Raw genomic sequence first — 44,846 nt, 5'->3', positions numbered from 1 at the left:
GGCAAATACGCCGGTGCTGTTGAAGTCGGCGATGCCCTGGCTACCCGCGCCGCCGGACACACCAGCGGTGTTGCTGGCGCCGCCGTTGCCGCCGTTGCCGTACAACAGCCCGCCCGGCCCGCCGGGCTGCCCCGGCCCACCGTTGGTGCCGTCGCCGATCAACGGGCGTCCCAACAGCGTCTGGCTGGGCCCATTGACCACGCCGAGTAGCTGCTGCTCCACCGTTTCCAGCGCCGAGGCGTTGGCGGCTTCGGCGCTGGCATACCACCCGGCTCCGGACGCCAAAGCCTGCGCGAACCGAGCATGGAACTCCGCCGCCCGGGCGCTGATCACCTGATAGGCCTGGCCATGCGAACCGAAGAGCGCCGCGACCGCCGCCGACACCTCATCCTCGCCCGCCGCCAGCAACACCGTGATGGGAGCCGACGCGGCCGCGTTGGCCGCGTCGAGCGCAGCACCGATACCGGCCACATCCGAAGCCGCCCACATCAGGTTCTCTGGCACCGCGACCGCAAATGACATTCGACACTTCTCCCAGAGCAGAGCAGCAGCTCAATGTTATCGCGGTTCCGGCGTACCAGAGATCGCGTCAGGAAAATTCTTCCCGCCGATACATCAGGCTTCGCGAGCATCTTGACGTGACTGCGCCACGAGGCGCTCGGCTGTAGTTGCTGCCGAGCAGGCAGGGATTGGGTGTATCTCTGGGTCTGATGGCTGACTCGTAGCCGAAAGGTGTACGGGGACAACAGCATAATAGGAAACCGGTGTTCGTGCCCAGGCGTTGACCGTCTCTCGGGATGAGGTGCCGGGAGATTCGTGTGACAGGGCGACACCTCGATTGCGTGATGTCCAATCTCCAGACGGTGCAATAGATCGCCCCACCGGAAAGACGCCTGAAACCGGTGCCATCCCTGCCGCAGGGTCCTCAAGCACCTGCGGCAATCCTCCGAAAGGCCCAGCGACGTCCAGTGAGGACATTCAAGGAGATGAATGGGAACGCCTAAATGCGGGTGCCGCCGCACGAGGTGGTCAGTAGTGGCTCGACAGCTACTACATCCTGGAGCGGGATATGTTGGCCGCGAATGGAATCAGGCCGCATCTGGAGTCTCCCACCGCACCCGCATATCACCTGACGGGCTTCGACATCGGTTGCTTCACACCATGAATAGCAGGCCGGTGACGGGTGCCGACCGCGTCGAATGGTCTACGAACCGGGCGCGCAAGTACGGTGCGCGGCGGTCGAAATCGTGCACTGCGACCGGCGCCTCGGGCCCGAAAGCCACAACGACCGGGTCGTCGCCTGATCGCTCAACCCGGTGCGGTTACCGGCCCCGTGGGTGTAGTGTCCATAGTGAGGTTTTCTTTCGTAGCCAGCTCTGATCTCGGGTTCGCGGCCGCATCGTAACCAACGGTCTGTGACTGGCTTCGTTTGTCGATCCCCACACGTGTGTGCCGGGTCAGGCCGAAGTGAAGGGGTCGTCGATGGATCACCGCGAGTTGCGCGCAGGCCGACTGGTGGCGGTGACGATGTCGCCGGGGTCCGGCCGCATGACGCGGGCGGTTCCCGTCGGGACAATGTCAGCGCCATGAACGGAGCAGTGGGCGCTCGGCGTCTGGCCAGCCCGGTGCGGGTCGCCTTGGCGATGGAACTGGGTGCGCCGCTGGACGGGGCGTGGTGGCCGCATACGGCCTCGATAGCGCGCGAACTTCCCGAGTTGGTAGATGCCTTGCGCACGCGTTTGGGCAATATCACCGCTATCACGGTCAACTGGTCCTCGCTGGAGAGTTCGCCAGATCTTGATGCGTTGAACCGTCCCAGGGTAGGTGACAGGGGTGAGCGCGGCCGGGTTGTGGTACGCCAGCGACTGATGACGATCACGGGTAGCCGGGCCTCGGCGAATCTGCTGGTGGTGCCGTGCCGCACGTCCGCTGCTCTGGCCAAGATGGTGTTGCGCAGATGTGCGGGCCGGCCCGCCATGGGTGAGGAGCGGGACACCCAGGAATTCCAGATCTGCGGCGACATCCTGCGTGCCGCTCGTGCCGAAAGCGCACTATGCGGTCGACGTGTCCGGGACGATGCAGCCGCGCACGTCGCTCCGGCCGATGTGCAGTCGTGACGGCTTGATGGGTACCTCGCCAACCGCGCAACGCCGCTCAGCGGCAACATTTTTCGACGTGCGGTCCGCCCGCGACCAGCCGGCGACTTCGACCCGCGGACGCTTGAGCAACCCACCACCGCGCCCCACATCATGCTCGGTGCGGGACTGCGCTGTAGATGCGTCGCGCCGACGCTCGTAAGAAAGGATGTATCACATGGCCATACAGAACTGGTGGGACGCACCGGAAATTCATCCGTCGGAGATCCGGGTCGGTGACGTCATCGGCACCGTGCGCTCGACCCACGTTCCCTTCAAGGTCAAGCTGATTAGTGAGCCGAATAGAAGCCCGAAGCAGTGGACGTTTTTCGGCCGCGACGACGCCGGCCTGGACTACGTGAGCACCTTCGGTGACGGTGAATTGGTCCGCCGGTACACCAAGGCTTCCTGACCGGGGCCCCGCGACCGTCCGGCGCAGGGTCGCCGAGGTGATTGCGTGGCCGGCAACGGCCGTCGCGCATCGGCGGGATCAGCATCGACTGGGCCGGGTCGGACCGCTAAAATCCTGATTTCATGGCCGTTAGGCGCGCCGTGCTACTCATTGCCGACATCGGCGGATACACGCACTACATGAGTTGGAACCGCATGCACCTGGTGCACGCGCAGCAGACGGTGGCCGAGCTGCTCGAAGCGGTGATCGACGCCGGCAAAGGTCTCAAGCTGGCCAAGCTGGAGGGCGATGCCGCGTTCTTCTGGGCTCCCGGTGGCAACCCCAAAGTCGTTGTGTGCGAACGGATAACGACCATGCGACAAGCCTTCCTGGCGCGCCGGGAAAGGCTGAAGAAAGACATCGCCTGCGATTGCCAGAGCTGCTCGCAACTGGGCAACTTGTCGCTCAAGTTTGTCGCTCACGAGGGCGACGTCGCCGAGCAGAAGGTCAAGCGCCGGGTCGAACTCGCCGGCTTCGACGTCATTCTCGTGCACCGGATGCTGAAGAACCTGGTGCCGGTGTCGGAGTACGTGCTGATGACCGACGTGGTGGCAGCTTGCCTCGATGAGTCGATTCGGAAGCTCTCGATCGCGTTGACCCACGATTTCGAGGGCATTGGCCAAACGGCGACTTACTATATCGATCTCGCCACGCCCGAGGTGCGGCCCGTGGTGGCGGAACGCGGCTTCTTCGGCCGGCTCTCGGCGAAGCTGGGGTTCGGGGCGAAAGCATTGCCCTTCATGCTGGGGGCAAAAGAGCCCTGCGCGCAGTTCCACAACCTTGATCGCGGCGCGCAAGAGCTGCCCGCGTGAGTCGGGCGGACGCCAGTCGTAGCACTTCCGAACTCGGCTGCGATCGGCCGGTGTCGGTGGCGCTGCTTCGCGAGATGTTCGACCGGGTGGTCGTGGCCAAGAACGCTGATCTCTTCGAGCACTACTACGACCCTGACTTTGTGATGTACTCCGACGGGCTGAGTCAGAGTTTTGCCGAATTCCGCGACAGCCACCGCAACGTCTATGCCACCGACATCAGCTACGCGGTCGAGTACGACGAGCAGGCGTGGGTGGCGGCCGCCGACAAGGTGGCGGGACGGTTGTGGATTACCACGTCTCGCCCCGGCGAGCAGCCGACCCGAATAGAGGTTGTGCTCATCGCCGCCTACCGCAACGGTCGAATCCATCGGATCTGGGAGACGACGTGGCCGAGTTGGCGCAACGTGGCCGCGCTGCAAGACTACTGACCGGCCACGCCGGCAACGTCATTGCAGGCGGTGCATCAATTCGGCCGCGGCGTGTCGGCCGCTGAGCAAGGCGCCGTGCACGGTGGCGGGATTGTCCTCGCCGACGGCCTCGCCGGCGAGGTAGAGCCGATCACCGATCGGTTCCTGCAACCGGCGGCGATCGTCGAGACCGGAACCCGGCGCATGGAACGAGTACGAGCCAAGGGCATAGGGATCGACGGTCCAGCTCGACGATTTGACGTCGACGAGCGCGACGTCGTTGCCGAACAACTGCCGGGCGATGGGCAGCGCGCCGGCCATCAACTCACCGGGTGCGGTTGACTCCACGTACCGGCCGCGGCGACCGGCGTTGAAAGCCAACACGATCGGCCCGGCGGCGGCCGGCAACGTCAGCCATTGTGCCCACATGCCGCCGTCGGAGCCCAGGAATTGGTAAAACGCGTTTTCCAGGTCCCAGGTCCGCTGCGCGAAGCGGAAGTAGCTCTTGGACAGCACTCCAAATCCCAACGCCCGCAACGAGTGTGCGTGTCCGTCCGGAAGCGGCGGATCGAAGGTTATCGCCCCGGCCTGCAGCACGCCGAGCGGAACGGTGAGGATGGCGGCGGGCCCTTCGAAGGACCGGTCACCGGCTCGCACGATCACCGAATTGCCTTGTCGCACTACAGCTGTGACCGCGGTATTGAGGACGACAGGAAGGCCGTCGGCCAGCGAGCGCGGCACGGCATCGTATCCGCTGGTGATGACCACCTGTGGCCCGCCGGTATACGTGCCCTGGTCGAACGTCGTGGCGGAGAGCTGGTCTGCGTCCGCGGCGTACTCGTCTTCGATTTCGGTGTTGACGTAGTAGGTCAACTGGGCGCGCTCGTTGTCGGACAACTCGTCGCGCTCGGCCTGGGCATTGACGGCGGCGCCCAGACTCCCGCCGTTGACCTCGTCACGTGCCTGGGCCACGAGCGCGCGCCAGGTCGCCTCGTGGTAGTCGATCGGCTGTAGGCGAGGATCGAACACCAGTTTCGCCGCCTGGTTGTAGTCGGTCGGGGCGAGTTGCGCCTGTACTTTGCGCGCCAACTCCACCAGCGGATTGTTCGTCGTGCCGTGAATCCACGAGGCGCCCATTTCCAGCGGCAGACCCCAGTCGCGGGTGGTATTCACCCGGCCGCCAATCCGATTGCGGGCTTCGATCACCCGTACCGGCCAACCCGCGTCGGCAAGACTGCGCGCGGCCGCCAAACCCGCCATGCCGGCGCCGATGACCAGGACCGCCTTGTTGTCCGGAGGTGCTGTCTTGGCGCACCCGGCCGTCGCGCCGGTACCGACGGCGCAGGTCAAACCCGCCGTTGCCGCCAGGAACCCCCGGCGGGACATCTGGGACACGCAGTCAGGGTCTCACACCCGCCCAATCCCGAAATGTCGGCTGCGCAGCGTCGTTACCAGATCGTTTTCGCGCAAATGTGACCGGTCCCACATTACCGTCAGGTAAACTCGGCGCCATCCGGAGGGCGGCGACGAAGCCGCGTTCGAAGGGGGAGCGGCGATGAAGTCCACCCGCGGCGATGTGCCGAACGAGTTGCCCGACGCGTTGCCGCCCAGTCGCAGTTTGACCGTTCGCGCGGCCGACGGGACTCCGCTGCACACCCAGGTGTTCGGGCCGCCGGACGGCTACCCGATCGTTTTGACGCATGGCTTCGTCTGCTCCATCCGGGTGTGGGCATATCAGATCGCCGACCTGGCCAACGACTATCGGGTGATCGCTTTCGACCACCGCGGACACGGGCACAGTGGCATCCCTCGTCGCGGCAGCTACACCCTCAAACACCTTGCCTCCGACCTGGATTCGGTGTTGGACGCGACGCTGGCCCCGCACGAGCGGGCGCTGATCGCCGGACATTCGATGGGCGGGATCACCATCTCGGCCTGGTCGGAACGCTATCGCCACAAGGTACTCCGGCGCGCCGACGCGGTCGCCTTGATCAACACGACCACCGGCGACCTGCTGAGCAGAGTGAAGTTGCTGTCGGTGCCACGGGAATTGTCGGCGGCGCGAGTGCTGGCGGGCCGCGGCTTGATCAACGTGTTCGGGGGATTTCGGGTTCCCGGCGTGGTCCGGATACCGACCCAGCTTCTGGTCGCAATGATGGCGGTGGGGGCCGATGCCCACCCGAGCACCGCGCGGCTGGTCTACGAGCTTTTCGCGCAGACGTCACCGGCGGGGCGCGGCGGCTGTGCGCGGATGCTCGTAGACGAACTGGGGCCTCGGCATATCAACCTCGACGGCTTGACGGTGCCGACGCTGGTGATCGGCAGCAGGCACGATCGGCTGACACCGATCAGTCAGTCCCGCAAGATCGCCAGTGTCGCACCCAATGTCTTCGATCTCGTCGAGTTGCCGGGCGGCCACTGCTCGATGCTGGAACAGCACCACGAGGTGAACCGCCATTTGCGTATCCTGGCCGAATCGGTCACGCGGCATTCCGCGGTCCGGCGGATCAGCTCATAGCAGTGCGGAGATTTCGGTGGCCGCCCGTCGACCGGACCTGACGGCGCCCTCCAAGTAGCCGGTCCATTCATCCGCGGTTTCCGTGCCGGCCCAGTGAATCGGCCCGACCGGTTCACGCAGCAACCGCCCGTATTTGGTCCAGGAACCGGGCGGTACCGCGGCGGTGGGACCGCCCGGCGCGAATTGCTCGCTGCCCCAACGGTAATCGGCGTAGTCGAGGGGTTTGAGCGCTTGGTCGCCGAACAGTGAGGCGAAACACCGCAGCGTGTCGCGGCGGCGCTGTTCGGTGGGCAACGAGTCGAATGCGCGGGCATCGACGAAACCCATGAGGATGCCCGGCCCGTCGTCATGTGGGCTGACATCGAAGGTGATGAACACCGGGCCGTCGTCCGACAAGGCCTGGCCGGAGAATCCGTTGGCGCGCCAGAACGGCGTCGAATACGCGGCATAGGCCTTGCTCAACCGGCCCTGCGGCCAATGCCGGGCGAGTTCCAGGTATTCCGGCGGCAGCGGGGGATTGAACTCGATGGCCGCACGGTGTGCGGGCGGGATCGCCACGATGACGAACCCGGCCTCGGCCTGTCCCTGATCCGAGGTGACTGTCACACCGGCACCGTGGCGGTCGATGCGACGCACCGGCGCATCCAGCACCACCCGGCTTCCCAGCTCAGCCGCCGCCAGGTCGGCGATCTGCTGGGTGCCGCCCGCGAACCGATCCTGCTGGGCGCCGTTTTCGACGTCGAGCAGCCGGTCCAAACCGCCGGCCGCGCGCACATAGCGGGTGGCGTGCAGCATGGACACGTCTTCGGGTTCGCAACCCCAGGTCACCCGCGCCATGATGGCCATCAGGTCGTGTGATGACGCGGTGGCGCGCACCGCGCGCAACCACTGACGCAGTGACATGCCGTCAAGTTGGCGCGCTCGCGGCGCGTCCCATGGCGCCGATATCGGCACGGCGCGGGCCAGCCGCTCGAATTGCCAGCGCAACCGCGCGATGTCGAGCAGTGCGGCCAGCGACAGCCTTGGGATCGTGCCGCTGTACGGGCGCACCGCGCCCCGCCAATGGATCAGGTTCTTGCCGTCGTGGTAGGTCGGGATGGTCGGAACTCCCAGCTCGTCGGCCAGGGCCAGGACCTCGTCTTGAGTGGGGCCGACGAACGTGCCGCCCATATCCGCCGGTAATCCCGCGACGTTGCCGGTGAGGGAACGGCCGCCCACGCGGTCGCGGCCCTCGAGTACCAGCACGTCATGACCTTCTCCGGCTAGGTCGCGGGCTGCCGCCAGTCCGGCGAAGCCGGCACCCACTATGACCACGTCGACAATCCAGCGTGGGTTTGTCACGTCCTACAGTCAACCGCATTTCGGCGGATCCGTCGGAAAAATCTCTATTGCCGACCTGCCCGCGATCATCGAAGCCGGAATCCGGCATCGGGGGTTGAACTTTGGTGACCTACGACCGTCACCTGTTTTCGTGGATCACCTCGTGGACCTTGGCGGATCTCTGGGGACGACGGCTTTGAACTCAGGTCTGGTTGTCGCGCTCAGCGGAGTGGTGGCTGCGGCACTCAGTCTTTCGGGTGGGTCTGTGGCCGAGCCGGCGCACGATTTGCCCGCCTTTGCGCGACAAACCTACGCGCGCAATGGATTTGTGGCCACCCGACCGGGCACTACCAACATCCCCGATGCGGGCGACTACCCTTGAGGCCCCAACGGCATCGGCACTGTTCTTGGGGCAGTTGACCGTAGCTCGGGGCATTGACGTCGAGGTGCGGTGGCCGGCGCCCCGTTCACGGCGGGCTCAGGGCGCAACCGTGAGCCAGTCGGCGAATCCCGACGGGTCGTGGCGTCCCAGCGCGCCGTGCTCGTACAGGCCCCAGCCCTCCACCGGTTCCGCGTCGCCGTCGCGGCACAGCGCGTGGCCAACGTGGTCGATGACGCCGAAGCCGGACCGCGTGACGATCGCCGGATCGGTCATGTCGTAGGTCAGCCGCTCGACGAATTTCTCGCCCTTCCACATACCGTGCAGCCAATCCGAGTCACCGCCGTAGCCGCCGCCCACGTGGATGGGCACCGGCAGCTTGGACTCCACGTCGAAATGCACCAGGGTGCCATCGGGTGCCGTCGCATCGATGGTCGCCCCGGTGGGGATCCGGGTGCCGGAGCGGTAGTGGATTGTCACCCGCGGCCAGCCCAGCTGCTCGACGCGGCCGTCGCGCCACACCCGGGTGCAGTCGTTGAGGGAGCGGAATCCGTTCGGCTCCTCCTGAATGATCAGCACGACCGCGAAATCGTCGAACGCCATCGGCAGGTACAGCCACCACATGCCCTCGAACGGCGGATCGGCGGGCCGGCCGGCCGGTTCGGGCTCACCGATCGGCCGGATGCCCCAGGACCGGTCGCGGCTGCCGATCCAGGTGGCGGGATCCACCGCGATCTCTTCGCCGTCGATCGCTATCCGGCCGCTCCAGCTGCCCAGCTGGGCGAACCGTTGTGCATTCAGCGTCACCCGGTTGCCGGACCGCAGCACGTGCGGCTGTTCCCGGACGACGTCGAACAACCCCTCCCAGGTGAGATCGGCTGCGATGCCTTCGGTTTCGTCGAGGACAAGGCGCAGCCTTCGCAGCGGCTCGATGACCTCGATGCGATAGCCGTTGACGTGCTGGCGCAGCCGGTTCTGGTCGATAGCGTCGGAAAGATGTACCGCCGTTTGGGTGTTACCGCGCCTGATGAGCAGGAATGCGTCCTTTACTCCCAGGTTGGGGTAGTAGCCGATACCGCTGATCACAAAGATGTTTCCGGTGCGGTCGTGGGCGTTGAAGTAGGAGCGGTCGTAGAAGTTGCGGTCGGAGGAACCCGGCCAGGCGATCGGCTGGGGAAGTTGGTGTACCGGATATTCGTCGAGTGGCCCGATCATCAGTCGTCCTCTCCGATAAGGCGCTTCATCAAAACGGCGTGGTAGAACAGCGATTCGACGTCGTCAGGTCTGTCGATCTCGCCGAAGTGAATGCGGCGCGCGCCGGTACGCATGAACACGCATGCCCACATGACACCGGAATACACGTAAAACCAATGCAGGTCGCCAAGTTCGGCGCCGGTAAGCCGCTCATAAGTGGCCCGGACGTCGTCTTCGCGCATCACTTCGGGCAGCCCCGGCAGCGTCGCCAGGGCGGCCAGCCCTTGAAAGACCATGTGCGCATAGATCATCCACGCGACGTCGAGTTCGCGAGGGCCCAGCGTGACCATTTCCCAGTCCAGCACCGCCACCGGCCGAAAGTCGCGGTACATGACGTTGCCCACCCGGGCGTCCCCCCATAGCAGCACCGGTCGGCGCGCGGCCGCTTCGTGCGGCCAGTTGTCGTCGAGCCAGTCGAACGTCCGCTCCAGCAACGGAGATCGGCCGATGTCGGGTACCGCGAAGTCGTACCAGGCGCGAACCCAGTTGAAATGCCGGCGCAGCGCGGTATCACCGGCAAAGTCCTTGGCCAGAAATCCAAATGTGCTCTCGGCGTCGGGAATCGAATGCAGCGTGGCCAGCACCGCGACCGTGGCGTCCTGTAGTTCACGCTGACGTTCGGCCGAGGCATCGGCGAACCAGTTGTCGCCGAAGGTGTAGGGCATGACGTCGGGCGGCACCACGCCGTCGACGTAATCCATGAGGAAGAACGGGGTTCCGAGCACGTCCCCGGTGGGTTCGATCCAGCGCACGTTGGGGACCGGGACATCGGTCAGCTCGCCGACTCGCCGGATCACCTCGAATTGGTGGTCGAGTCGATAGGTGGGGAACACCGGCACATCCGTGGCGGCGGGCGCCACCCGGACTACCAGTTTCTGCTCGATGGGTTGGCCGTCCTGATGCCAGCGAGCGGTGACGATGATGGTTTCCGACGACATGCCCGTGGAGTCCACGCCGCTTTCCACGTTCACCTCGGGTGCGGCGCCGCCGGGCAACACCGTCGACAGCCATCGCGACATCACCGCCGGCAGGGTGGTGACGTCACGACTCGAGCGCTGCAGGCGGTCGATGTCCCCGATCGCCGGTTCGTTGGCCACAGGTCTTCCTTCCCGCGGTAATTACGATACGGTAGGTAGCGTTATGAAAGCAGACCCGTCCTCCCTTGACAAGGCCCCGGGCGCCGGGCGGCCCCGCGACCCGCGCATCGATTCGGCGATCTTGGCGGCCACCGCGGAACTGCTTGTGCAGATCGGTTATTCGAACCTGAGCCTGGCCGCTGTCGCCGAACGTGCCGGGACCACCAAATCGGCATTGTACCGGCGCTGGTCGAGTAAGGCCGAGCTGGTCCACGAGGCAGCATTCCCGGCGGCCCCCACGGCATTGGAAGCTCCGGCCGGCGATATCGCCGCCGACATCGCGATGATGCTCGCCGCCACTCGCGACGTGTTCACCACCCCGGTGGTACGGGCCGCGTTGCCCGGTCTGGTGGCCGATATGACCGCCGATGCAGAGCTCAACGCCCGGGTGATGTCGCGCTTCACCGACCTGTTCGTCGCCGTGCGGTCGCGGTTGCGGGAGGCTGTCGATCGCGGTGAGGCGCATCCCGACGTCGACCCGGACCGGTTGATCGAATTGATCGGGGGAGCCACGATGCTGCGGATGCTGCTGCGCCCGGACGAAAAGCTCGACGACACGTGGGTGGATCAGACCGCCGCGATCCTGGTGCACGGGGTGACCCGGTGACGCGGCGGCTGGCCGGGCGCAGCGCGGTCGTCACCGGCGCCAGCCGCGGATTGGGCCGTGCCATCGCGGTCAACGCGCTGGCGCCGTCGAAACCCATCCGCACCCCGGGGCTGGCCTACTATGCCCGCGAATTCACCGATACCGCCCCGGCGGATGAATTCGCCAGGGCGGCAGTGGAATTGGCGGTGGTCGATCCGGCGGTGGTCACCGGGCGCACGATCGGCCACCGCGAGGTTCTCGACGGCAGCTTCCGGCCGTTCCGGCCGGGGCAATAACTTCGGCCACGTGTGGCGACACGGGTCTTTGACGTGCCAGTATGAAGAAATCCCAGGCCGCAGCGGCGGCAGGCAGGTGTGCCAGATGTCCGGTATCGACAAGCCGACAGGACGCGTTGTCGCCCTGATCGTGCTGTTGATCCTGGTCGCCGCGGCCCTGCGTGGCTATCTGCCGGCTGCCGACGGCGGCTCGCACTCGGAGCCGGGTAGCGGCCGGGCGGCGCTGACATTCGTGATCGTCGTCCTGAGCGCGAGTGTCGCGCTGATGGCGTTCGCGATAATCGCGCGATTGCGCGATCCACGCGCGGACGCGCCCAGTGCGGGGAAGCTGTCCGAGATGCTCGGCGGCGGTAAGGGACGGCCGAGTTGGCGGGTGCTGCTCATCGGGCTGGGCGTGATCGTGGCCTGGCTGCTGGTCGCGACGCTGTTGGCTCGCCTGGTCGTGCCGCAGGAGGTGGCTTCCTCGCTGCCCTCGCCGGATCAGAGCGCGCCGCCGCCAGCGCCCCGCACCGCGCCGCCGCGGCAGGACGCGCCGGACAATCCCGGACACACCCTGGAAATTCTGCTCGCGTACACGGTTCCGCTGTTGGTCATGATCGTCGCAGCGGCGGCCATCATGGCGCGGCGGCGTCGGCGCGCCGCACCCCCGGCGAGCGTCGCCGCCGACGACGCCGAATTCGCGGAGCCGGCGCAGGGCTCGCAATTGCTGGCTCGGGCGGCCGAACTGGGATTGGCCGAGATGACCGATCTCGATCGCGGGCCGCGGGAGGCGATCATCGCCTGCTATGCGGCCATGGAGCGGGAGCTCGCCAACGTTCCCGGTGCCGTTCCCCAGGACTTCGACACCCCCACCGAGGTGCTGGCCCGCGCCGTCGCACGCGGTGTTCTGCGTGCTGACAACGCCGGGCAGCTGGTCAACCTGTTCGCCGAGGCGCGGTTCAGTCCGCACGTGATGAACGAGGGGCACCGGGAACTCGCGGTCCGCGTCCTTCGGCTGGTTCTCGACGAACTGGCGCCCCGCACCCAGCGAGCTGCCTTGTGAAAAAGCTTGTCGTCCTGGGTGTTTGCCTCATCGTCGGAATCGAGCTGCTGGGGTTGATCGTGCCGGACCGCCGGTTCGTTCTCGCAGCGTCGGGTGTGGCGGTGGGCCTGGTGCTGCTCAATGTCCGCCGCATCCTCGGCCGCGGAACATCGCCGGCCGCCGAGGCCGAGCACGACGATCTCGGCGACGGATTGCGCCGCTGGCTGTCGAGCACCGAGACCACGATCCGGTGGTCGGAATCCACCCGGGCGGATTGGGACCGGCACTTGCGTCCGATGCTGGCGCGCCGATATGAAATCGCGACCGGTCAACGGCTGGCCAAAGACCCGGCGGCGTTTCATGCCACGGGGCAGATGCTGTTCGGCGCCGAACTCTGGGAATGGGTCAACCCGAACAACGTCGCGCCCTCCGGTGCGCATCAGCCCGGCCCTGGCCGCGCGGCGCTCGAGGCGATACTGGAAAAATTCGAGTTGGTATGACGCTGGTATGAACCGATCATGAATATGCCGGTCGCGACGACGACGGCTCGCTGCGAGGCGGTGCTCGACGAAATCGAACGCGTCGTGGTGGGCAAACGCGCGGCGCTCACGCTGATCCTGACCGCCGTCCTGGCCCGCGGCCACGTGCTCATCGAGGACCTGCCCGGGCTGGGCAAGACGCTGATCGCTCGCTCCTTCGCCGCCGCGCTGGGGCTGGAATTCAAGCGGGTGCAGTTCACCCCCGATCTGCTGCCCGCCGACCTGCTCGGCTCGACGATCTACGACATGCAGTCCGGCCGCTTCGAGTTTCGCCCCGGTCCGATTTTCACCAACCTGCTGATGGCCGACGAGATCAACCGCACGCCGCCGAAAACCCAGGCCGCGTTGCTGGAGGCGATGGCCGAGGGCCAGGTCAGCATCGACGGCAAGACACACAAGCTGCCCACGCCGTTCATCGTGCTGGCCACCGACAACCCGATCGAGTACGAGGGCACCTACCCGCTGCCCGAGGCGCAGCTGGATCGCTTCGCGATCCGCCTCGAGCTGCGATACCTCTCCGAGCAGGACGAAACCGCGATGCTGCGCCGCCGGCTGGACCGGGGATCGGCAGAACCGACGGTGAGCCAGGTCGTCGACCTGCACGACCTGCTCGCGATGCGGGAATCGGTCGAGCAGGTGACCGTCCACCAGGACGTCTTGCACTACGTGGTGTCGCTGGCCACCGCGACGCGGCATCATCCCCAGGTCGCCGTCGGCGCCAGTCCGCGAGCCGAACTCGACCTGGTCCAACTCGCCCGGGCCCGCGCCCTGCTGCTCGGACGCGACTATGTGATCCCCGAAGACGTCAAGGCGCTGGCCACCGCGTCGATCGCACACCGGATCACGTTGCGTCCGGAGATGTGGGTGCGAAAGGTACAGGGTGCCGACGTCGTCGGAGAACTGTTGCGGCGCTTGCCTGTTCCGCGAACCAGTGGGACGAATGATCCAGACGCGTGAGGTCGAGTTGCGCTGGCGCGCCTCACCGTTGACGCTGGCGATCGCTACCGGTGCGGCAGCGGCGCTGGCGGCTGCCGTCATCGGCGGCCGGTGGCAGCTGATCGCGTTCGCGGCGCCGCTGCTCGGCGTGCTGTGCTCGATCTACTGGCAACGACCGGTCCCGGCCGTCCAGGTGCACGGCGAGCCGGCTTCGCAGCGCTGCTTCGAGAATGAGCAGGCACACGTCAAGGTTTGGGCCACAACGGATTCCACCGATCCATCTGGGTCGGAGCCGATCGAGGTGACGGTCTCGGCGCCTATCGGCATGCAGCTCGATGTTCTCCAATCGGATTGCCGCCCAGCCAGAATGGTTGCCGCGTCGGCGCCCCGATGGGGGCGCTATCCTATCCGGGTCCGGGTCGAGGCGGTCGCGCGCGGCGGTTTGCTGACCGGGACGGGAACCGTCGACGCAGCCGAAGTCGTCGTCTTTCCGCTGACACCGCCACAGCCCACGGCCATTCCGCAGACCGAATTGCTCGACCGCCTGGGCGCCCACCTCACCCGGCACATCGGCCCGGGCGTGGAATACGCAGACATTCGCCCCTACGTGCCGGGAGACCAGCTGCGCGCCGTCAACTGGCCGGTCAGCGCGCGGCGCGGCCGATTGCACGTGACGCAGCGGTTGACCGACCGCGCCGCCGACGTGATCGTGCTCATCGACACCTATCGGCAGCCGCCGGGCCCGGCGACCGTGGCCACCGAGCGAATCGCGCGTGGCGCTGCGCAGGTGGTACAGACCGCACTGCGCAACGGTGACCGCGCCGGGATCGTCGCGCTCGGCGGCAACCGCCCCCGGTGGCTGGGCGCCGACATCGGCCAGCGCCAGTTCTATCGAGTGCTCGATACCGTGCTGGACACCGGCGACGGGTTCGAAAGGACTACCGGGACATTGGCGCCGCGCGCTGCCGTCCCGGCCGGGGCGATCGTCATCGCGTTCTCCACCTTGCTCGACACCGAATTCGCGCTGGCGCTGATCGACTTGCGTAAACGCGGCCATGTGGTGGTTGCCGTCGACGTTCTCGACGGCTCTCCGTTCGAGGGCGAGCAGGACCCGCTGGTGGTGCGGCTGTGGACGCTGCAGCGCTCCGCGATGTACCGCGACATGGCCACCGTCGGTGTCGACGTGCTGTCCTGGCAGGGGGATCGTCCGTTGGAGCAGTCGATGAGCACCTTGCCGGATCGGCGCCGCCGGGGTCGGGGACAGCTGGCGGGACGGCACTGACATGGGCGTATCTGCCGGTCAGGTCAGCCAGGTCAGTAGGGTCGGGTCCTCGTTGTTCGGCCTGCTGATGGTGGGCGCCGCCGTCGTCGGGTCGCACGGGCCGGCCGTTGCCGCCGGGGCTGCGGGCGCTCTTGCCGTGGCGGCGGGAATCGCGTTTCGGCCCGCGGCAACGATTGCGGTGCTGCTGTCGGTGGCGGTGCTGCTGATGTCGGACCCTTCGCAGGGTCTTGCCGCACTGTCGGGCCTGTGCGCAGCCGCCTACCTGGTGTTCCGGCACGCGGTCGGCACGGGCCTTGTGATGGGCAGTTTGCCGACGATCGTGTCCGCCGCCGGATTCGCGTTTGCCGGATTGGTCGCGACGTCCTTCCCGCTGCAGGTGCCGTGGTTGCCATTGGTGGCACCGGTGGCCGTGGTGGCGATCTATGTGTTGGTCACCCGCCCGTTCATGGGCTGAAGTGGGCCTGGTCGAGGTAGCTGTTCGAAATGTCAACGAATTTGACGGAACTCCCACATTGATGCCGCGATTTTCCTAAAGTCTGCAATACCGGTGTAATGCCGTGCACGGTCGCCCGAAGCTCAGGGGTCTGTTGCGTGGCCCGGGGAGGAATGCGGTGTGACGACCGGACGAAAGGACTAGCTGATGAACTTCTTTGTCTTGCCCCCAGAGATCAATTCGCTGCGCATGTTCACCGGCGCGGGGTCTGCACCGATGCTGCAGGCCGCGACGGCCTGGGATGGGTTGGCCGAGGAGTTGGGCACGGCGGCGCAGTCATTCACGTCGGTGACCTCGGGGCTGACTGGCCAGGCGTGGCAGGGTGCCGCCGCAGCGGCCATGGCCGCCGCGGCGGCACCGTACGCGGGATTCTTGGAGGCGGCCGCAGCACGGGCAGTGGGGGCATCGGCGTCTGCCAAGGCGGTGGCGAGTGCGTTCGAGGCAGCGCGGTCGGCCATGGTTCATCCGCTCGAGGTGGCCGCGAACCGGAATGCCTTCGTGAAGCTGGTCCTGTCCAATGTGTTCGGTCAGAACGCGCCGTTGATCGCGGCTGCTGAGGGCATCTACGAGGAGATGTGGGCCGCGGATGTGTCCGCGATGGTCGGGTACCACGGCGGGGCGGCGACGGCAGCATCGGCGTTGCAGTCGTGGCAACAGGCGTTGTCCGGGTTGCCGGGCCTGGGTCAGGCGGCGGCGTCGGCCGTCGGTGCGGCGGCCGCGTCACCGGCCGCGGCACCGTTTGGGATTGTGTTGTCCAACACGGGTCTGGGAAACACCGGCGACTGGAACGTCGGTGGCGGCAACCGGGGCTCGTTCAACCTGGGCAACGGGAACTTCGGCAGCCTGAACACAGGCGGCGGAAATATCGGCAACCTCAACTCGGGCAGCGGCAACTTCGGCTTTGCCAACCTGGGCAGCGGAAACACTGGTAACACCAATTTCGGCTGGGGTAACCGGGGCAACCTCAACTTCGGCAGCGGAAACTTCCTCGGTAATGGGAACTTCGGCTTCGGAAATTCCTTCGGCAGCGGAAACCTGGGCAGTGGCAACACGTTTAACCCGTTCGATTTCAGTAACGGCAACAACTTCGGGGATGCGAACCAGGGCGCCTTCAACATAGGCAGCGCCAACATCGGTTCGTCCAATATCGGCTTCGCGAACATCGGCGACAACAACTTCGGTTTCGGCAACTCGGGCAACAACAACATCGGCTTCGGCCTCACCGGCGACAACCAGGTCGGTATCGGCGCGTTCAACACCGGCACCAACAACATGGGCTTCGGCAACTCGGGCAACAACAACATCGGCTTCTTCAACTCCGGTGACGGGAATTTCGGCTTCTTCAACTCGGGGACCGGCAACTTCGGCTTCGCCAACTCGGGCGATATCAACTCGGGCTTCTGGAACGCCGGCAGCACCAACACCGGCTTCGGCAATGGGGGCGACCGGAACTTCGGGATCGCCAACGGCGGCTTCAACAACATGGGCTTCGGAAATTCGGGCGATGCCAACCTGGGCCTGGGTAACGCAGGACAGGACAACACCGGCGGCTTCAATGCCGGCGGCTCAGCGTTCCCAGGTCAAGGCCTGAACACCGGCTTCTTCAACTCGGGCAGCCTGAACACCGGCTTCGGCAACGCGGGTGACGTCAACACCGGCCTCTTCAACTCGGGCAGCCTGAACACCAGCGTCGGTAGCGCGATCACCCCCGCCGGTGCGACATCGTCGGGCTTCGGTAACACCGGTACCAACGTCTCCGGTTTCTTCAACAGCGGCAATGACAGCTCCGGTTTCCAGAACAGCGGTGACACCAGCTCGGGCTTCCAGAACACCGGCGACGGCCAGACCGGATTGTTCAACTCGGGCAACAACAACACCGGAATCGCCAACTCGGGCAGCTTCGTTTATGGCATCGGGAACACGGCCATGTTTGGCCTCAGCTCGGGTCTCTTCCACTCGGGCGTTGGCAGCTCCGGTATCGGGAACTCCGGTGACGGCAGCGCGGGCCTGTTCAACCAGGGTGACAACCAGGCGGGTTTCTTCGGTCAGCCCTAACGGAACAGGTATCCGGTTTTCGGTTCGTCGGCTGGAGATGCCGTGGTGCTGCGCCGGTTTCGTACCCGTCGCAGATCGGTTGTTAGGACGCACCAGACGGCGAACTCGTCGTAGCGCAACGCAACCCGCATTTCTGCCGGTGTCTGGCCGGCCGGCTGGACAAGCGTCAAGGCGGAGAAGCGGCCCCAGATCAAATCAGCTAGCTGATCTAGCGTAGCTAGCCAGAAAGCCTTACAGCGTTAGTATGGCTGACATGGAGACAGTGACGAGCACCGAAGCAAAGAATCGGCTCAATGCCCTATTAGCCGAAGTTGAGCGCACCGGCGCCTCGATCACCATCACCAATTACGGTCGACCTGTCGCCATGCTTGTCCCTATCCAGCCCGTGCCGCGGCGGTTCGGTCAGTTTCCGAATCTGGTGGTACCCGAGGACTTTGACGATCCGCTACCTGAGTCGGAGCTTGCCGCCTGGGAAGACAACGCGTCATGAACGTTTTGCTTGACACTCACACGTTCCTTTGGCTGGTCAGCGAGCCAGCGAGGCTGGACGCCGACGCGCTGAGTGTTTTGTCGCGCTCTGATACCAACCTTTGGGTGACCGCCGGCTCGGCGTGGGAGATCGGCATCAAGACACGCCTTGGTCGACTCGACGGTGACGCGCTGCTATCAACCTGGAGTGAGGTCATTGCGGACATGAGCGCTTCTGAGCTGGCTATTGATTCACAAGATGGCATCTTGGCGGCGCGACTACCCTGGGAGCACAGGGATCCCTTCGACCGCGTCGTCGTCGCACAAGCGCTGAGGCGCAACCTAACGATCGCAACCCGCGACGTCCGGATCCTGCAGGCTGCCCTCACTCCGACCATGAAGGTCTGAAGTCGATTCAGCAACAGCCCAGCCGGCTGCCTCAGCGCAGCAACTGCGCGGCCTGATCGGCAAGATCGAGCACCGGCTGCGGGATGATCCCCAAAACCACTGTGACCACAGCGCATACCGCAATAGCGGCCTTGCTCAGCACTCCGGGCGCCACCACCTGCGGTGTGTCGTCGGAGCCCTCGGTGAAGAACATCAACACGATGACGCGCACGTAGAAGTAGGCGGCCACCCCGCTGGCGATCACACCGATGACCACCAACGGCACCGCGCCCCCTTGGGCCGCGGCCCGGAACACCGCGAACTTACTGACGAAACCGCTGGTCAGCGGAATACCGGCGAACGCCAGCAAAAACATCGAAAGCATCACGCCCACAATGGGTGAACGCTGGCCCAGGCCGGCCCAGTGCGACAGATCGGCGTCCTCGACTCCCTTGGCATTGCGGATCAGCCCCACGATGGCGAACGCGCCCACCGTGGAAAAGCTGTAGGCGACCAGATAGAACAACGTCGCCGACAGGCCGGCTTGGTTGTCGGCGATGACGCCGGTGAGGATGAAGCCGACATGTGCGACCGACGAATAGGCCAGCATCCGTTTGACGTCGGTCTGGTTCACCGCGGTGACGGTGCCTACCGCCATGGTCAGGATCGAAATCGCCCACAGCACCGGCCGCCACTGGTCGTGCAGCGGCGGCAGCGCGACATAGACCACGCGTAGCAGCGCACCGAACGCCGCCACCTTGGTGGCGGCCGCCATGAATCCGGTGATCGGGGTGGGCGCGCCCTGGTACACATCGGGAATCCAGGAGTGGAAAGGAACCGCGCCGACCTTGAACAGCAGCCCGACCGACAGCAACCCGACACCGACCAAGGCCATGGACGTATCGCTTTGTGCTGCCAGCGAATCCCGGATACCGGACAGGGTCAGGGTGCCGGTCGCGCCGTAGAGCAACGCCACGCCGTAGAGGAAGAACGCCGACGAGAAGGCGCCCAGCAGAAAGTACTTCAACGCCGCTTCCTGCGACAGCAGGCGGCGATGACGACCGAGCCCGCACATCAAGTACAGCGGCAGCGACAACACTTCCAGCGCGACGAACATGGTCAACAGGTCGTTGGACGCGGGAAAGACCATCATGCCGCCGACCGACAGGGTCAGCAGCGGGAAGATCTCGGTTTGGGCGGCGCCGGCCCGCTCGGCCTCCCGTTCGGCGTCGCTGCCGGGCACCGCGGAAGCCTGCGGCGTAAAGGAATCCAGCCCGCCGGTGCCCGCCCCGACCGCCACCCTGTTCGGTGCGGCAACCCGGTGCGCGCTGCGTTCGGCGATGAAGATGACCGCCATCACCGCCACGAGCAGCACGGTGCCCTGCAGAAACAGCGTCGGTCGATCCACCGCCACCGAACCGAGCACCGCGGGTCGGCCGGACGCCGGAATCGACCTGGCCACCATGATCACCGTGACGAATGCGGCGATCAATCCGCCGACGGTAAGCGTCACCTGGGCGCCGTATCGCATGCGGCGGGGCAGGAACGCTTCGGCCAGCACTCCGACGACGGCGACGCCGAAGACGATCAGCATCGGGCAGAGCAGAAAGTACTCAATACTGGGGCTGGGCAAGGTCATTGGTGCGGTCCTTCGGCTGTCCGCTGGGCGCCGGCGCCCGAAACCGGATGTGTGACATGAGGCGCGGGATCATGCTGGCCGATGGTGGTCATGGTGTTCTCGACCGCGGGGTTGATGAGGTCGAGCATCGGTTTGGGGTAGACCCCCAGCACGAGCAGCAACGCGATCAGCGGTGCCACCACGATCATTTCGCGGGGCACCAGATCACCGATCCGTTCGTTGCCCTTGGCCACCGGCCCGGTCATCACCCGCTGGTAGAGCCACAGCATGTAGATGGCCGACAGCACCAGGGCCGTGACACCGAACGCCGCGGCCAGCCAGTAGCGGTTGAAAGTGCCCAGCAGCACCAGGAATTCGCTGATGAACGGGGCCAGGCCGGGCAGCGACAAGGTCGCCATGGCCGAAACCATGAACGTGCCGGCCAGGACCGGGGCCACCTTCTGCACACCGCCGTAGTCGGCGATCGACCGGCTGCCGCGCCGTGTTATCAGGAAGCCGGCGATCAGGAACACCGCCGCCGTGGACAGGCCGTGGTTGAGCATGTACAGCGTCGACCCGCTCTGTCCCTGGGTGGTCATCACGAAGATGCCCGCGATGATGAACCCGAAGTGCGAGATCGAGGTGTAGGCGATCAGCCGCATCATGTCGGTCTGACCGATCGCCACCACCGCGCCGTAGACCACACCGATGATGGCCAGCGTCACGATCAGCGGACGGAAATACGTTGAGGCGTCGGGAAAGAGCTGCAGGCAGTAACGCAGCATGCCGAAGGTGCCGACCTTGTCCATCACCGCCATCATCAGCACCGCGGTCGCGGGTGTGGACTCGACCGCGGCGTCGGGCAGCCAGCGGTGGAAGGGCCACAGCGGGGCCTTGACGGCGAACGCGAACATGAAACCCAGGAACAGCGCCTTGAACACCGCCGGGTCCACGCCGTAGCGGCCGGAGGAAACACCGGACACGATCTCGCGGAAGTCGAAGGTTCCCGGGCCGTGCTGCGCGGTCACCACATACAGACCGATCACCGCCGCCAGCATGATCAGCCCGCCGAACAGGTTGTACAGCAAGAACTTCACCGCGGCTCGGGACCGTCCGGGACCCTGGCCGAAGCCGCCGATGAGGAAGTACATCGGGATCAGCATGGCTTCGAAGAACACGTAGAACAGCAGCACGTCGAGTGCGACCAGCGAGATCAGCACCATCGACTCGATGGCCAGCGTCAAGGCGACATACGCGTGCACGCCGCGGGTGCGTTCCCCTCCATCGTTCCAGCCGGCTACCAACAGCAGCGGGAGCAGCACCGTGGTCAGCAGCACCAGCACCACCGCGATGCCGTCCACCCCGAGCGTGTAGCCGGCGCCGAAAGCCGGTATCCAGGAATGCTTTTCGACGAACTGGTATGGCTCTGTGCCAGTTTGGGAGCCGGGCTTGAAGCCGGTCGCGACAACAACCGAGACCGCCAGCGTCGCGACGCTGATGACCAGCCCCGTCCACTTGGCCAGTTGGCGCAGTCCGGGGGGCAGCAGCATGATCAGCACCGAACCGGCCAGCGGCACCAGCCACAGCGCGCTCAGCCAGGCGAAGTTGCTCACCACAGGTTCACCGCCAGGAGCACCGCGGCCACCACGACCGCGCCGGCCAGCATCGACAGCGCATAGTTGCGGGCGAAGCCGGTTTGCATGCGCCGCAAGCGGTTCGACGTTCGGCTCACCAGCGCGGCCAGCGCGTTGACCGATCCGTCCACCCCCGCATTGTCGACTTCGACCAGCGTGTCGGTCAGTCGGGCGCTGGGACGCATGAACACCTCCTCGTTGAAGGCGTCGCCGTAGAGGTCGGCGCGCGCGGCCGTCGTCAGCACCGACACCTGGGTGGGGGCCACCCGCGGGATTGGTGCGGTGGCATACATCCGGTAGGCCACCGCGATTCCGGCGGCGACAACGGCGAGCGTCACCGTGGTGCTGACCCAGGCCGGGATGGCGTGGGCGGCTTCTTCGGGTACGCCGACGACGGGCTCGAGCCAGTTGCGCAGGGTGCCGCCCACCGCGAACAGGCCCCCGGAGAACACCGAGCCGACGGCCAGCAGGATCATCGGCCACGTCATCAGCCCCGGCGCCTCGTGCGGATGCGACCCTGGCGCCCAACGCTTTTTGCCGAAGAAGGTCATCAGCATCACCCGGGTCATATAGAACGCGGTGATTCCCGCACCCAGCAATGCGGCCCCGCCCAACATGTAGCCGCGGGTGTCGCCGGCCCCCAGCGCCGCTTCGATGATTGCGTCCTTGGAGAAAAAGCCCGCGAACGGGGGCACGCCGATGATCGCTAAATATGCCAGCCCGAACGTGGCGAACGTGACCGGCAGCGCGGCCCGCAGTCCGCCGTAGCGGCGCATGTCCTGTTCTTCGTTCATCGCGTGGATCACCGCGCCAGACCCGAGGAACAGGCCGGCCTTGAAGAAGCCGTGGGTGAGCAGGTGCATGATCGCGAACGCGTAGCCTGCCGGGCCCAGGCCGGCGGCCAGCACCATGTAGCCGATTTGGCTGATCGTCGACGCCGCTAGCGCGCGTTTGATGTCGTCCTTGGCGCAGCCGATGATCGCCCCGAACAGCAAAGTGACGGCGCCGACGATGACCACGGCCAATTGAGCGTCCGGCGCCAGGTTGTACAGCGGGTTGGACCGCACGATCAGATACACGCCGGCGGTCACCATGGTGGCGGCGTGGATCAGAGCGGACACCGGGGTGGGGCCCTCCATCGCGTCGCCCAACCACGCCTGCAACGGAACCTGTGCCGATTTGGCGCAGGCGCCCAGCAGCAGCAGCAACCCCATTGCGGTCAGCGCGCCGCGACTGGCGGCGGGCGCTCCGGCGAACACCCCGGCGTACGACAGCGTCCCGAAGGTGCTGAACATCAAGAACATGCCCAGCGCCAGACCGGCGTCACCGACCCGGTTCATCACGAACGCCTTCTTTGCCGCCGTGGCCGCTGACGGTTTGTGATACCAGAAACCGATCAGCAGATAGGACGCCAGGCCCACCCCTTCCCAGCCGACATAGAGCAACGCATAGTTGTCGGCGACCACCAGCAGCAGCATCGAGGCCAGAAACAGGTTGAGGTAGCCGAAAAAACGACGGCGGTCCGGGTCGTCGGCCATGTAGGCGACCGAATAGATGTGGATCAGCGACCCGACCCCGGTGATCAGCAGCACGAAGCACATCGACAGCTGGTCGAGTTGCAGCCCGAAGTCGACCTGAAGCCCGCCCACCGGGAGCCAGGTGAACACCGTCTGGTGGATGACGCGGTCGCCCTCGCTCCGGCTGAGCATGTCGGCAAGCAACGTGACGCCCACGCCGAACGGCGCGAGGGCCGCGACACAGCCCAGCCAATGACCCCACGAGTCGGTTCGTCTGCCGCCGAACAGCAAGATCGCGGCACCCGCCAGCGGCAGGGCCACCAGCAGCCAGGTGTAATGAATCATCTTGGCGTTCTCAGCCTTTGAGTAGGTTCGCGTCGTCGACCGACGCCGATTTGCGGGCCCGGAAAATCGTCATGATGATGGCCAGGCCGACGACGACTTCACAGGCGGCAACCACCATGGTGAAGAATGCGATCATCTGTCCGTCGAGATGGCCGTGCATCCGCGCGAACGTGACAAACGCCAGGTTGACCGCGTTGAGCATCAGCTCGACGCACATGAACATGACAATTGCGTTGCGCCGCAGCAGCACACCGGAGGCGCCGATGGTGAACAGCAGCGCCGAAAGGTAGAGATAATTGGCCGGGTTCACGAGGTACCACCTTTGACCGTGTCGGCGGAGGGGGTCGCGGTGGCGTCCGCGCCCCGGCCGCGCAATGTCGGGGAGACCGACAACTCCGAGTACGTGCCGTCGGGCAGTAGCGCTGCCGTATCGACCGCGTTGCGGCGGGCGTAGACGCCCGGGTTGGGCAGGGGGGTGGGGTGTCCGCCGGGACGGAAGCGCTCCTGCGAGAGCTCCCGCTGGGTCTTGCGACGCTCGAAGCGCTCTCGGTGAGCCAGCACCATCGCTCCGATCGCGGCGGTGATCAACAGCGCGCTGGTCAATTCGAAAGCCCAGAGGTAGCGAAAGAAGATCAGCGCCGCCAAGCCTTCGACGTTGCCGTTGGCGTTGGCGGCGGTCAGTCCGGCGAAGCCGCCGGTCGCCACGTTGCCGATGCCGCCGACCAGCAGGATGCCGAACCCGATCCCGGTGGCCACCGCGGCGACCCGCTGCCCGCGCAGCGTCTCCTTCAGCGATTCCGCGGAGTCCACACCGATGAGCATCAGCACGAACAAGAACAGCATCATCACCGCGCCGGTGTAGACCACGACCTGAACGACGCCCAGGAACAGCGCATCCTGGACCATGTAGAACACCGCCAGGATGATCATCGTCATCGCCAAAAACATCGCCGAGTACACCGCGTTCACAGCCAGCACCACCCCGAGCGCGCCGATCAGCGCCAGCGCGCCCAGGATCCAGAACGTCACCGCTTCACCGGTGGAGGTCCGAATTATGGTGTCCTGCGCTAAGTTTGAAGCCAGTAACGCGGTCACCGGAGGTCTCCAGCGGTCTGACTCTCCCGCAAGCCGTGCGGGGTCACGTTGCCCAGGTAGTAGTCCTTATCGGTGGCGCCGGGAGCCCTGGGGTGCGGCGGCGCGGTCATCTCGGGCAGCAGCGGGGCCAGCAGCCGGTCCTTTTCGTAGATCAGGTCGGCGCGGTTGTCGTCGGCCATCTCGTAGTCGTTGGTCATGGTGAGCGCGCGGGTGGGGCACGCCTCGATGCACAGGCCGCAACCGATGCACCGCAGGTAGTTGATCTGGTAGACCCGGCCGTAACGCTCGCCGGGGGAATACCGCTCCTCTTCGGTGTTGTCGGCGCCCTCCACATAGATCGCGTCGGCCGGGCAGGCCCAGGCGCACAACTCGCAGCCGATGCATTTCTCCAAACCGTCGGGGTACCGGTTCAACTGATGACGGCCGTGGTAGCGCGGCGCCACCGGACCGGGCTTCTCCGGATACTCCTCGGTCACCGTCTTTTTGAACATCGACCCGAGCGTGACGCCGAATCCGGCTACGGCGTCCAGGAATCTAACCACGCGCTTTCTCCTTGCTGGCAGCACCAACTGGCTGGGCCAGTGGCTTCATCGGTAGCGGCGGTGTCGGGAATACCGGTTCGGCGCCGGCGTGTTCGGCCAGGCTCGCGGCGCGCTGCCGGCGGCGCTTCGAACCCCGTGAGCCCGGGCTTCGCAGCGACATCACCAGGCCCGCGGTTACGACCAGGCTGCTGACCACCAACGTCGCTGTCCAATACTGGTATCCCTGGTTGCGCAGCGAGCGGATGACGGCGGCGATCATGATCCAGCCCAGCGAGACGGGTATCAGCAGTTTCCAGCCCAGCGCCATGAATTGGTCGTAGCGCAGCCGCGGCAACGTGGCCCGCAGCCAGAAGTAGATGAACAAAAAGCCCCACACCTTGGCGGTGAACCACAGCAGCGGCCACCAGCCGGTGTTGGCTCCGGCCCACATGTTCAGCGGCCAGGGAGCATGCCAGCCGCCCAGGAACATCGTCGCGGCCAGCGCCGAAACGGTTGTCATGTTGACGTATTCGGCGAGCATGAACATCGCGAACTTCAGCGACGAGTACTCGGTATGGAAACCGGCGACCAGTTCACCCTCTGCCTCGGGCAGGTCGAACGGCGCCCGGTTGGTCTCGCCCACCATGGAGATGAGGTAGATCACGAACGACGGCAGCAACAAGAAGACGTACCAGACGCGGTCTTGTGCGGCGATGATCTGTGACGTCGACATGGTGCCGGCGTAGAGGAACACGGTCGCGAACGACAATCCCATCGCGACCTCGTAGGAGATCACCTGGGCGGTCGAGCGCACACCGCCGAGTAGCGGATAGGTGGATCCGGACGCCCAACCGCCGAGCACGATGCCGTATACCCCGACCGCCGACAGGGCCAGGATGAACAGCACCGCGACCGGCAGATCGGTCAGTTGCAGTGGCGTCCGGTGGCCGAACACCGACACCTCGGGACCGAACGGGACGAACGCAAATGCCGTGAACGCGGGAATCACCGAGATGATCGGCGCCACGAAGTACACGAACTTGTCGATGCCGCCGGGAGTGATGCTTTCCTTGAGCGCCAGCTTGATTCCGTCGGCGAGACTTTGCAGCGCGCCGTGCGGCCCGACCCGGTTGGGGCCGGGGCGCAGTTGCATCCGGCCCAGCAGCTTGCGCTCGGCCAGGATCGCCACCAGGACCGTCAGCATGAGGAAGGCGAATATGGCGATCGCCTTGGCGACGACCAGCCACCAGACGTCGTTCCCGAACGGGGTCATCGGCACCGCTCCTCCACATCACTTCGTTCTGCGTCGTCGCCGGCGCGGGTCATTCGCTCACTCCAATGCGTACGACGCTGCCCAGCCTCGCGCCCAGCTGCCGGTACACGGCCGAACCGGGCGAGTTCAGCGGAAGCCACACCACCCGGTCGGGCATATCGGTGACGCACAGCGGCACGGTGATCGATCCGCGCGACGTGCTGACGGTGACATCGTCGCCGTCGGCGGCGCCGATCTCGGCCGCGGTGTCGGCCGACAGCCGCACCACCGGCGGGCGCGCGGTACCGGCCAGGTGCGGTTCACCATCCTGCAGCCGCCCCGCGTCCAGCAGCATCCGCCAACCGGTCAGCACGGCCTCGCCAGTGCCCGGTTGGGCGGGCCCGGGTGCGGCAACGTGCGGGCCGGCAGCGTGTCTGCCGGTCCAGGTGCCCAGCGCGGCAAGCTCGGCGCGGGCCGCCTCGACGTCGGACACGCCCAGATAGACGCCCATCTCGTCGGCCAGCGCGTCGAGCACCCGGTGATCCGACTGGCCGGCTTGCGCAATGGTGCCCTGCAGCGCGGGCTTGAACCCGCGGTAGCGGCCCTCCCAGTTGACGAAGGCGCCGGCCTTCTGCGCCGTCGGCGCCACCGGGAACACCACGTCGGCGCGCTCGGTGACGGCGCTGTGCCGCAATTCCAGACTGACCACGAACCCGGCGGAGTCCAGTGCGGCCAGCACCGCGTCCGGATCGGCGAAGTCGCCGGGTTCGACACCGCCGACCAGCAGCGCGCCCAGCGTGCCGTCGGCCGCGGCGGCCAGCATCCCGTCGGCGTCGCGCCCTGCGGCCGAAGGCAATTGGGCCACCTGCCAGGCGTCTCGGACCTGCGATCGGGCGGCCTCGTCGGCCAGCGGACGGCCACCGGGCAGCAGTCCCGGCAGCGCGCCGGCTTCCAGCGCGCCGCGTTCCCCGGCGCGGCGCGGCACCCACGCCAGCCGGGCCCCGGTCGAGTCGGCCAGCCGTGCCGCTGCGGACAATCCGCCGGCCACCGTGGCCAGGCGTTCCCCAACCATGATGACCGCGCCCGGGGTGGCCAGCAGATCGCCCACTTCACCGGTGGCCAGCCCATCCAGGGCCGCGGGCTCCTGGCCGGGAACGGTTTTGAGCAACCGGCCGGACATTTTTTGCAGCCCGCGGGTGGCAAAAGGCGCGACCGCGTAGATCGGTACGCGGTGCTTGCGGGCCGCCTTGCGCAACCGCAAGAAAATGATCGGGGACTCGTCCTCGGGTTCGAACCCGACCAGCAGCACCACCGGCGCCGATTCCAGGTCGGCGTAGCTGACGGCTTTCGGCCGGCCCGCGACGCGGGCCGCCAGGAAGTCGGCCTCCTCGGCCGAGTGCGGCCGGGCCCGAAAGTCGACGTCGTTGGTGTCCAACACAATTCGTGCGAACTTGGCGTAGGCGTAGGTGTCCTCCCAGGTGACCCGGCCGCCGACCAGCACGCCGGTGCGACCGCGGGCTGCTTCGAGTCCCTGGGCGGCGGCCACCATGGCGTGTGACCACGACGCGGGCACCAGCTCGCCGTCGGCATTCCGGATCAGGGGAGTGGTGAGGACGTCCGGCTGGGTCGCGTAGGTGAAAGCCCACCGGCCCTTGTCGCAGTTCCACTCCTCGTTGACTTCCGGATCGTCGCCGGCGAGGCGGCGCAGCACCTTGCCGCGGCGGTGGTCGGTGCGTTGGGCACAGCCCGACGCGCAGTGCTCACAGACGCTGGGGCTGGAGACCAAGTCGAACGGACGCGCCCGGAATCGGTAGGCAGTCCCGGTCAGCGCGCCGACCGGGCAGATCTGCACCGTGTTGCCCGAGAAGTAGGAGTCGAACGGTTCGCCTGTGTAGATGCCGACCTGCTGCAACGCGCCGCGCTCCTGCATGTCGATGAACGGATCGCCGGCGATCTGTTCGGAGAAGCGGGTGCAGCGGGCGCACAGGATGCAGCGTTCCCGGTCCAGCAATACCTGTGCGGAGATGTTGATCGGCTTGGCGAACGTGCGCTTGACGTCGGTGAAGCGGGAGTCGGGCCGGCCGTTGGACATGGCCTGGTTCTGCAGCGGGCATTCGCCGCCCTTGTCGCACATCGGGCAGTCCAGCGGATGGTTGATCAGCAGCAGCTCCATGACGCCATGCTGGGCTTTGTCGGCGGCCTCCGAGGTGAGCTGGGTGCGGACCACCATGTCGTCGGTGCAGACCGTGGTGCACGACGCCAGCGGCTTGCGTTGTCCCTCGACCTCGACCAGACATTGGCGGCACGCCCCGACCGGGTCGAGCAGCGGGTGGTCGCAGAACCGCGGGATCTGGATGCCCATCAGCTCGGCCGCGCGGATCACCAAAGTTCCTTTGGGGACGCTTATTTCGTTTCCGTCGATGGTCAGCGTCACCATCTCCGGCTGGGCCACCCGGTTTTCGGTGTCGGCCGTTTGGGTCACGCCTTGTCTCCGTTCGCCATGAGCATGGATTCCCGGGGGTCGAACGGGCATCCGCCGCCTTCGACATGGGCGACGTATTCGTCGCGGAAGTACTTGATCGACGACATCACCGGGCTCGCGGCACCATCGCCCAACGCGCAGAACGCCTTTCCCAAGATCGAGTCCGAGATGTCGAGCAGTTTGTCGATGTCCTCGCGGGTGCCCCGGCCGGTTTCCAGCCGCTCGTAGATCTTGTCCAGCCAGAACGTCCCTTCTCGGCACGGTGTGCATTTCCCGCATGATTCGTGTTTGTAGAACTCGGTCCAGCGCCGCACCGCACGCACCACGCAGGTGGTCTCGTCGAAGATCTCCAGCGCTTTGGTGCCCAGCATCGATCCGACAGCGCCCACACCCTCGTAATCCAATGGCACGTCGAGGTGTTCGTCGGTGAGCAACGGTGTTGACGACCCGCCCGGCGTCCAGAATTTCAGCCGGTGTCCGGCACGCACCCCGCCGGCGTAGTCGAGCAGCTCGCGCAACGTGATACCCAGCGGCGCCTCGTACTGCCCGGGCCGGGTGACGTGCCCGGACAACGAATACAGCGTGAAGCCAGGCGATTTCTCGCTGCCCATCGACCGGAACCAGTCGACGCCGTTGAGAATGATCGACGGCACGCTGGCGATGGTCTCGACGTTGTTGATCACCGTCGGGCAGCCGTAGAGCCCCGCAACGGCGGGAAAGGGCGGCCGGAGCCGTGGCTGGCCGCGGCGGCCTTCCAGCGAATCGAGCAGTGCGGTCTCTTCGCCGCAGATGTAGGCGCCCGCGCCGGCGTGCACCACCAGTTCCAGGTCGAAGCCGGACCCGGCGATGTTGCGGCCCAGGTAACCGGCGGCGTACGCCTCGGCCACCGCGTTCTGCAGCCGGCGCAGCACCGGCAGCACTTCGCCGCGCACATAGATGAAGGCGTGGTGGGCCCGGATCGCGTACGCGGCGATGATGATGCCTTCGACGAGCACATGCGGTGTCGTCAGCATCAACGGAATGTCCTTGCACGTGCCGGGTTCGGACTCGTCGGCGTTGACCACCAGGTAGTGCGGCTTGGTGGCCGGACCCTTGTCTCCTTGGGGGATGAACGACCATTTCGTCCCGGTGGCGAAGCCGGCACCGCCGCGCCCGCGCAACCCGGAGTCCTTGACAGTCGCGATCACGTCATCGGGGTCCATGGCCAGGGCCTTGTTCATCGCCTGGTAGCCGTCATGACGCTGATACGTCGCCATGGTCCATGATTCGGGGTCGTCCCAGTAGCGGCTGATCACCGGGGTCAACGGGGTTGCCTGCGAGGTCATCACTGGCCTTCCGGGGCGGTTTCGGGCCCGGGCGACGCCTGCATGTCGTTTTCCTGTGCCACCCGCAGCCCGGCCAGCGTGGCCGCACCGGCGCCGCCCTGGCCTTGGTCGGGACGCGGGTCGGGCAAACCCGCCAAGATGCGCGACGTCTCCCGGAAGGCGCACAGCGGAGCCCCGCGGGTGGGCTCCTTCGGGGTGCCGGAGCGCAGCGAGTCGACGAGCTCGCGTGCCGACTCCGGTGTCTGGTTGTCGAAGAATTCCCAATTGACCATGACCACTGGGGCGTAGTCGCAGGCGGCGTTGCATTCGATGTGTTGCAGGGTGATCGATCCGTCGGCGGTGGTCTCGTCGTTGCCGATGCCGAGATGGTCTTTGAGGTCCTCGAAGATGGCGTCGCCGCCCATGATGGCGCACAGCGTGTTAGTGCACACGCCGACCAGATAGTCGCCGGTGGGGCCGCGCCGGTACATGGTGTAGAAACTCGCCACCGCCGAGACCTCGGCCCCGGTCAGCCCCAACTGATTTGCGCAGAACTCCAGACCCGCCGGTGTCAGGTAGGAGTCCTCACCTTGCACCAGGTGCAGCAACGGCAGGAGCGCGGAACGCTTGTTGGGATAGCGGCCGATGATCTCCTTGGCGTCGACCTCCAGCCGCGCTTGCACCTCGGGTGGATACGACCGTGGCGCACCCTCGAGCACGAACTGGTTGGGCTCTTCGGGCGGCGGCCCGAGCCTGAGGAATACCGGCTGCCCCTGCGGCCCCGTCATCGATCCACCCCGCCCATCACCGGGTCGATGCTGGCGACCGCGGTGATCAAATCGGCCACCATGCCGCCCTCACACATCGCGGCGACCGACTGCAGGTTGGTGAACGACGGATCCCGGTAGTGCACCCGGTAGGGGCGGGTGCCGCCGTCGCTGACCAGGTGTACGCCGAGTTCACCGCGCGGTGATTCCAACGCCACGTAGACCTGGCCCGGCGGCACCCGAATGCCCTCGGTGACCAGCTTGAAGTGGTGGATCAGCGCCTCCATCGAGCTGCCCATGATCTTGGCGATGTGCTCTTCCGAATTGCCCATCCCGTCCGGGCCGACCTTCAGGTCGGCGGGCCAGGCGATCTTGCGGTCCTCGATCATGGTGGGGCCCGCCTTCAGCTTGTCCAGGCACTGCTCGACGATCTTCACCGACTCCCACATCTCTTTGACCCGAATCATGTAGCGCCCGTAGGCATCACACGCGTCATCGGTGATCACGTCGAATTCGTAGTTTTCGTACCCACAGTAAGGTTCGCTCTTGCGCAGGTCGTGCGGTAATCCGGTGGAACGCAGGATCGGGCCGGTGATGCCCAGCGCCATGCATCCGGCGAGGTCGAGATATCCGATGCCCTGGGTGCGGGCCTTCCAGATGGCGTTTTCGTTGAGCAGATCACCCAGCTCGCGCAGTGGTTGCCGCAACTGCTTGAGGGCTTCGGCGATGTCGCTGGCCGCGTTGGGCGGCAGATCCTGCGCCAGGCCGCCGGGCCGGATGTAGGCGTGGTTCATCCGCAATCCGGTGATCGACTCGAACACGTTGAGGATGATTTCGCGCGCGCGGAAGCCGATGAACATGGCGGTCATCGCGCCCAGTTCCATACCGCCGGTCGCCAATGCGACCAGGTGCGACGAGATGCGGTTGAGCTCCATCAGCAGCACCCGGATGACATTGACCCGCTCCGGTATCTGCTCGGTGATGCCGAGCAGCTTCTCCACACCCAGGCAGTACGCGGTTTCGTTGAAAAACGGTGACAGGTAATCCATTCGGGTCACGAAGGTGACGCCCTGCGTCCAGTACCGGTATTCGAGGTTTTTCTCGATGCCGGTGTGCAGATAGCCGATTCCGCAGCGGGCCTCGATGATCGTTTCGCCTTCGATCTCGAGGATCAGCCGCAACACCCCGTGCGTGGACGGGTGCTGGGGCCCCATGTTGACGACGATGCGTTCGCCGGGGTCCGCCTTGCGGGCGGCGTCGACGATGTCCTCCCAGTCCTGGCCGCCGGCGACCAGGACAGTCTCGGTATCGGTCATTTTTCGTCTTTTTCGATCATTTTTCGTCTTTTTCGATCATTAGTTGTAGCCCCTACGTTCGTCGGGCGGGGGTATCTGCGCGCCCTTGTATTCGACCGGGATGCCACCGAGTGGGTAGTCCTTGCGCTGCGGATGTCCGTGCCAGTCGTCGGGCATCTCGATGCGGGTCAGTGACGGATGCCCGTCGAAGATGATCCCGAAGAAGTCATACGTCTCGCGCTCATGCCAGTCGTTGGTCGGATAGACCGAATACAGCGACGGGATATGCGGATCACTATCGGGCACAGACACTTCCAGCCGGAGACGACGGTTGTGGGTGATCGACTGCAGGGGGTAGACGGCGTGTAGCTCCCGGCCGGTCTCGTGCGGGTAGTGCACACCGTTGACGCCCAAACACATTTCGAACCGCAATTCCGGTTCGTCGCGCAGGCGTTGGGCGACTTGTGGCAGCCGTTCGCGGCGGACGTGCAGGGTCAGTTCGGCCCCCTTGCCCGGCGGGTACACCACGACTTTCTCTATGGCGTCCTCGAATTCGACACCCTCGCCCTGCAGTGCTTCGGCCAGGCGGTCGGCGATGTCGTCGAAATAGCCGCCATACGGCCGAGGGCTGCTGCCCGGCAACGTGACCTGACGCACCAGCCGCCCGTATCCGGACGTGTCGCCGGTGCCGCTGACGCCGAACATCCCGCGGCGAACGTCGATCACTTCTTCGTCAGCAGCCGCGGTTGCCTCCCGCGGATCCTGGTCTGGGGAGCTCATCGCAGCAGTCCGCGCATCTCGATGGTGGGCCGGGCCAGCAGCGCCGCCTCTTCGGCCGCGGCGATGGCACGTTCCCGGTTGACACCCAACGGCATTTCCTGAATCTTCTCGTGCAGCTTGAGGATTGCGTGCAAGAGCATTTCGGGCCGCGGCGGGCACCCCGGCAGGTAGATGTCGACCGGGACGACGTGGTCCACACCCTGGACGATCGCGTAGTTGTTGAACATCCCACCCGACGACGCGCACACCCCCATGGCCAGAACCCATTTCGGCTCGGCCATCTGGTCGTAGATCTGGCGCAGCACCGGCGCCATCTTCTGGCTGACCCGCCCCGCCACGATCATCAGATCGGCTTGCCGCGGCGTCGCTGAGAATCGCTCCATCCCGAAGCGGGCCAGATCGAACCTCGGCCCGGCGGTCGCCATCATTTCGATCGCGCAGCAGGCCAAGCCGAACGTCGCCGGCCACAGCGAGTTTTTGCGGACGTAGCCCGCCACCTTCTCGACTGTCGACAGCAGGATCCCGCCGGGTAGCTGTTCTTCCAGTCCCACGCCCTACCTCAATCCCATCTCAAATCCCATCTCAAACCCGTGTCGGCGCTCAATCCCACGTCAGGCCCCCGCGGCGCCACACGTAGGCATAGGCAACGAACACCGTGAGCATGAATATCACCATCTCGACCAATGCGAAGGTGCCCAGCGCGTCGAAGCTGACCGCCCACGGATACAGGAACACGATCTCGATGTCGAAGACGATGAACAACATTGCGGTCAGGTAGTACTTGATCGGGAACCGCTGCCCGGCCGTCGCGTGCGGGCCGCTCACCGAGCTGTCTGTCGGTTCAATCCCGCATTCGTAGGCCGCGAGCTTCGACCGGTTGAAGCGCGACGGGCCGGCCAGGCTCGCGATCACAACCGAGACCACGGCAAAGGCGGCAGCAAGCGCCGCCAGCACCAGGATGGGTATGTAGACGTTCACGTCGCTCCCTGATCCGTCGTACGGGCCGCCAACATGGCGGCCGGGCGGTGACCGGGCTGCTGTGACGGGCCGGGCTTGTGGACCGTCACAGTGACCTTCAACATAGTCGCGCTACGGCGGGGGCCCATGCCCGGGGTCAACCTCGCGGGCACCTGCAGATCCGTGGCTGCGGAGGCGTTGGGGTACCTCGCGGGTGGATCGCAAATCCGGGTTGGCCCGGAAACCTCGTGGGGCGATTGGGTTGGTGGGCGCGGCGGTCAGAGCGCGGGCGCACGCAACAGGCCGAGCGCCGTGCGGCCGAGCACAATCGGGTCGATCGGATGCGGTACCGCGGCCTCGGCCCGCGACCAGCTGGCCAGCCAGGAGTCATCCGGCCGCCCGGTGAGCACCAGAATCGGCGGGCACGTCGAGAGTTCGTCTTTGAGCTGTTTGGCGATTCCCATGCCCCCGGCGGGTGTCGCCTCGCCGTCGAGGATGGCCAGGTCGATGTCGCCTTCGTCCATGCGCTGTATCACCATCGGAGCCGTCGCGATTTCGACATAAGCCAACTCCGGCAGATCAGGATGCAGCCGTTTGCCCAGCGCACGCATCACCTGTTGGCGGGTTTGGACATTGTTGCTATAGACGAGGATCCGCAGGGCGTCGCTGGAGTCGGGCACGGTGAAAATGGTACTGGTGCCGGTCCGCCGTCTTTCTCACGGCGGGCGTCGCGATGATCCTGACGCGGCAGGCTCGGGTGATCGGTGCACGGTCGTGGTCGCCGGCGCGGCGGTGCCCGGACACCGAGGTCCTACGCCGACCGGGCGCGATCCAGCAAATACCCGATTCTGCGGGCGCCGTCGGCCGGCGCGGTCAGATGGTGTACCCGGGCGGGCGGAACGTTCATGAGAATGCTTTCGTGTGTGACCCGGTGCTTGCTCATGTGCGACAGCATGAGCTGCTCGACACGTCGGATGCGATCGCGCCGGGTCCCGCGTGCCAGGCTGCTGCGGATTTGCCGCAGGTACAGGTATTCGAAGTAGCTGAGTACGCCTCCCGGCCTGAGCAGCCGGATGTAGGAGTGGAGGATCTCCGCTACGACGGCTGGGGGAAAGTTGCTGTGCGGCAGGCTTGAAACGATGAAATCGTACGGCGCCGGCGCGGCGAAATTCTGGAACGGCAGCTCGTAGATATTCACGAAATCGCTGATCGCCCGCCAGCGTGGTTCAGTGGCAAAGCGTTTCTGCAACACGCGGACAAAGCAGCCATTGATCTCCACCACGTCCAATGTGTCACCTGGCCGCAGGTGGTCGACGATTTGCTCGGTGAACACGCCGGTGCCCGGTCCGCAATCCAAAACGCGAATGGGCGCCGGCCCCCGGCGCCGGAGGTGGCGGGTGATGGCCCGGGCCAGGTAGCGGGTACTCGGTGCGATTGATCCGGTCGTCTCGAACTTTTTCCAGAATTCGCGGAGAAACAGGGTGGTCTCAGCAGGCCGTCGGCTCATTGCGACTTCCTTGTACTCCAGGCCGGTGCGGCCTCGATTGCCGGCGCCAGCGCTTCCAGAAGCGGTAAGACGATCCGGCTCCGGTCGCCGCCACCGGCAAAATCACAGTCCCCGCCCAACTCCGACTGATGAATCAACCCGCTGATCCCTCCGGCGCCGAGATAGCTGAGTAAGAAAATGCCGACGGCCAATGTCGCGCATACCACATCGCACACCAGAAACCGGCGGAAGTCCATCCTTAAATTAAGTTAGCGCACCGATTGCCAGATACAGCGGGAGTGGGCATCCCCGGCAGGAATCGCACCAGGAGAAACACCTTCAGGCCGGCCCAACGAACGACGCACCTTGCCGACCGCCGGTTGCGCCGGGTCGCTCGGCTCGGCGACGGGCTATAACACGCCAGCGCCCGCGAATTCGGCATCCAAAGTTGTTGGCATGGTCGCAAATTCGCCTCCGGTATGCGCATCGACAACCTTCGCCTGGGGCCGGTTACGGATCCCGGGCGGCTAACGGGCGTGATTCAAGAGACGCAGGGTAGATCATTGTCTACAAAACGAATGCCCTGGCACACGTAAATTAGAGTTGCTGTCAACCGTAGTTGTTAGTTAATACTCGGCAACGCGGCGCCTCGAGGCGGGCGAGTTCACCGTCCTCGTCGCTGCGGTGTACCCGCCGGGCTTGCCCCTGATGACCGGGCGGCCGTTGGCGGGTGCGCGCTGGTTGAGACCGACAGCGCCCGCGCTCGGGGCAGTGTCTGGCGCAGTGGGGGAGCGCCGGTGAAGTCGGGCGTGGGAGCGACAACGATGAATGCGGGGATAAGCGGCGAATCGGCGGCCAAATGTCGTTACGCTATGTGCGACGCCGGTACGAACCTGGCAAGCGATTCTGGAGGACTGGTGCAGTGAGTTTTTTCGTGCTGCCGCCGGAGATCAACTCTTTGCGAATGTTCATCGGCGCGGGTTCGGCGCCAATGTTGCAGGCGGCGACCGCATGGTCGGGACTTGCCGAGGAGTTGGGGGCCGCGGCCCAATCCTTTGCCTCGGTGACGTCGACTCTGGCGGGTCAGGCTTGGCAGGGTCCGGCAGCGGCGGCGATGGCGGCTGCGGCAGCTCCGTACGCGGCGTGGCTGAGTGCGGCCGCGGCGCAGTCCGCCGGGGCCGCGGGGCAAGCCAGTGCCATGGCCAGCATGTTCGAGGCAGCCCAGGCAGCGACGGTGCTTCCGGCGGCCGTGGCCGCCAATCGCGACGCATTCGTGCAGCTGGTGATGTCGAATTTGTTCGGCCAGAACGCGCCGGCGATCGCGTTCGCGGAGAGCATTTACGAGGAAATGTGGGCTGCGGACGTGTCTGCGATGTCGGGCTACTACTCCGGTGCCGCGGCGCTCGCCTCGCAGTTGGTGCCGTGGCAGAACATCCTGAAGGGGCTCCCGGGTATGGGCAGCGCCGGCGCCGCGGGCACAAGCGCGGGCAGTGGCGCCGCGGGTACTACTACCAATGTTGGCGGTAACGGCGAGGGTGCAAACGTTGCCGGCGGCAGCAATGCCGGCGGCGCGAGCAGCGGCCCGGTCGGTGGGCAGACGAACACCGTCGTCAACGGCAACCCCAGCGCCGGGCTATCGCAGGCCGACCCGATGTACAGCAACGTAGGTCAGGGGATTGCCGGCAGCGGCAATGTCGGCAGTGCAAGTCTCTTGACTGGCGGCGCTACCAGCGCAAGCGGCGGCGTCGCCGCCCCCGGAATGATGGGCGTTCCGATCCTGATCCCGGCCACCGGCAGCAATCAGACGGGGTCTGCCGGCATTGGCGTTGGTGCGGGAAGCGCTGGAAGTGCCGCACCAACTCGGGCACCGGAAGCAGCGGTCCCGCCGGCGGCCGAAGTCGAGGCTGCGGCTCCCCAGATGGGGGTGTTGCCCACCGCGGATCCCGAAATTGCGGCGAAGGCGGCCCCGGTACCGGTAGCGCGGGTGACACAATCGACGGGTTCGGGAATTCCCGAGTCGGCGCTACGGCCGTCGCTGGCCGCCGATGCGTCGCACCGGTCAGCCAACAAGCAGGACCAGGCATCGGAGGCAGAGGAAAAGGCGGCTTCGTTACGGCCGGAAGCCGAAAAGGGGAAGCTGCGACCTCGGGTCAAGCAAGAGCAGGGAATTCAAATGCGCGGTGGCTGAACGGACTTCGTTCTGCTACGGCGCCTTCACGAAACACACCTCGCCCGCTGCGGTCGCTGTCGCAGCCATGATGCCGAACTTGTTCCAGCGCAACCCGAACTGAGTTCGGTCGATCTCGGTTTGGCCGGCTATGCGCACCGAGCCGTCGCTGAACTCGGTGACCGTGACCGGCAGGGTTACCGGGTCTGTGATGCCTTTGATGGTGAAGCTGGCCTGCAGTTCGGCGTGTTTGCCCTTGGTCGGGTGCAGCGCGGTAACCACAACCCGGATTTCTGGGAAGCGTTCGACGTCGAAGAAATCGGCCGAGAGTAAATGCTTGTCACGCAGGCGGATACCGGTGCGCAGCGAGGCGACGTCGACCTCGAGATAACCGGAGACCGCGCCCGGGTCGGTCAAGTTGCCGCGGCCGGTGAACTTGGTGAATTCGCCCTTGACCGCGAGCAGGCCCCACATGTTCTTGATTTTGAAGGTGACCGCCGAGTGATCCGGAACAAGATTCCATGCCCCGGCGGCATCGGGATCGCTGAGTAGCGTTTCGAGCGTCGTCATCTTCCTGCCTCACTGTCTATCGGGCGTGGAGCCCACCCGGTTGTTGTCGAGGGCGCCGGGTTGGACGGTGGCAAGGTGCCACTGCCAGGTGCCGCACGGATCGCCCGTTGTTCGTCATGGTCGGGTTCGACGATACGCACGGGCTCGGTGGGTGGCCCGGTGTGAAGTCGCCGGGTCGTCGGGGCCGCTTGATTCGCCCAGCCGCGCTGCCAACCCGTCGGCGACCGAGGGCGCTGCCGCGACGGTGGAACCCGCGGCGTGGCAGTCGTAGCCGGGCTGCGGTCGAGGACCTCCTGGAGCAATTCGCCCGAACCGCTGACAGCCAGGGCGCGCCGGTGTAACGGTTGCTCTGGCCCGTGATTGCGGGCCCGTCGGTCGGGGCAGCTCGGCTGGGGAAGGGCTAGGGTGATGAATTTTTCGGTGTTGCCACCGGAGATCAATTCGTTGCGGATTTTCGCCGGCGCCGGTCCGCAACCGATGCTCGCTGCGGCTTCGGCCTGGGATGGACTGGCTGGCGAGCTCGCCGGTGCCGCGTCGTCGTTCTCGTCGGTGACGTCGGGGTTGGTCGACGGCTCTTGGCGGGGGCCGGCATCAGCGGCGATGGCGGCTGCTGCGGCGCCTTACGCCCGATGGTTGAGTGCCGCGGCGGATCACGCGTCGGGCGCGGCAGCTCAGGCTCGAGCGGTGGCCGGTGCGTTTGACGCGGCGCGCGCGGCCACAGTGCATCCATTGATGGTGGCGATCAACCGTAATCGGTTCGTGCAACTGGTGGCGTCGAACCTGCTCGGCCTGAACGCACCGGCGATCGCTTCAGCCGAGGCCCAATACGAGCAGATGTGGGCGCAAGACGTGGCCGCGATGCTGAGTTACCACGCCGACACGTCGGCCGCGGCGGCCGCATTGTCGCCGTGGCGTGCTGGGCTGCAAGGCATTTCCGCCGCATCGAGCCAGCCGGGTATGCCGGACATGTCGGCCTCCCGGGGAGGGCCGGTGGCATCCGCCATCTCGGCTGGGTCGAGTGCGGCCGCCGGCACCAATATCTCGCTGCCTAACCTCGGTTTCGGCAATATCGGCAGTGGAAACTTCGGCTCGGGCAATACCGGCGATTTGAATCTGGGCAGCGGCAACAACGGCAACGTCAACCTGGGTAGCGGCAACAACGGCAACGTCAATTTCGGCAGCGGTAACCACGGCAACGTCAACCTCGGCAGCGGCAACGACGGCAGCCTCAACGTCGGCAGCGGCAACGCCGGCAACAACAACCTGGGCAGCGGAAACAACGGGAACGCGAACTTCGGCCACGGGAACATCGGCAGCAATAACCTCGGCAGTGGAAATATTGGCGGCGGTAACCTTGGCTTCGGCAACGCCGGAAGCAACAACTTCGGCAGCGGAAACAATGGCAGCGGAAACCTCGGTAGCGGGAACAGCGGCGATCTCAACGTCGGCTTCGCTAACACCGGTAACTTCAATATCGGTTTTGCTAATACGGGTAACAACAATATCGGTATCGGTCTCACCGGTGACAATCAAATTGGATTCGGCGGCCTGAACTCCGGCTCCGGGAACGTCGGCTTGTTCAATTCTGGTAGCGGTAACACCGGCATCTTCAACTCTGGAAGCAATAACCTGGGGTGGTTCAACTCGGGGGTGGGCAACTGGGGTGGCTGGAACTCCGGGGTGGGCAGCACCGGCTTTGGCAACTCGGGCGTGACCAGCACCGGCTTCTGGAATTCCGGGTCGTATGACACCGGCTTCGGTAACGCCGGCACCGGCAATGCCGGCGCTTTCAACGCGGGCAGCCACAATACCGGCTGGTTCAACGCGGGCTCCGGCGGCACGGGCGACTACAACTCGGGCGACAGCAACTTCGGGAGCTTCAACGCGGGCGATGTGAATACCGGGAGCTTCAACGGGGGCTCCGTCAATACCGGATTGTGGAATTCGGGCGATACCAATACGGGCGCCTTCAACTCCGGAAGTCTGAACACCGGTTTCGGCAGTTCCGTCATTCAGCCGGTTGCCAACTCCGGGTTTGGGAATACCGGCACCGGCAATTCCGGCTTCAACAACTTCGGTGACAACAACTCAGGCTACGGCAATGCGGGAGTGTCCGGCGGCCCGGGTCAGAACAATGCCGGTATCGGGAACCAGGGGACACAGCACTCCGGAGTTGGAAACACGGGTTCCAACAACGACTCCGGCTTCGGGAACACCGGTTTCTACAATGTCGGGTTCTTCAACACGGGCGACAACAATTCCGGCTTCGGAAACATCAACGACATTGCCGCAGGATTCAATTCAGGAATCGGCAATTTCGGCAACAGCAACTCCGGTGGCTTCAATATCGGCACCGGTTGGGCCGGCTTCTTTGGTGGCAACTTCTGAAGTCGGCGAGCTCGGAGAGGATAGGGTGCGATGAACTTTTCGGTTCTGCCCCCGGAGATCAACTCGGCGCGGATTTTTGCCGGCCCCGGGTCAGCGCCGATGCTGCAGGCGGCGTCGGCGTGGCAGCAGCTGGCCGACGAATTGTCTTCGGCGGCAGCGTCATTCGAGTCGGTGACCTCGGCGTTGGTAGGCGATTCCTGGCAGGGTTGGGCGGCGGCAGCGATGGCGAGTGCCGCCGCCCCATACGCGAGCTGGCTGAATGCGGCCGCCGCCGGGGCGCAGGGCGCGTCCGTCCAGGCCGGCGCAGCGGCGACGGTGTTCGAGGACGCGCTAGCGGCGACAGTGCATCCGGCGCTGGTGGCGGCAAACCGGAATCAGCTCATCGTGCTGGCGATGTCGAACCTGTTGGGTCTGAACGCTCCGGCGATCGCAGCCACCGAGGCGCACTACGAGCAGATGTGGGCACAGGATGTGGCAGCCCTGTCGGGCTACCACGCCGGGGTTTCGACGGTGGCCGCACAGCTGCTGCCGTGGCAAGGAGTGCTGCAAACGCTTCAGGCGCAGACGAGTGGTTCGGTCGCGGCCGTCAACGTGGCCACCCAGGCTGAATCGCTCAATGCGTTGGACGTCAGTGTGTCGTTCAGCGGTCTGCAACTTGTGCAGTTGGGCACCGCGCATGCGAACTCGACTTTCGGTGGGCTGGCGGTCGCCCTCGGCCCGAACAGTTCGGCCAGCGCCACTGGGTTGCTCGACGGGGCCTGGGCCCTGGGCAGCGTCACGGGCGCCAGCAGCAGCGGCTATCTCAACACGGCCGTCGCCGTGGGCGACACCAGCACCGCACAGGCCGGCGGCTTGCTTACCGTGGCTTCGGCCTTTGGTAGCGGTAACAGTGTGAGCACTGGTGGTTATGTGAACTTTGCCGGAGTTGTCGGTAATGGCAATCAGGTCGGTGTGGTTGACGGCTTTGGTAACCGCGCTTGGGTTTTCGGTAACGACAATGTGGCGCAGGTGGGTGGTTTGCTTACTGCGGCTTCGGCTTTCGGTAGTGGTAGCAGTGTGAGCACTGGTGGTTATGTGAACTTCGCCGGGGTTGTCGGTAATGGCAATCAGGTCGGTGTGGTTGACGGCTTTGGTAACCGCGCTTGGGTTTTCGGTAACGACAATGTGGCGCAGGTGGGTGGTTTGCTTACTGCGGCTTCGGCCTTCGGTAGCGGTAGCAGTGTGAGCACTGGTGGTTATGTGAACTTCGGCGGGCTTGTCGGTAATGGCAATCAGGTCGGTGTGGTTGACGGCTTTGGTAACCGCGCTTGGGTTTTCGGTAACGACAATGTGGCCGATGTCGTCGGCGTGGTCACCGGGGCTTTGACTCTCGGTAGCGGCAATAGCACCGGCGCCGGTGGCACTGTGAACTTCGCTGGGATTCTGGGTAACAACAACCAGGCCGGTGCGGTTGACGGTATAGGCAACGGCGCTTGGGTTTTCGGGGACAACAACGCAGCCCGCGCCGGCGGCGGCTACTTCAACGCTGCGACAGTGCTCGGCAACTACAACAGCCCAGTCGGAGTCGGCGCCAACGGCACGGGCTCCGTAGCCCGAACGAACATCGCCAACTTTGCCACCGTCGTCGGGAACCATAACAGCACAGTTACCGTGGGTGCCAATGGAAATGACGCAGTCGCGAACACCAACATCGGCACCTTCGCCACTGTGCTCGGTAGCAACAACGGCATGGTTACTGCCGGTGCCAACGGAAGTGGTGCAGTCGCGAACGCCAACGTCGGAACCATTGCTACCGTGTTGGGAAACAACAACAGCGGTGTTCAAGCCAGTGTCGCCGGTCAGACCAATATCGCAACCGTCGCTACCGTGCTCGGCGACTACAACGGCGGGGTGTTGGCTGGTGCTGATGGCAACATCAACATCGCCACGATGGCCAACGCTATCGGCGCCGACAACAACGTGGTGGCAGCCGACGCCGTCGGCAACACCAACATCGCCACGCTCAGCAACGTAATCGGCAATGCCAACAGCGGCGTCGCAGCTAGCACCGACGGCGATACCAACATCGCTACCTTCGCGACCGTCGTCGGCAACGGCAACCATGGGACTGGCGCCGATGCCGTCGGCCGCCTCAACATCGCCACCTTCGGCACTGCCGTCGGCGGCGGGAACGAGGTCGCCGCGAGCGCCAACGGCGACACCAACATCGCTACCTTCGCCAGCGCCGTCGGTAACGGCAACCATGACGTCGGCGCCGACACCGCAGGCCATCTCAATATCGCCACCTTGAGCACTGCCATGTTCAACGGCAATCATGAGGTGACGGCCAGCGCGAGCGGTGATACCAATATCGCCACCTTTGCCACCGTCGCGGGCAACGCCAACAGCGGCATCACCGCAGAAGCCGTCGGCCACAACAACATCGCTACCTTCGCCACCACGACCGGCCTGATAAGCCTCGGAAACGACGGCGTCAAGGCCAAGGCTGCTGGCGACCTCAACATCGCCACCTTTGCCACTGACGTCAACATGATCGGCAATGGCAACCAGAACCTGGAAGCCAGCGCCAGTGGTACCGGTAATATTGCCACCTTTGCAACGACTTTCGGCAACGCGAATGATGGGGTCACCGCCAGCACCGACGGACAGGGTAACATCGCGACCTTTGCCACCGTCTTCGGCAACGCCAACACGGGGGTGGCGTCCAGCGCCACCGGCACCGGCAATATCGCGACTTTTGCCACCAACGCCAGCTTTGTCGGCAACGCCAACAACGCGATCCAAGCCAGCGCCGACGGCACCGGCAACATCGCTACGTTCGCCACCAACGCCAGCTTCGTCGGCAACGCCAACAACGGCGTGGAAGCCAATGCCAGCGGCGGAGGTAACATCGCCACCTTCGCCACCGTCGTCGGCAGCGCCAACCAACAGGTAGCAGCCGGCGCCACTGGGAACAACAACATCGCCACTCTCGCAGGGGTTTTCGGCAACGGCAACGATGGGGTGCAAGCCACGGCGAGCGGCGACGCCAATATCGCCACGATGGCTAACTCCCTCACTATCTTTGGCAACGGCGACAATTCGGTTGCAGCCAACGCCAACGGCCGGGGCAATATCGCCACGGTCGGCACCGCCGCGACCCTCTTCGGTACCGCCAGCAACGGCGTCGAAGCCGTCGCCAACGGCGGGGGCAATATCGCCACATTTGCCAGCGCCTTCGGCGACAGCAATGGGGTGACCGCTAAAGCCGTGGGAGACAACAACATCGTCACCTTCGCTACCGCTATCGGTGATGACAACGGTGCGGTCCTGGCGAGCGCCAGCGACCGAAGCAATATCGCCACCTTCGCGACCGTGGTCGGCGACGACAACGTGCTGACCGCAGAGGCTGTCGGTGATGGCAACATATCGACTCTTGCGACAGCGGTTGGCGACCACAACAGCGGGGTACTGGCCAGTGCGAACGGCACCGGCAATTACGCCACGGCCGCCACCACAGTCGGCAATGACAACACCGCGGTGGAGGCCAAGACCGACGGCACAGGCAATATCGCCACCTTCGGCACCGCGGTCGGCAACAGTAATGGGCTTACAGCCGAGGCCAATGGCGCGGCCAATATCGCGACTGTTGCGACCGTGGTCGGCGACCACAACAGCGGAGTTCTGGCCAGCTCCAACGACACTGCCAATTACGCCACGCTCGCCACTGTCGTCGGCAACGCCAATACCGGGGCAGCCGCCACCTCCAATGGTGACACCAATATCGCCACCCTCGCTACGGTCGTCGGCGACAACAACGCGGTGGCAGCCGGCGCTGTCGGCAGCACAAATATCGCCACCCTCGGCACCGCCGTGGGCGATGCCAACACCGGAGTCGCAGCCAACGCCGACGGCAGACTGAATATCGCAACCGCTGCCACGGCGGTTTTTGATGGGAATCAGGCGATTTCGGCTTCTGCCACCGGTGACACCAATATTGCGACGGCGGCCACGGTAGTGGGTAATGCCAACATCGGGATTACGGCCGCTTCCGAGGGCGCGACCAATGTGGCGACGGCGGCCACGGTGGTGGGGGATAACAACACCGGTGCGGTCTTGGCGAAGGCGACCGGTGATACCAATATTGCGACGGCGGCCACGGTGGTGGGGGATGGTAATGCTGGGGTGTTGGCCAGTGCGCAGGGGGTGCGCAA

At 65.5% G+C, this 44,846-nt stretch carries 40 protein-coding genes and 1 pseudogene; 18 read left to right on the top strand and 23 right to left on the bottom strand.

Going from position 1 to position 44,846, the window contains the following annotated elements; genetic code table 11:
* Positions 1-522, bottom strand: a 522-nt coding sequence (locus AWC07_RS29025; RefSeq protein WP_085105231.1) for a PE family protein, incomplete at its 3' end; no start/stop codon positions are given.
* 1,064 nt (positions 523-1,586) lie between these two features.
* On the opposite strand from AWC07_RS29025, the gene AWC07_RS22435 reads away from it, so the two are divergent.
* The 4 genes from AWC07_RS22435 to AWC07_RS22420 all read left to right on the top strand — a co-directional run bounded on the left by AWC07_RS22435 (position 1,587) and on the right by AWC07_RS22420 (position 3,826).
* Positions 1,587-2,117 (top strand): DUF5994 family protein, encoded by a 531-nt coding sequence (locus AWC07_RS22435; protein ID WP_036419712.1) that lies wholly within the window; start codon positions 1,587-1,589, stop codon positions 2,115-2,117.
* A gap of 196 nt (positions 2,118-2,313) precedes the next feature.
* Positions 2,314-2,547 carry a hypothetical protein gene (locus AWC07_RS22430; RefSeq protein WP_036419714.1) on the top strand — a complete coding sequence of 78 codons (234 nt, stop codon included), beginning with the start codon at positions 2,314-2,316 and terminating at the stop codon, positions 2,545-2,547.
* A gap of 122 nt (positions 2,548-2,669) precedes the next feature.
* Positions 2,670-3,398 (top strand): DUF2652 domain-containing protein, encoded by a 729-nt coding sequence (locus AWC07_RS22425; RefSeq protein WP_036419710.1) that lies wholly within the window; start codon positions 2,670-2,672, stop codon positions 3,396-3,398.
* 50 nt (positions 3,399-3,448) lie between these two features.
* Positions 3,449-3,826 carry a nuclear transport factor 2 family protein gene (locus tag AWC07_RS22420; protein ID WP_036419708.1) on the top strand — a complete coding sequence of 126 codons (378 nt, stop codon included), beginning with the start codon at positions 3,449-3,451 and terminating at the stop codon, positions 3,824-3,826.
* An 18-nt stretch (positions 3,827-3,844) separates the two neighbouring features.
* Here the strand turns inward: AWC07_RS22420 and AWC07_RS22415 are convergent, their stop codons facing one another.
* Positions 3,845-5,191 (bottom strand): flavin monoamine oxidase family protein, encoded by a 1,347-nt coding sequence (locus AWC07_RS22415; protein ID WP_084293768.1) that lies wholly within the window; start codon positions 5,189-5,191, stop codon positions 3,845-3,847.
* Between the two features lie 169 nt (positions 5,192-5,360).
* Between AWC07_RS22415 and AWC07_RS22410 the strand changes: the two genes are divergently transcribed.
* Complete coding sequence (locus tag AWC07_RS22410) at positions 5,361-6,323, top strand: alpha/beta fold hydrolase (protein ID WP_036419704.1); 963 nt, start codon at positions 5,361-5,363, stop codon at positions 6,321-6,323.
* Here the strand turns inward: AWC07_RS22410 and AWC07_RS22405 are convergent.
* From AWC07_RS22405 to AWC07_RS22395, 3 genes are all read right to left on the bottom strand, one after another.
* A complete protein-coding gene (locus tag AWC07_RS22405) occupies positions 6,318-7,664 on the bottom strand; it encodes a flavin monoamine oxidase family protein (RefSeq protein WP_036419703.1) in 1,347 nt (448 codons plus the stop codon). The genes AWC07_RS22410 and AWC07_RS22405 overlap by 6 nt on opposite strands.
* A 457-nt stretch (positions 7,665-8,121) precedes the next feature.
* The gene (locus AWC07_RS22400) at positions 8,122-9,237 is read right to left on the bottom strand and encodes an Rv3169 family protein (RefSeq protein WP_036419701.1); all 1,116 of its coding nucleotides are present in this window, start codon (positions 9,235-9,237) and stop codon (positions 8,122-8,124) included.
* Positions 9,237-10,373 carry a phosphotransferase family protein gene (locus AWC07_RS22395; RefSeq protein WP_036419699.1) on the bottom strand — a complete coding sequence of 379 codons (1,137 nt, stop codon included), beginning with the start codon at positions 10,371-10,373 and terminating at the stop codon, positions 9,237-9,239. Before AWC07_RS22395 ends, AWC07_RS22400 begins: the two co-directional genes overlap by 1 nt.
* A gap of 43 nt (positions 10,374-10,416) precedes the next feature.
* On the opposite strand from AWC07_RS22395, the gene AWC07_RS22390 reads away from it, so the two are divergent.
* From AWC07_RS22390 to AWC07_RS22340, 10 genes and pseudogenes are all read left to right on the top strand, one after another.
* Positions 10,417-11,019, top strand: a complete 603-nt coding sequence (locus AWC07_RS22390) for a TetR/AcrR family transcriptional regulator (protein WP_036419698.1) — start codon at positions 10,417-10,419, stop codon at positions 11,017-11,019.
* Positions 11,020-11,081: 62 nt separating this feature from the next.
* Positions 11,082-11,294 (top strand): annotated as a pseudogene (locus AWC07_RS22385) (oxidoreductase); the annotation flags it as partial.
* Positions 11,295-11,379: 85 nt separating this feature from the next.
* Positions 11,380-12,336 carry a DUF4129 domain-containing protein gene (locus AWC07_RS22380; RefSeq protein ID WP_036419694.1) on the top strand — a complete coding sequence of 319 codons (957 nt, stop codon included), beginning with the start codon at positions 11,380-11,382 and terminating at the stop codon, positions 12,334-12,336.
* Complete coding sequence (locus AWC07_RS22375) at positions 12,333-12,815, top strand: hypothetical protein (RefSeq protein WP_036419693.1); 483 nt, start codon at positions 12,333-12,335, stop codon at positions 12,813-12,815. The genes AWC07_RS22380 and AWC07_RS22375 overlap by 4 nt, the downstream gene beginning before the upstream one ends.
* Positions 12,816-12,833: 18 nt before the next feature.
* The gene (locus tag AWC07_RS22370) at positions 12,834-13,811 is read left to right on the top strand and encodes an AAA family ATPase (RefSeq protein ID WP_036419692.1); all 978 of its coding nucleotides are present in this window, start codon (positions 12,834-12,836) and stop codon (positions 13,809-13,811) included.
* Positions 13,795-15,072, top strand: a complete 1,278-nt coding sequence (locus AWC07_RS22365) for a DUF58 domain-containing protein (protein ID WP_036419690.1) — start codon at positions 13,795-13,797, stop codon at positions 15,070-15,072. The genes AWC07_RS22370 and AWC07_RS22365 overlap by 17 nt, the downstream gene beginning before the upstream one ends.
* Before the next feature lies 1 nt (position 15,073).
* Positions 15,074-15,526 (top strand): hypothetical protein, encoded by a 453-nt coding sequence (locus tag AWC07_RS22360; protein WP_036419609.1) that lies wholly within the window; start codon positions 15,074-15,076, stop codon positions 15,524-15,526.
* 186 nt (positions 15,527-15,712) lie between these two features.
* Entirely contained in the window at positions 15,713-17,620 is a 1,908-nt protein-coding gene (locus AWC07_RS22355; protein ID WP_036419031.1) for a PPE family protein, read from the top strand.
* A gap of 253 nt (positions 17,621-17,873) precedes the next feature.
* Complete coding sequence (locus tag AWC07_RS22345; protein WP_036419025.1) at positions 17,874-18,110, top strand: type II toxin-antitoxin system Phd/YefM family antitoxin; 237 nt, start codon at positions 17,874-17,876, stop codon at positions 18,108-18,110.
* On the top strand, positions 18,107-18,496 hold the full coding sequence (locus tag AWC07_RS22340) for a type II toxin-antitoxin system VapC family toxin (RefSeq protein ID WP_036419022.1): 390 nt from the start codon (positions 18,107-18,109) through the stop codon (positions 18,494-18,496). Before AWC07_RS22345 ends, AWC07_RS22340 begins: the two co-directional genes overlap by 4 nt.
* A gap of 31 nt (positions 18,497-18,527) precedes the next feature.
* Here AWC07_RS22340 and nuoN read toward each other — a convergent pair whose 3' ends face one another.
* From nuoN to AWC07_RS22255, 17 genes are all read right to left on the bottom strand, one after another.
* Positions 18,528-20,114 carry an NADH-quinone oxidoreductase subunit NuoN gene (gene nuoN / locus AWC07_RS22335; RefSeq protein WP_036419020.1) on the bottom strand — a complete coding sequence of 529 codons (1,587 nt, stop codon included), beginning with the start codon at positions 20,112-20,114 and terminating at the stop codon, positions 18,528-18,530.
* Entirely contained in the window at positions 20,111-21,706 is a 1,596-nt protein-coding gene (locus AWC07_RS22330) for an NADH-quinone oxidoreductase subunit M (RefSeq protein ID WP_139829825.1), read from the bottom strand. The genes nuoN and AWC07_RS22330 overlap by 4 nt, the downstream gene beginning before the upstream one ends.
* Positions 21,703-23,589, bottom strand: a complete 1,887-nt coding sequence (gene nuoL, locus AWC07_RS22325; RefSeq protein WP_036411972.1) for an NADH-quinone oxidoreductase subunit L — start codon at positions 23,587-23,589, stop codon at positions 21,703-21,705. The genes AWC07_RS22330 and nuoL overlap by 4 nt, the downstream gene beginning before the upstream one ends.
* Positions 23,590-23,599: 10 nt before the next feature.
* The gene (nuoK, locus tag AWC07_RS22320) at positions 23,600-23,899 is read right to left on the bottom strand and encodes an NADH-quinone oxidoreductase subunit NuoK (RefSeq protein WP_007168303.1); all 300 of its coding nucleotides are present in this window, start codon (positions 23,897-23,899) and stop codon (positions 23,600-23,602) included.
* A complete protein-coding gene (locus AWC07_RS22315; protein WP_425271269.1) occupies positions 23,896-24,672 on the bottom strand; it encodes an NADH-quinone oxidoreductase subunit J in 777 nt (258 codons plus the stop codon). Before AWC07_RS22315 ends, nuoK begins: the two co-directional genes overlap by 4 nt.
* An 8-nt stretch (positions 24,673-24,680) precedes the next feature.
* On the bottom strand, positions 24,681-25,226 hold the full coding sequence (gene nuoI / locus AWC07_RS22310) for an NADH-quinone oxidoreductase subunit NuoI (RefSeq protein ID WP_036411975.1): 546 nt from the start codon (positions 25,224-25,226) through the stop codon (positions 24,681-24,683).
* Positions 25,219-26,478, bottom strand: coding sequence for an NADH-quinone oxidoreductase subunit NuoH (gene nuoH, locus AWC07_RS22305; protein WP_036411997.1), 1,260 nt, complete (start codon positions 26,476-26,478; stop codon positions 25,219-25,221). The genes nuoI and nuoH overlap by 8 nt, the downstream gene beginning before the upstream one ends.
* Positions 26,479-26,527: 49 nt before the next feature.
* Complete coding sequence (locus tag AWC07_RS22300; protein WP_036411977.1) at positions 26,528-28,939, bottom strand: NADH-quinone oxidoreductase subunit G; 2,412 nt, start codon at positions 28,937-28,939, stop codon at positions 26,528-26,530.
* Positions 28,936-30,264: an NADH-quinone oxidoreductase subunit NuoF gene (gene nuoF, locus AWC07_RS22295; RefSeq protein ID WP_036411979.1), complete on the bottom strand. Its 1,329-nt coding sequence runs from the start codon at positions 30,262-30,264 to the stop codon at positions 28,936-28,938. The genes AWC07_RS22300 and nuoF overlap by 4 nt, the downstream gene beginning before the upstream one ends.
* A complete protein-coding gene (gene nuoE / locus AWC07_RS22290) occupies positions 30,264-31,031 on the bottom strand; it encodes an NADH-quinone oxidoreductase subunit NuoE (RefSeq protein WP_036411981.1) in 768 nt (255 codons plus the stop codon). The genes nuoF and nuoE overlap by 1 nt, the downstream gene beginning before the upstream one ends.
* On the bottom strand, positions 31,028-32,326 hold the full coding sequence (nuoD, locus tag AWC07_RS22285) for an NADH dehydrogenase (quinone) subunit D (RefSeq protein ID WP_036411983.1): 1,299 nt from the start codon (positions 32,324-32,326) through the stop codon (positions 31,028-31,030). Before nuoD ends, nuoE begins: the two co-directional genes overlap by 4 nt.
* A 39-nt stretch (positions 32,327-32,365) precedes the next feature.
* Positions 32,366-33,085, bottom strand: a complete 720-nt coding sequence (locus tag AWC07_RS22280; RefSeq protein WP_036411985.1) for an NADH-quinone oxidoreductase subunit C — start codon at positions 33,083-33,085, stop codon at positions 32,366-32,368.
* The gene (locus tag AWC07_RS22275; protein WP_036411986.1) at positions 33,082-33,636 is read right to left on the bottom strand and encodes a NuoB/complex I 20 kDa subunit family protein; all 555 of its coding nucleotides are present in this window, start codon (positions 33,634-33,636) and stop codon (positions 33,082-33,084) included. Before AWC07_RS22275 ends, AWC07_RS22280 begins: the two co-directional genes overlap by 4 nt.
* Positions 33,637-33,685: 49 nt before the next feature.
* The gene (locus AWC07_RS22270) at positions 33,686-34,063 is read right to left on the bottom strand and encodes an NADH-quinone oxidoreductase subunit A (RefSeq protein WP_036411988.1); all 378 of its coding nucleotides are present in this window, start codon (positions 34,061-34,063) and stop codon (positions 33,686-33,688) included.
* 257 nt (positions 34,064-34,320) lie between these two features.
* A complete protein-coding gene (locus AWC07_RS22265; protein ID WP_036411990.1) occupies positions 34,321-34,722 on the bottom strand; it encodes an Rv3143 family two-component system response regulator in 402 nt (133 codons plus the stop codon).
* A gap of 131 nt (positions 34,723-34,853) precedes the next feature.
* Entirely contained in the window at positions 34,854-35,549 is a 696-nt protein-coding gene (locus AWC07_RS22260) for a class I SAM-dependent methyltransferase (protein ID WP_051507911.1), read from the bottom strand.
* Complete coding sequence (locus AWC07_RS22255) at positions 35,546-35,785, bottom strand: hypothetical protein (RefSeq protein ID WP_036411991.1); 240 nt, start codon at positions 35,783-35,785, stop codon at positions 35,546-35,548. The genes AWC07_RS22260 and AWC07_RS22255 overlap by 4 nt, the downstream gene beginning before the upstream one ends.
* Positions 35,786-36,450: 665 nt before the next feature.
* Here AWC07_RS22255 and AWC07_RS22250 point away from each other — a divergent pair.
* Complete coding sequence (locus AWC07_RS22250; protein WP_036411993.1) at positions 36,451-37,716, top strand: PPE family protein; 1,266 nt, start codon at positions 36,451-36,453, stop codon at positions 37,714-37,716.
* A 15-nt stretch (positions 37,717-37,731) separates the two neighbouring features.
* Here the strand turns inward: AWC07_RS22250 and AWC07_RS22245 are convergent, their stop codons facing one another.
* Positions 37,732-38,265: a YceI family protein gene (locus AWC07_RS22245; RefSeq protein WP_036411994.1), complete on the bottom strand. Its 534-nt coding sequence runs from the start codon at positions 38,263-38,265 to the stop codon at positions 37,732-37,734.
* 408 nt (positions 38,266-38,673) lie between these two features.
* On the opposite strand from AWC07_RS22245, the gene AWC07_RS22240 reads away from it, so the two are divergent.
* The gene (locus AWC07_RS22240; RefSeq protein WP_036411995.1) at positions 38,674-40,653 is read left to right on the top strand and encodes a PPE family protein; all 1,980 of its coding nucleotides are present in this window, start codon (positions 38,674-38,676) and stop codon (positions 40,651-40,653) included.
* A 30-nt stretch (positions 40,654-40,683) separates the two neighbouring features.
* On the top strand, positions 40,684-44,846 hold a 4,163-nt coding region (locus AWC07_RS30035; protein WP_085105229.1), incomplete at its 3' end, for a beta strand repeat-containing protein.

It is taken from the genome of Mycobacterium gastri (assembly GCF_002102175.1).
GTDB classification, from domain to species: Bacteria; Actinomycetota; Actinomycetes; order Mycobacteriales; family Mycobacteriaceae; genus Mycobacterium; species Mycobacterium gastri.
This window is presented reverse-complemented; position numbering and strand designations above follow the sequence as displayed.

Excerpts from the sequence above, each read along its gene's own strand:
- AWC07_RS22400 (WP_036419701.1), bottom strand. The coding sequence starts at position 9,237 with ATGATCGGGCCACTCGACGAATATCCGGTACACCAACTTCCCCAGCCG.
- nuoD (WP_036411983.1), bottom strand. The coding sequence starts at position 32,326 with ATGACCGATACCGAGACTGTCCTGGTCGCCGGCGGCCAGGACTGGGAG.
- AWC07_RS22425 (WP_036419710.1), top strand. The coding sequence starts at position 2,670 with ATGGCCGTTAGGCGCGCCGTGCTACTCATTGCCGACATCGGCGGATAC.
- AWC07_RS22365 (WP_036419690.1), top strand. The coding sequence starts at position 13,795 with ATGATCCAGACGCGTGAGGTCGAGTTGCGCTGGCGCGCCTCACCGTTG.
- AWC07_RS22390 (WP_036419698.1), top strand. The coding sequence starts at position 10,417 with ATGAAAGCAGACCCGTCCTCCCTTGACAAGGCCCCGGGCGCCGGGCGG.
- AWC07_RS22430 (WP_036419714.1), top strand. The coding sequence starts at position 2,314 with ATGGCCATACAGAACTGGTGGGACGCACCGGAAATTCATCCGTCGGAG.
- nuoH (WP_036411997.1), bottom strand. The coding sequence starts at position 26,478 with ATGACCCCGTTCGGGAACGACGTCTGGTGGCTGGTCGTCGCCAAGGCG.
- AWC07_RS22245 (WP_036411994.1), bottom strand. The coding sequence starts at position 38,265 with ATGACGACGCTCGAAACGCTACTCAGCGATCCCGATGCCGCCGGGGCA.
- nuoL (WP_036411972.1), bottom strand. The coding sequence starts at position 23,589 with ATGATTCATTACACCTGGCTGCTGGTGGCCCTGCCGCTGGCGGGTGCC.
- AWC07_RS22280 (WP_036411985.1), bottom strand. The coding sequence starts at position 33,085 with ATGAGCTCCCCAGACCAGGATCCGCGGGAGGCAACCGCGGCTGCTGAC.
- nuoF (WP_036411979.1), bottom strand. The coding sequence starts at position 30,264 with ATGACCTCGCAGGCAACCCCGTTGACCCCGGTGATCAGCCGCTACTGG.
- AWC07_RS22260 (WP_051507911.1), bottom strand. The coding sequence starts at position 35,549 with ATGAGCCGACGGCCTGCTGAGACCACCCTGTTTCTCCGCGAATTCTGG.
- AWC07_RS22380 (WP_036419694.1), top strand. The coding sequence starts at position 11,380 with ATGTCCGGTATCGACAAGCCGACAGGACGCGTTGTCGCCCTGATCGTG.
- AWC07_RS22410 (WP_036419704.1), top strand. The coding sequence starts at position 5,361 with ATGAAGTCCACCCGCGGCGATGTGCCGAACGAGTTGCCCGACGCGTTG.
- AWC07_RS22435 (WP_036419712.1), top strand. The coding sequence starts at position 1,587 with ATGAACGGAGCAGTGGGCGCTCGGCGTCTGGCCAGCCCGGTGCGGGTC.
- AWC07_RS22255 (WP_036411991.1), bottom strand. The coding sequence starts at position 35,785 with ATGGACTTCCGCCGGTTTCTGGTGTGCGATGTGGTATGCGCGACATTG.
- AWC07_RS22355 (WP_036419031.1), top strand. The coding sequence starts at position 15,713 with ATGAACTTCTTTGTCTTGCCCCCAGAGATCAATTCGCTGCGCATGTTC.
- AWC07_RS22340 (WP_036419022.1), top strand. The coding sequence starts at position 18,107 with ATGAACGTTTTGCTTGACACTCACACGTTCCTTTGGCTGGTCAGCGAG.
- AWC07_RS22345 (WP_036419025.1), top strand. The coding sequence starts at position 17,874 with ATGGAGACAGTGACGAGCACCGAAGCAAAGAATCGGCTCAATGCCCTA.
- AWC07_RS22360 (WP_036419609.1), top strand. The coding sequence starts at position 15,074 with ATGGGCGTATCTGCCGGTCAGGTCAGCCAGGTCAGTAGGGTCGGGTCC.
- nuoN (WP_036419020.1), bottom strand. The coding sequence starts at position 20,114 with ATGACCTTGCCCAGCCCCAGTATTGAGTACTTTCTGCTCTGCCCGATG.
- AWC07_RS22240 (WP_036411995.1), top strand. The coding sequence starts at position 38,674 with ATGAATTTTTCGGTGTTGCCACCGGAGATCAATTCGTTGCGGATTTTC.
- AWC07_RS22415 (WP_084293768.1), bottom strand. The coding sequence starts at position 5,191 with ATGTCCCGCCGGGGGTTCCTGGCGGCAACGGCGGGTTTGACCTGCGCC.
- AWC07_RS22370 (WP_036419692.1), top strand. The coding sequence starts at position 12,834 with ATGAATATGCCGGTCGCGACGACGACGGCTCGCTGCGAGGCGGTGCTC.
- nuoE (WP_036411981.1), bottom strand. The coding sequence starts at position 31,031 with ATGACGGGGCCGCAGGGGCAGCCGGTATTCCTCAGGCTCGGGCCGCCG.